At 39.4% G+C, this 43588-nt stretch carries 28 protein-coding genes and 2 tRNA genes; 19 read left to right on the top strand and 11 right to left on the bottom strand.

Annotated elements, in window-relative coordinates; translation table 11 throughout:
- Positions 1 to 393, top strand: a 393-nt coding sequence (locus NEOC95_RS04780) for a leucine-rich repeat domain-containing protein (RefSeq protein WP_213151912.1), incomplete at its 5' end; no start/stop codon positions are given.
- A gap of 649 nt (positions 394 to 1042) precedes the next feature.
- On the opposite strand, the gene uvrB is transcribed toward NEOC95_RS04780, so the two are convergent.
- The 5 genes from uvrB to NEOC95_RS04755 all read right to left on the bottom strand — a co-directional run bounded on the left by uvrB (position 1043) and on the right by NEOC95_RS04755 (position 9314).
- Entirely contained in the window at positions 1043 to 3037 is a 1995-nt protein-coding gene (uvrB, locus tag NEOC95_RS04775; RefSeq protein WP_166158438.1) for an excinuclease ABC subunit UvrB, read from the bottom strand.
- 600 nt (positions 3038 to 3637) lie between these two features.
- The gene (gene trpS / locus NEOC95_RS04770) at positions 3638 to 4720 is read right to left on the bottom strand and encodes a tryptophan--tRNA ligase (RefSeq protein WP_213151910.1); all 1083 of its coding nucleotides are present in this window, start codon (positions 4718 to 4720) and stop codon (positions 3638 to 3640) included.
- Positions 4721 to 4732: 12 nt separating this feature from the next.
- On the bottom strand, positions 4733 to 5959 hold the full coding sequence (locus NEOC95_RS04765) for an amino acid permease (protein WP_213151908.1): 1227 nt from the start codon (positions 5957 to 5959) through the stop codon (positions 4733 to 4735).
- 15 nt (positions 5960 to 5974) lie between these two features.
- Positions 5975 to 7192: an amino acid permease gene (locus tag NEOC95_RS04760; RefSeq protein ID WP_213151901.1), complete on the bottom strand. Its 1218-nt coding sequence runs from the start codon at positions 7190 to 7192 to the stop codon at positions 5975 to 5977.
- A gap of 475 nt (positions 7193 to 7667) precedes the next feature.
- Positions 7668 to 9314 carry an FAD-dependent thymidylate synthase gene (locus NEOC95_RS04755; protein ID WP_213151899.1) on the bottom strand — a complete coding sequence of 549 codons (1647 nt, stop codon included), beginning with the start codon at positions 9312 to 9314 and terminating at the stop codon, positions 7668 to 7670.
- Between the two features lie 298 nt (positions 9315 to 9612).
- Here NEOC95_RS04755 and rfbA point away from each other — a divergent pair, with 298 nt between their 5' ends.
- Together rfbA and rfbB are read left to right on the top strand one after the other, a co-directional pair.
- The gene (gene rfbA / locus NEOC95_RS04750) at positions 9613 to 10506 is read left to right on the top strand and encodes a glucose-1-phosphate thymidylyltransferase RfbA (protein WP_213151897.1); all 894 of its coding nucleotides are present in this window, start codon (positions 9613 to 9615) and stop codon (positions 10504 to 10506) included.
- Positions 10503 to 11576: a dTDP-glucose 4,6-dehydratase gene (gene rfbB, locus NEOC95_RS04745; RefSeq protein ID WP_249270171.1), complete on the top strand. Its 1074-nt coding sequence runs from the start codon at positions 10503 to 10505 to the stop codon at positions 11574 to 11576. Before rfbA ends, rfbB begins: the two co-directional genes overlap by 4 nt.
- 402 nt (positions 11577 to 11978) lie before the next feature.
- Here the strand turns inward: rfbB and nth are convergent, their stop codons facing one another.
- Together nth and mnmE are read right to left on the bottom strand one after the other, a co-directional pair.
- The gene (nth, locus tag NEOC95_RS04740) at positions 11979 to 12602 is read right to left on the bottom strand and encodes an endonuclease III (protein ID WP_213151895.1); all 624 of its coding nucleotides are present in this window, start codon (positions 12600 to 12602) and stop codon (positions 11979 to 11981) included.
- A gap of 4 nt (positions 12603 to 12606) precedes the next feature.
- Positions 12607 to 13986 carry a tRNA uridine-5-carboxymethylaminomethyl(34) synthesis GTPase MnmE gene (mnmE, locus tag NEOC95_RS04735; RefSeq protein ID WP_213151892.1) on the bottom strand — a complete coding sequence of 460 codons (1380 nt, stop codon included), beginning with the start codon at positions 13984 to 13986 and terminating at the stop codon, positions 12607 to 12609.
- A 255-nt stretch (positions 13987 to 14241) separates the two neighbouring features.
- Here mnmE and NEOC95_RS04730 point away from each other — a divergent pair, with 255 nt between their 5' ends.
- Positions 14242 to 15600, top strand: coding sequence for an alanine/glycine:cation symporter family protein (locus NEOC95_RS04730; RefSeq protein ID WP_242678248.1), 1359 nt, complete (start codon positions 14242 to 14244; stop codon positions 15598 to 15600).
- A 71-nt stretch (positions 15601 to 15671) separates the two neighbouring features.
- Here the strand turns inward: NEOC95_RS04730 and NEOC95_RS04725 are convergent, their stop codons facing one another.
- From NEOC95_RS04725 to NEOC95_RS04710, 4 genes are all read right to left on the bottom strand, one after another.
- Entirely contained in the window at positions 15672 to 17018 is a 1347-nt protein-coding gene (locus tag NEOC95_RS04725) for a LysM peptidoglycan-binding domain-containing protein (RefSeq protein ID WP_213151890.1), read from the bottom strand.
- Complete coding sequence (locus NEOC95_RS04720; RefSeq protein WP_213151888.1) at positions 17015 to 18802, bottom strand: phosphoenolpyruvate carboxykinase (GTP); 1788 nt, start codon at positions 18800 to 18802, stop codon at positions 17015 to 17017. The genes NEOC95_RS04725 and NEOC95_RS04720 overlap by 4 nt, the downstream gene beginning before the upstream one ends.
- A gap of 297 nt (positions 18803 to 19099) precedes the next feature.
- A complete protein-coding gene (locus tag NEOC95_RS04715; RefSeq protein WP_174232801.1) occupies positions 19100 to 20146 on the bottom strand; it encodes an MreB/Mrl family cell shape determining protein in 1047 nt (348 codons plus the stop codon).
- A 64-nt stretch (positions 20147 to 20210) separates the two neighbouring features.
- Positions 20211 to 23696 carry a DEAD/DEAH box helicase gene (locus tag NEOC95_RS04710; RefSeq protein ID WP_213151886.1) on the bottom strand — a complete coding sequence of 1162 codons (3486 nt, stop codon included), beginning with the start codon at positions 23694 to 23696 and terminating at the stop codon, positions 20211 to 20213.
- 774 nt (positions 23697 to 24470) lie between these two features.
- Between NEOC95_RS04710 and NEOC95_RS04705 the strand changes: the two genes are divergently transcribed.
- From NEOC95_RS04705 to NEOC95_RS04635, 15 genes are all read left to right on the top strand, one after another.
- Positions 24471 to 24542 (top strand) — tRNA-Gly (locus tag NEOC95_RS04705).
- Between the two features lie 33 nt (positions 24543 to 24575).
- A tRNA-Gly gene (locus NEOC95_RS04700) sits at positions 24576 to 24647 on the top strand.
- Positions 24648 to 24757: 110 nt separating this feature from the next.
- The gene (tig, locus tag NEOC95_RS04695) at positions 24758 to 26092 is read left to right on the top strand and encodes a trigger factor (protein ID WP_213151884.1); all 1335 of its coding nucleotides are present in this window, start codon (positions 24758 to 24760) and stop codon (positions 26090 to 26092) included.
- A 63-nt stretch (positions 26093 to 26155) separates the two neighbouring features.
- Positions 26156 to 26761, top strand: a complete 606-nt coding sequence (locus NEOC95_RS04690) for an ATP-dependent Clp protease proteolytic subunit (protein WP_166158387.1) — start codon at positions 26156 to 26158, stop codon at positions 26759 to 26761.
- 17 nt (positions 26762 to 26778) lie between these two features.
- Positions 26779 to 28035, top strand: a complete 1257-nt coding sequence (gene clpX / locus NEOC95_RS04685; RefSeq protein WP_166158384.1) for an ATP-dependent Clp protease ATP-binding subunit ClpX — start codon at positions 26779 to 26781, stop codon at positions 28033 to 28035.
- Positions 28036 to 28202: 167 nt separating this feature from the next.
- Positions 28203 to 29123 carry a hypothetical protein gene (locus tag NEOC95_RS04680; RefSeq protein WP_166158380.1) on the top strand — a complete coding sequence of 307 codons (921 nt, stop codon included), beginning with the start codon at positions 28203 to 28205 and terminating at the stop codon, positions 29121 to 29123.
- Between the two features lie 660 nt (positions 29124 to 29783).
- On the top strand, positions 29784 to 32531 hold the full coding sequence (locus NEOC95_RS04675) for a hypothetical protein (RefSeq protein WP_213151882.1): 2748 nt from the start codon (positions 29784 to 29786) through the stop codon (positions 32529 to 32531).
- A 167-nt stretch (positions 32532 to 32698) separates the two neighbouring features.
- Complete coding sequence (locus tag NEOC95_RS04670; RefSeq protein ID WP_213151880.1) at positions 32699 to 34033, top strand: hypothetical protein; 1335 nt, start codon at positions 32699 to 32701, stop codon at positions 34031 to 34033.
- A gap of 142 nt (positions 34034 to 34175) precedes the next feature.
- Entirely contained in the window at positions 34176 to 35504 is a 1329-nt protein-coding gene (locus tag NEOC95_RS04665) for a hypothetical protein (protein ID WP_166158371.1), read from the top strand.
- A 31-nt stretch (positions 35505 to 35535) separates the two neighbouring features.
- The gene (locus NEOC95_RS04660; protein ID WP_166158368.1) at positions 35536 to 36090 is read left to right on the top strand and encodes a SycD/LcrH family type III secretion system chaperone; all 555 of its coding nucleotides are present in this window, start codon (positions 35536 to 35538) and stop codon (positions 36088 to 36090) included.
- Positions 36091 to 36249: 159 nt separating this feature from the next.
- Complete coding sequence (locus NEOC95_RS04655) at positions 36250 to 36876, top strand: tetratricopeptide repeat protein (protein WP_213151878.1); 627 nt, start codon at positions 36250 to 36252, stop codon at positions 36874 to 36876.
- A 3-nt stretch (positions 36877 to 36879) separates the two neighbouring features.
- A complete protein-coding gene (locus NEOC95_RS04650) occupies positions 36880 to 37566 on the top strand; it encodes a hypothetical protein (protein ID WP_213151876.1) in 687 nt (228 codons plus the stop codon).
- Complete coding sequence (locus NEOC95_RS04645; RefSeq protein ID WP_213151873.1) at positions 37563 to 38525, top strand: hypothetical protein; 963 nt, start codon at positions 37563 to 37565, stop codon at positions 38523 to 38525. The genes NEOC95_RS04650 and NEOC95_RS04645 overlap by 4 nt, the downstream gene beginning before the upstream one ends.
- A gap of 45 nt (positions 38526 to 38570) precedes the next feature.
- Entirely contained in the window at positions 38571 to 39845 is a 1275-nt protein-coding gene (locus NEOC95_RS04640; protein WP_213151872.1) for a hypothetical protein, read from the top strand.
- Between the two features lie 293 nt (positions 39846 to 40138).
- Positions 40139 to 42616, top strand: a complete 2478-nt coding sequence (locus NEOC95_RS04635; protein WP_213151870.1) for a hypothetical protein — start codon at positions 40139 to 40141, stop codon at positions 42614 to 42616.
- Positions 42617 to 43588: the final 972 nt, after the last annotated feature.

Raw genomic sequence — 43588 nt, 5'->3', positions numbered from 1 at the left:
TGGCTTTACTTAAATCAAAACCAGCTCACCGCTCTGCCTATAGAAATTGGGCGGCTGTCTCAGCTGCAAACGCTTGAATTAAATCAAAACCAACTCACCGCTCTGCCTGCAGAAATCGGGCAATTGTCTCAGCTGCAAGAGCTTATCTTAAGTCAAAACCAGCTCACCGCTCTGCCTAAAGGAGTGGGGCAACTGTCTCAGCTGCGAGTGCTTGACTTAAGCCAAAATCAGCTCACCAGACTGCCTGCAAACATAGGACGGCTGTCTCGGCTGCGATGGCTTTACTTAAATCAAAACCAGCTCACCAGACTTCCTGCAGAAATCAGGCGGTTGTCTCAGCTTATCAAGCTTGAATTAGCGGAAAATCCTTTGAAAAAAATCGTCAAAAAATAAGGCAGCGTTTTCAATTATAGAATGAACTTAAATACTTTTTAAATTAGGGTGAGTTAAAATGAAATAAAAAACTTTTAGCCATCTTATCTTTAAACGAGTAATCCGCACTTAAATCAAAACCAGCTCGCCAGTCTGTCTGTAGAAGCGGTAGAAGAATTGAAAGATTGCGCCAAAAAGAGCCGTTTTTCTCAAATAAGGCAAAGAATCCATCTCATTCTTTTAGCCAAACCAAATTGAACTTTTTAAAGTCAGTTCCAATCATGAAACGGCTCTCTTCATCTAAGGATTTTAACCGTTTCCTAACAGGTTCATTACCACTTGATCCAGCATCCAGCATAAAAGACAACTTAGAGGGTGGGCTTAGGCTTTAGCATGGATTTTATCTTTTAAGCCTGCATGTACCTTATTTGGTACGTATTAAAGCAAGGTTATAAATTTGATGTTTATAAGGAGGCTGCATAGCATGAGCTATAGATGCCAACAAGCCTCTCATCTTATAAAGTAGTTTTATTTTTTAATATTTTTAGGAGGCCAATTTGCTGCGGAAAGAAGGCCAGATTCTTGTATGTTCAGTTTTAGAAACGATAGAACCTAAGGTTAGACTTGATAAATAATATCATTCCTTCAAGCAATAGAATCAAAAAGAAGTTTAGGCAAGATCTATTTCCATCTGCTGATATCTACGCATTTGGTCACGTAGCTCTGCAGCTTCTTCAAACTGCATAGTTTTAGCTGCGCGTTTCATAGCTACTTCTAACGTTTTGATTTTAGTGCGAACTTCTTCTAAGGTAAGATACTCATGCTGGGATTCGGCCACTTTTAAAGTTTTTTTCCTTTTTTTAGACTCTTCCTCTACCTCTTCTACCAAAGGAGAAATTTCTCGATGGACAGTTCGGGGAGTAATCCCATGTTCTGCATTATATTTTTGTTGGATAGCGCGACGTTCTTGAGTGATTCTTAGCGCGTCTTGAATCGCTTTGGTTTTCTTGTCAGCATACATAATGACGCGCCCTTCACTATTACGAGCTGCTCTGCCACAAGTTTGAATTAGCGCCGTTTCGCTGCGTAGGAAGCCTTCTTTATCGGCATCCAATATGCACACTAAGGAAACCTCTGGGATATCTAGACCTTCCCGCAATAAGTTAATCCCGACTAACACATCAAATACTCCAGCCCGTAAATCGCGGATAATCTGCATTCGCTCAATCGTATCAATATCAGAGTGTAAGTATTTAGTATGTACGCCCAGTTCGTTAAGATATTTACTTAGTTCCTCAGATAGACGTTTAGTCAAAGTGGTAACAAGTACGCGGCCCCCCTTGCTCGTATGCTGATGAATCTCTGCTAAGCAATCATCAACTTGTCCTTCAGCAGGGCGCACTTCAATTTCTGGATCAAGTAAGCCAGTGGGGCGGATCACTTGCTCAATCACTTCGCCGCTAGCCTCAGCAACTTCCCAAGGACTAGGGGTCGCGGAAACATAGATCACCTGATGAATACGCTTGTAAGTTTCTTCAAATTGCAAAGGTCTGTTGTCAAAAGCAGAAGGAAGTCGAAAGCCAAAGTTAACCAGTGTTTCTTTACGCGCACGATCTCCATTACACATGGCACGTAGCTGCGGCACCGTTTGATGGGATTCATCAATGATCATTAGATAATCACCTGGAAAATAATCGATGAGACATGGAGGCGGATCACCAGGATTACGCTTACTAAAATGGCGTGAATAATTTTCGATACCCTTACAAAAGCCTATTTCTTTAATCATTTCTAGATCATAACGTGTACGCTCTACAATCCTTTGATGCTCAATATATCTTTTTTCTTTTTCATAATAGCTGGCACGTTCTTCTAATTCGGCCTTAATCGTTTCAAGAGCATGCAAACGAACTTCTTCGGGAGTGACGTGGTGGGAACTAGGATAAATAGTGATATTTTCTAGACGATGCCGTACTTTACCTAATAAAGGATCTATCTCGCTAATCTGTTCGATCTCATCCCCAAAAAACTCTATACGTACTGCCCGCTCCTCTTCGTAGGCAGGAAAAATATCCAATACATCTCCTCTAACACGAAAAGTCGCCCGCGAAAAGTCCATGTCATTGCGTTTATATTGCATTTCTACCAGATGTAGAAGAATCTCATCACGACGCCGCGTCTGACCTGTTTCTAAGGTAAGATTCATTTCGCGATAATACTCAGGAGACCCTAAGCCATAAATGCAAGAAACAGAGGCAACAATGATAACATCGCGCCTTTCTAAAAGAGAACGTGTAGCACTTAACCGCAATTTATCTATGCGATCGTTAATAGCCATATCTTTTTCAATATAAGTATCTGTACGAGCGATGTAAGCTTCGGGCTGATAGTAATCATAGTAGGAGACAAAATATTCTACAGCATTATGAGGGAAAAATGTCTTAAACTCTTGATAAAGCTGCGCTGCTAAAGTTTTATTATGAGCAATAATTAAAGCAGGTCGCTGGGTCCTAGCAATTACATTAGCAATCGTAAAGGTTTTACCCGATCCGGTGATGCCTAATAAAACTTGCGTTTTACGATCCTGCAGAACGCCTTCACTAAGCTTTTCTATAGCTTGAGGTTGATCTCCACAAGGCTTATAATCAGTTACTAACTTAAACATAAATAATTGTAGGTAGAAAGTTTAAGGAAAAATTAAGTATAACATTTTTTCTGAATGCCACAAAGCATATTTTCATTTCTGGCTGAATTTGCTTTGAAGCCTTATTTTAAGCTTTAAAGGGTTGGTAAAAGATAATAACCCCTCCTCCCTCCGTATTTGAAAAAAGCACTTTTGCTCAAGAGAGTCACTTCATAGGCATTAAAGATATTAAACGGTAAAGATATTATATTACGAACTTATATTTAGTAAAAATCAGCCCCCTCTATCTACAGAGCTAGAGCATAGCCTATCAAGCTGCAAACCTTGACAATCAGCAACTCAGTAGCCTTCCTTCAGCAAAATGATGGCTATCTAATCAGATTAAATCTTAAGTTAAAGAAAAATAGGCTGAAAAGCATTTTAGGCTCTTACTGCAAAAGCTTGTGGCTTTATTAACTGATTCGGCAAAGTAAAAAACTGATAATAAGCTTTTAAGGCGCCCTTTAGGCAATCATACTCTTAAAAAACCAGGCCCTTCAGTAAGAGAGACAGCTGAGAGAGACATAAATTTCTTCTTGAAATTACAGCTTTAGCTTTTAAAACCTGCAAAAACAGAAGATTTTAAGAATATAATGATTGAGAGGCAATTTTTTCACGACGTTCGCGAGCTATCCGAGAAATTTTATTCCAATTGCCCATTAATCCCATCGCACTGCGCATTTCTTTTACAGTGGCATTAGAAACCTCGATCATTTTCTGAGTCCCTTCATAAATAATTTCTTCGACCAAGCCCTTCTCTTCAGCAAAATATTGGCGTCGCTCCCGCAGAGGCTCTAAGAAAAGATTTAAAGCTACAGCTAATTTTTCTTTTACTTCTACGTCCCCCACCTTGCCCTCACGATAGCGTTTTTTTAAATCTTCAACTTCGCTTTTATCCTGATTGAAAATTGCATGAAAAGTAAACACAGGATTTCCTTCCACTGTCCCTGGTTGATGAGCATGAATTCTATTAGGATCGGTATACATGCTTTTTACCTTTTTTTCTACGGCCTTTTTATCATCTGACAAAAAGATACAGTTGCCTGCAGATTTGCTCATCTTTCCTTTATTATCAATGCCTACTAAGGTAGGTACATCGCTGATAGAGGCTTCAGGCATAGGAAAAACTTCACCATACAATTGATTAAATCTACGAGCTATGTCTCTTGCCAGCTCAACATGGGCTTCATTATCTTTCCCGACGGGCACTACATGGGCACGGGGCATGAGAATATCGGCAGTTTGCAGAACAGGATATCCTACCAAACCAAAGGGCACACTCTCAGGATCCATATGGGCATTGCGGGCCATTTCCTTCAAGCTAGGTAAGCCTGTTAGGCGATTTAAAGAGATCATCATTTCAAAAATAAGATTCATCTCATAAACAGCCGGTGTAGCTGATTGTAGATAAATAGTGGTTTTAGCAGGATCGATACCACAAGCTAAGTAATCTAAGACCATCTCTTTAAGATGCTCACGCATCTTTAGGATATCTTCTTTGGTTGGCTTAGTCGTTAACATATGGAGATCGGCGATAATCAGGTAACACTCATAGTGCTCTTGATAAGCTACTCGGTTTTTTAATGAACCTACATAATGGCCTAAATGTAGAAGACCTGTCGGACGATCGCCAGTAAGGATTCTTTTCTTAGCGCTTTGAGACATACCTATTATCCTTTAAAAATTCATTTCGATTTTTATTAATCCTATTTGATTAGCAAGCTCTACTAAAATGACTAGCAAAGAAAAAATTATGGCCCCTATTAACCCTTCTTTTCCCCCACCCACTTGATAAGAAGAGGGCCAAAACAGCCTATAGCGCTTAGACCATGCCATCAGGGGCGGAAACAATCCTAACAAAATCACAACCCCGAAAGCGCCGGCATACTCTAAAGCGACTAAAAAGATACGAGGACCAGATAAAGCAAAAACTAACGGCGGAATAAATGTACAGGCAAATAAAGCTGCCTGCCCTTTATGTGTTTTTTCTATCTTTAAAGCATCTCTAAGGCAATCAAAGAGGCTTAAAGAAACCCCTAAGAAGCTGGTGAGTATGGCAAAGAAAGAAAAACAACGTGCCACTAAGGCAAGGTGAGTGTTTCCTAAAACTATCGATAGCAGATAGGCCCCGTTAGAGCCATTTTCATAGCCATCTTTTAGCCCATGAACTCCTTTTAAAGGAATGATCCCTAATGTTAACAGTTCCCATAGAAGATAAACAATAAAAGGAATCAACCCTCCTACCCAAATAGCCATTTTTACGTGCGTAATATTCCTTTCCAAATAGTGGATAAGACTAGGAATAATAATGTGAAAACCAAAAGAGGTAGCCACGATAGCTACCGAAATTAGTAAGTACTTGGGATCCACATGTTTTAATAAGCTGATATCTACACAGGGAGCGAGAAATAGAACCATTATCACATACGCCATGGCTAGCCCTGCCATCAATAAGCGATTAAGATAATCTACCGAACGGGTGCCTTGATGTAAAAAGCAGCTAAAAATGATCAATAAGCAGACCGCTCCTAGCCAGACAGGTAAAGAATAACCTGTTAGCAGTTTTATGCAATCAATAATGATAGGGCCGCTTCCTGCAAGATAAGCTGTAGTTAAAGAATAGAGCAAAAACAGGTAAGTCACCCATCCAATCCATTCTCCTGGCCGTCCTAGAGTTTGCTTTGCCATAGAAATGATATTTACCTGGCTCCCCATCGCCAGGTTAACTTCGAGTAGCAAAAGAGCTGTATAGGTCATGTAAATCCAAAAAAGCGCTAGGAGAAAAATTGAGGGAAAAAAGCCTGCAAAACCTGTAATCACAGGAAGGGCTAGCATTCCTGCTCCTATAGTTGTTCCCGCTACGAGAAGTATTCCTCCCATAAGCTTATACTGGCTTTTAAGCATCCTACTTTTCCATCGTTAAGAGGTTATCGTCTGATATAATTGTAAAATAATAATGCTTACCGAAGACAAAATAATCAGCAAAAGCATAGGCTTACCTCCAGCGATGAATTGAGGTCCTTTAAAGTTTTTATGATAACGTCCTGACCACACCATCAACGCTGGTAAGATGCCAAAGATAATGACAGCCCCAAATCCGCCTGCATAATTGAGGGCTGTTAAAAATACACCAGGATGAATAAGTGAGAAAAGATAAGGTGGCAGCAGTGCTAGACTACATAAAGTAATTTTCCCGCCACTTTTTTTTGGAATTTTAAAACCATCCGCTAAAAAATCGACAAAGCTTAAGGCCACTCCCAGAAACGAAGTAACAATAGCAAAGAAAGCAAAAAATTGAGCAATATCTCCCACCCATGAAGCCCCTATTACTAGTTTTAAAGCTTGAGTCGCCATCTGCCCTTCGTTGCAGGCTACTCTTAAGCTATCTCTACCTTCTAAAGGTACAATACCTAAAATAAGCCTCTGCCATGCTAGATAAATAATCAAAGGAATAAAGCTACCGATTGCCAATGCTATGCACAAGCGTCGGCTATCCCTTCCTAAATACTGAGTTAAACTGGGTACCAGATTATGAAATCCAAAAGAGACAATCATAGCAGGGATAATGAAAAAAGCTGCTGACCAATCGCAGTGTTTTAAAAGCTTTTGATCTACATGGGAACTGCCCATAAAGACGATTAAAAGATAGGTAAGAATCAGTCCGATCATAAGCAAACGATTAAATTTGTCAACTGTCCCTGTTCCATTGTAAATCATAAGACCGAATAGAGCGCTCATTACAAGCCCCCCTACCCACCTTGGAAGATGAATGGCAAAAAACAGATCAAAAAAATCGGCAAATAGTGCGCCACTGCCTGTTACATAAGCTACCATCAGAGAGTAAAAAAGAAAAAGAAAAACTATCCAACCCACCGCTTTACCCATCTTTCCTAGCGTTCGATCAGCTAAAGATACCACATTAATATCTTCTTTAAACCAAAGGTTGGCCTCTAACAACAATAACCCTGTAGACAGCATAAAGATCCAACAGATGATAAACATGATGACTGAGGGCTTAAAACCCGCTTGCGCGGATAAGACAGGCAAGCCTAACATCCCAGCACCAATACAACAACCGGCCACTAATAAAATAGCACCTAAAATACTCCCTTGAGAAGCAAACGTTTGATTATTCATGTTTTTTCCAAAAAACAAATTAAAAGCTTGGTGATTAATAAAAAGACAAATAGTTAGAAAAAAATTATGTAGGTGATTTATTGTCACCAAAAGAAGGGTAAAAATCTAGAAAAATAAAATCGAGTACTCATAAGGCTTAGCGTAGTAAATTTTTAGTATGCTACCACTCTAGTTTTATTATTGAGAAGATAAAAATGAAGCTCCAGCTTAGGAAAATATAGCACTCCCTTGAAATTAAAAAGCTTAGAATTCTTATAAAAAAGTTTTTAATAAGTAAGAGGCTATAGAGGATTTTAACAACCTCTTCAAAATGATAAAGTATAGCGTAAAGATAGCCCCCTTGTTATTTACATTTTATGCAAATGCTTATTAATAATAAAAGCAGGTAAGGGAAACGCTTTAACCTAAAAACAAGCTCTAAAGTGGAAATCGCTTTCACTTAATTATCTGGTTTTCAGATGCTCAGAAAATTTTTCTAAACTCTTTGCTTGAAATGATGCTTTTCCACCCGCCGTTGTTCCTGGCCCATTCTTCCCATGTCATATCCTTCAAAATCGACAAACTTAAAGAAACGCTCAAAAGCAGGAAATTTTTCACAAACTTGGCGAGCCATACTTTGGGCAATAAAACGATAGGTAGGATGGCCTGCAGCAGCAGAACGCAACTCACACATCCACTGGAGGGCGCGCAAGTTAATCTGAAAATACCATCTTACATTATAAGCCATAGGAACTACATACTGGGCTTCTTCAGGAAATTCCGTCGCGATTGCCTGGTAAGCCTCTTTAGCTTTATGCATGGCCATTGTGTAATCTTCTTCCAGAGAAGTACCCGAAATTTCAGGAGGGATGTAGTAGCCATAATCACAGCCTAGTAACTGGCGTTCTTGCGTAAGTAGACGATGACGATGGAGGTCACGATAAGCACCAAAATCGGTAATAAATTCGAAAGTAAAATTAGCATGTTCAAGAGCACGGGGAGATTTATGTCGTCGATTTTCGCGCGCGTTACAGCCCGCATCTAGGATGCGAATTAACTCTTCTTCTGGTAATCCCAGGCAATGCTGCCACAGATCCACTAAACTTTTATTGCTATGCGAAAATAATAAGGCAGCAGCTACTTTAATTACGGCATCCTGATCATCGCCTATTAAACGAACACCTGGCTCACTACTTTTTTCAGGATATCCTACGTTAAGATTAGCGACCACCTGAAGATCTGTTTGCATAGCTTCAAAAAATCTACAAAAGTTTTCATGGGTCTTGTGGGTAGATTCAGCCCTACGCACAAAAGAAGGAATTACTTTAGATAATTCATCGCACATTCTTTTTCCAATACCTTGCATTTCCGCTAGATTGTTACAATGGAGCTTATGGATCATCTGCTCATAAAAACGTCCATTGCCAAAAATCCCCATATTAGTCAAGGTTCCTGCAGGCAACAAGCCTCTCAAGCAATCTAATACCTTCGCTCTTAAAGCCGCTGTATAAGCCGTCTTTGAAGCAGTGGGATGATAAGGAAACTTTTCTTCAAACAATTGAGTTAAAGGCGGGATAAGCTTAGAGTAAGTTTCAAAAAGCATATTGCAAGTGTTTACATAGGTATCTCGATAAGCAGAAGTCATTAAGATGGGCTCGCGATAAAAAAGGTACTCTCCCTTAACTTTTTGATCAAAATAAATATAGCGTGTAGATTTCTCCAAAGGCGAGCCTCCTATGCGACAGTCTTCAATAAACTTAGCCGATAGCATAGAAACATTTTCAATGGCTATGTGAGCTCCTCCTAGCTCTCCTATAGAGTCATCTCCATATCCATCCAAAATGCGATCATAGAAATTTTGCGCTTTTTTGATAGCTAAAGACTGGTCGTTATCCTGCTCTGAGTGCTCCTTATCTGCCCCAGCAATAGTTAAAAATCCCGATTCTTCTTCATTGGAGATAAATTCTTTAAGTAATAGCGAACGCAGGCCTAAAGTAGAACGCGAGTAGCGTGAAAACAAAGCTCCCTTGATAACCTCAGGAAGATTACGAAGAACGAAAATATGACCACTTGTGTTGGTTACATAACGTTCCAAAATTTTACGTTGGCTTTCTGAGAATTCTTCATAGTCATCTAATAACATACTTTACCCATGAATAGATTTTGCTGGATGGCAAAATTATTGTGCAAACCGAATTCTCTTGCAAGATTAACCTGGAAAAACCACTATAATTAATTAGCAATAGGTTAACCTTTAATAATTTAAATGTAAAATCGTTTATCAACTGATAAGCGGGAGCATTTTTGGCTACCCCTCTTGATGTTTAGATCTTGAAAAAAAACCGCTGTTCAAAAAAATTGACAAATTCCTGCAACATTCATAACATCCTTTAAAATCTTAAGATATTTTCATAAATTCTTACCTTACAAGGCATAAAACAATGAAAGGTATTATTTTAGCAGGTGGCAGCGGCACGCGTTTGCATCCCCTAACCATAGGAGTTTCTAAACAGCTACTTCCTGTCTATAACAAACCCATGATCTATTATCCCCTCTCTATTCTGATGTTAGCTCATATCCAAGATATTCTTATCATCACGACAGCTGAAGAACAATTTTTATTTAAAAGACTTTTGGGTGATGGCTCGCAATATGGCTTATCGCTAAGTTACGCCGTACAAGCTAAACCAAACGGCCTTGCTGAAGCATTTATTATTGGCCAAGATTTCATTGGCAACGATGCTGTTTGCTTAATCTTAGGGGATAATATCTTCTACGGCAACCATCTAGAGCCTTTGCTAGAGAAAGCTCTTTCAAAAGCAATTGGCGCTACTCTCTTTGGGTATGAAGTCAAATCGCCCGAACGTTATGGTGTCGCGGAAGTAAATGAAAAAGGCCTAGTAATCTCTTTAGAAGAAAAACCTGCCCAGCCAAAATCCAATATTGCTGTCACCGGCCTCTATTTTTATGACAATCAAGTGGTAGAAATTGCTCAAAGTTTAAAACCCTCGGCAAGAGGCGAATTAGAAATTACCGATATTAATCGTATCTATATGGAAAAAGGTCAAGTTTCCCTAAATATCATGGGCAGAGGCTTCGCTTGGTTAGATGCAGGAACTTATGAAAGCTTGATGCAAGCAAGCCAATTTGTACAAGTGATCGAAGAGCGGCAGGGCTACTGTATTGCGGCACTTGAGGAAATTGCTTACCATCAAAAATTTATTTCCCTAGAACAACTTTATGCTTTGGGAGAAAAATTAGGTAAAAGTGGATATGGCCAATATCTGTTAGATATTGCTGAAAAAGAAAATAATATTTTAAAGGGTCATGTATGAAGATAAAAAGAGAGATTAGCAATATTCTGGTTACCGGAGGTTCAGGTTTTATTGGCTCAGCCTTTATCCGCTATCTTCTTAGAAATGTCCCTCACTTTAAAGGCTTATGTCTTAATCTTGATCTATTAACCTATGCTGGCAATCCTCAAAACCTAAAAGAAGTAGAAAATGATCCACGCTATCTTTTCTATCAAGGTGACATAAAGGACGAAGTGTTTATTGAGCATCTGTGCCGTAAATATGCGATTAATACTATCATTCATTTTGCAGCCGAAAGTCATGTCGATCGTAGTATTCATGGACCTAAAGAGTTTATTGAGACCAATGTACTAGGTACCTTTCATCTTTTAGAAGTGATCCGCAAGCTCCCTCACATCCATTTTCATCATGTTTCTACCGACGAGGTCTATGGATGCTTAGGAAGTACAGGCTTTTTTACAGAATCAACCCCCTATGCACCCAATTCCCCTTATTCTGCTTCAAAAGCTTCCTCTGATCATCTCGTACGAGCTTATGGAAAAACTTACCACCTCTCTACTTGCATCTCCAACTGCAGCAATAATTATGGTCCTTATCATTTCCCTGAAAAGCTTATTCCTTTGACTATCATTAATTGTCTAAGAAAAAAAACAATACCTGTTTATGGGCAAGGTACTAATGTACGTGACTGGTTGTATGTGGAAGATCATGCCAAAGCGCTTTGGATGTTACTGGAGAAAGGGAATTCAGGAGAAACTTACAATATCGGAGGGGAAGAGGAGTGGCGCAACATCGATCTCATCCATGAAATCATCAAAATTTTTGCCGAGATTAAGCAGATTAATAAAGAGCCTTATATTGAACTCATTGAATACGTGCAAGATCGCCCCGGGCATGACTTCCGCTATGCCATTGATTGCTCCAAAATTAAGAAAGAAATCGGCTGGCATCCTGATCATAACTTCTTCCAAGGCATTAAGGAAACTATCCTATGGTACATCAATCATCCTCTTTGGATTGAAAATGTTCAATCGGGCGCTTATTTAAAATGGATAGACACCAACTACGCAAACCGTTCTCCATGCAAATAAGATGCTAAAATTAAATTTTTTTAAGCATCTTTATCTTCTTAGGCCAAGGAATGCCTAGGTAACCCCCACTCTTTAATTTTTATAAAAATTAGCTTTGCTTGCTTTGCCAAAGAAACAAAGCAAGGTAATCAAATCCTAAATTTTCCTTTTAAGAGGATAGATAGATAGATAGATAGATAGATAAGAGGTTGTTTTTAAAATTTTCCACTTTGATTCTTCAAAGCCTTTGTCTTAAAATTTATTTTAAGAAAAAGAACCTTTTATTCATCTTAAAGTTTTCGAAATTTACGAAAACATAGGCTTTTAAAGCAGCTTCTTTACAAACTATTCTTCTAAAACATTTTAAAGAATGCTTTTTGTTAACTTGTCTGCCTTACAAACCTATATAAACTATAATCTCCCTTACGTTGGGGTTATCATCCTGCAGATAGGACATTTATCCGCATGAGGATGGCGAGCAGAACAGTATTCACGCGCAAAATAGATGATTTGCAGGTGTAATTTATTCCAAGTTTCTTGAGGGAAAAGGAGCTTAAGATCTTTTTCTACTGCTGCAATTGTTTTCCCCTTGCTTAGCCCCCAGCGTAGGGCGCATCGATAGATATGAGTATCTACTGGGAAAGCAGGTTTGCCAAAAGATTGACTTAAGACCACAGACGCAGATTTATGGCCAATGCCTGGCAAAGCTTCTAATTCCTCAAAAGTATCAGGCACCTTGCCTTGATATTTCTCTGCAAGGATTGCTGAAAGACGATGGATAGCAGCAGCCTTACGTGCAGAAAGTCCACAAGGACGGACAATCTTTTGAATATCTTCTATGTCTAACTGTGCCATCTTCTCGGGCGTATCGGCTTTAGCAAAAAGCTTAGGGGTCACTTGATTAACGCATTTATCGGTACATTGAGCAGACAATAGCACAGCTATGAGGAGGGTATAAGGATCTTTATGTATAAGAGGAATAGGAGGATTAGGATAAAGCTTGTTTAATATTGTAAAAATTTTGGCTGCTTTTTCTTTTCTATCCATCTAATCATTTACCGATGCAAAATGTCGAAAATATGGCGGATAATATATCTTCCGAAATGTTTGTTCCAATAATTTTCCCCAGTTCAGCTAAGCATTGCCGCATGTCCAGCGATAAAAACTCTGGAGAGATATTCCCCTTTAAACCTGATAGGACATTTTGGCCTGCTTGAATAGAGAGGTGTAGGGCTTCTCGATGGCGGACACTAGTAATCAACACCTCCTCTTTAGAAGGAGGTCCTTCTTTCCAGATGGCAGAGTCGATCACCTGCCGTAATCTATCGAGGCCCGTTTTTTGTTTTGCCGATAAGGGCACTACATAGGGTAGATGAGCGATAACAGGTAAAGATACATGTGGCAAATCGATCTTATTCCATATTACAATCGTCTTAGCAGCAGGGACTTCCTTAAGCAAAAAGTGATCCTGCTCCTCAATCCCTTTTGTAGCATCTAACACAAGAAGAATAAGGTCAGCTTGCCCCATAGCCTCTTTGGAGCGGCGAATGCCCTCTTGCTCAACCAGCTCATCTGTCACCCGAATCCCTGCTGTATCTAGCAAGCGCAAATTAAGCCCATTTAAACGTATTTCATCTTCGACAATATCACGTGTTGTTCCAGGAAAATGAGAGACAATCGCACGCTCTTTATCGAGTAATGCATTCATTAAAGAAGATTTGCCTACATTGGGACAACCTACCAAACAAAGTGAAATTCCTTCCTGTAATATTTTTCCGTCGCGAAATGTGTTCAAAAGAGATTGCATATCTACAACAACAGCCTCCAAATCCTGGTAAATCTCTTCTAGTGTAGTAAATTCAAGCCCTTCTTCGGGAAAATCAACCCAGGCCTCTAAAATAGCGGCGATCAATGTGAGGCGTTCTTGAAAGCCTAGCACTTTCGCGGATAGGGAGCCTTTTAGCTGACTTTCTGCTGCTTGAAGGGCATATTCATTCTTAGCACCAATCAAAGATTGTACTGCCTCAGCTTGCGCCAGATCTAGCTTACCATTCATAAATGCTTTAAAAGTAAATTCGCCCGGACGAGCGGCTCTTGCACCTGCTTTTAATATAACTTCTAATACATGGCGAGTAATCAAGCTACCCCCATGGCATTGCACTTCCACAGTATCTTCTCCTGTATAAGAGCGGCGTCCACGCATGACCAAGAGCAACACATCATCGATAAACTGATTATTCAAGTCGCGTATTTGACCATAATGAGCAGTATGGGACTTATAGCTATGCACAGGACCGGAAAAAACTTTCTTTGCTACGTCAAAAGCTTGATTACCCGATATCCGGACAATCGCCACTCCTCCTTCTCCCGGGGGGGTGGCTATGGCAGCAATTGTCTCGCCAGGTACATAAGGTTGATGTATAAAATCCATAGATAAAAAAATTGTAAATTACTAAAAAATAATACAATATGCCAAGCTTTAAATCAAGAATGCAGCCACTAGTTTTCAAATAATCTTCTTGAAAGCCAGCTTATTTTGTGATATTTTGCCTGGATGCAGAAATTAATTTTTCTGCTAACTTTTTTACCCTTTTCCCTATCTCTAAAGGAATTCTTTCATTTTTTACTATTTTTTTCTAAAGAACTATTAACTAATAAAATTGAGAATTTAATGGACCTTTACATCATGCCAAGTTTAGAAAGGACCAATCAAATTTTCACCTTGTATGTTGTATTTCCCTTTATCATACTTTTAGGCCTCTATTTCACTATAAAACTTCGTGGCTTTCAAATTGCTAGGCTCAAAAACAGCTTTGGTTATTTACTTAAACAACAAAAAAACGCACAAGGAAATATTAGCTATTTTGAAGCCATTTCTACCGTATTGGCAGGAAATTTTGGCACCGGCAATATCTCCGGTATGGCTATAGCCCTCTCAACAGGTGGACCAGGGGCTTTGATATGGATGTGGATCATTGCTTTTTTTGGCTCAGCTATCCAATATTCGAGCTGTATTTTGGGCGTCAAATATCGCCAGAAAGATGAAGGTGGAGAGTATGTAAGCGGCCCTATGTACTATCTAAGTAAAGGGCTTGGCTTAAACAGTCTAGCTAAAATATTTTGCGTTTTCACCCTATTTGCTGCCCTAGCTGTAGGTAATTTTGCTCAGATCAATTCCATGACGCTTCCTATCCAAAAGATGGGCTTTCCCCCTTTATTGTGCGGCTTTATATTTGCTTTCTTTATTGGACTCGTCTTATTAGGCGGCATTCAAAGAATCGCGCGCTTTGCCTCCATCATTGTGCCCTTAAAAGCTTTTTTATATCTTACTTTTACTTTGATTATCCTCTACTTAAATCGTGAGAAAGTCTGGCCTGCTTTGCAATTAATGTTCACCTCTGCTTTCAACTTTCAAGCAGCAGCGGGGGGTATCATAGGAATTAGCACCTTAAAAGCCATTACTACTGGCTTTAACCGAGCAATTTTTGCTACAGATGCAGGTACCGGAATTGTACCCATTTTACAAGCAAGTGCACGTACAGAACATCCTGTAATCGATGGGCTTGTATCTCTTGTGGCTCCTTGTATGGTTTTGATTGTATGCACGATGACAGGCCTTGTTTTATTGACTACGGGTGCTTGGCAGCATGGTGATCTACAAAGCACCAATATGGTCACTTATGCTTTTCGTATAGGCCTGGGACATCAAATCGGTGAATATGTGGTCATCATAGCCCTAATTATGTTTGGGTTCACTACCATTCTTGCCTGGGCTTACTGTGCCACACAAGCGATCACCTATCTAGGAGGGCATCGTTTTGCACGCCCCTTTACCTATCTTTATATTTTACTGATTCCCCTAGGAACTTTAATTCAGATAAATTTAGTATGGGATCTTGCTGATCTATGCATTACTTGTATGCTAGTTGTTAATCTGATAGGCATTGCAGGTCTTGCTAACGAAGTAATTATCGATAGTCGGGCCTATTTTAAGGATGATAAATTAAAGGCTAAAAAAAACGCTATAGGCAAAGAAAGCGCTTAATTAAGTTTTAAAAATCGAAAAAAAGCGTTCAGTTGAATGAAAAAGGGCTAAATTTCTAAAATTTTTACACCTTAAGAAGGAATTCTTAAAGGTGTGCCGGGTTTCAGATCATCTGTTTTAAGTTTATTGTAGTTGCGCAAAACCTCAATATCGACCTTAAAGCGCCGAGAAATTTTCCATAGAGAATCTCCTTCTTGAACAATATATAAACGATCTGAAGGAGAAGAAGTAGGTGACTTAGAGGCTTTAGGTGCTAACGTTTGGCTAGCAGGCTTTTTAGGAGAAGAATTAAATGGGGTTGGACTAGGAGATGATAGAGGGGCAAGAGGCTTAGAGGGATTTTCTTGGATTATAGGCCGCTTAAGAGGCATTTCGGCGGGAGAAGGCCCTAAGACAAAGCGCTTCATGGCGCCATGAGGTAAATTGTTTTCAGGAATCAGATCGCCTGCATACTGGTATAACTTAGCTCCTGCAGCTTTCCATACGTTATCACTGCGTGGCCTGTCCAGCAGGTCTAAAGCATACTTTTCACTCTCAGAAGTTTTATCTTCTAATAGTGCTAATAAAGCCACTACATGATAATCATCCAGTTTATTCAAAGCAAATTCTCCATCTACTTTCAATAGTAGATAAGCCGCATGTTTGGACTGACAATCTATATATTCTAATAAAAAACGTTGCCTTCTAGCAGCTGAAAGATCTTGGACAATTTTTTGCTGCTCGGTAAAGCCTGACAGCATGCCCCATGTACCATCCAATAGCATATTTTGCAGCTCTATTTTACTTATTGGCACTTCAGCTCGATTAAAAAGCCATTCTACAGCAAGAAACTCTGAAGTCATAAAAAAAGCATCGGATAAACTAGCATCCTCCCGATCTTTAAATTTTTTAAGCTGCAAAAATAGCCCTTTGCTGGTTAAAGGCCATCTTTCAGTGTTAGCAAATTGGATAACCGCTTGAAAATTTTCGTCCGATAATCCTGGATATACAGTAATGATAGCTGGTTGCCCACTTCTAAGCTGGCCATAGATAATCGAACGTTGCTGAGCCAAAGGTTGATGGCCCAATAAAGCACGCGATAAATCGAAATGATGAAATGCAACCAAGCAAGCGAGCGCAATATCCCTTTGAGTATAACCATTTTCTATCAGCTGATGATTTGAAAGCCTAGTTACCAATTGATCGAAAGACAAAGAACGAAAATAATGGATTAATTCAATATTTCCTTTTGTGCTAGCTAAAGGAGCTTGTTGTTCTTGTTTTAAGGCAGGCTTTTGCTCAAAATAAAGGGGAGGCGGAGCATCTTTAATAAACCAATAAAAGCAGAGGGAAAGGAGAATAATATTTAAAGCTCCACTAGCGGTTAAAACTAGGATAAGCCTGCGTATATACTTTAAATGAAGATTATCGAGATTCATTGCAATCGTGACCCAAGGGAAAGAATTTCTTGCAGCAGACTTTTGGGTAATCGGTCACCCAACATTTTGAAGTAAGCTTTAGTTTCCTGCACCTCTTTTTTCCATTGTTCTTTATCTATATGAAAAAGGTTTGCCAGGGCATCTTCTGTGATAGGCAAATTACTTAAGTCAAGAGCTCCAGGGCTAGGAACATAGCCTAAAGGTGATTCAATTGCATGGTTTACCCCAGCGCAACGTTCAAAAATCCATTTCAACACACGAATATTTTCACCATAGCCTGGCCAAAGCCACTCACCCTTCTCTCCTTTTCTAAACCAATTAACGTAAAAAATTTTGGGTAATTTTCCAGAATGAGTCTGTTTTTCCATAGAAAGCCAATGAGCAAAATAGTCTCCCATATTATATCCGCAAAATGGCAGCATAGCAAAGGGATCGCGCCGTAACTTACCTACCGTTCCTGTAGCAGCGGCAGTCATCTCTGATGAGACAGTCGCACCAAAAAAAACACCATGCTGCCAGCTAAATGATTCCAAACACAGAGGTTGCAGAGAGGAACGTCTACCACCAAATACAATGGCGGAAATGGGCACCCCTTTTGGATCTTGCCAAGCTGGGTCCATAGCTGGGCACTGAGAAGCTGGCACGGTAAAACGAGAGTTTGGATGTGCAGCTGCAGCTTTAGAGGTAGGAGTCCAATCCTGGCCTAACCAATCCTTTAAATGCTTAGGTATCTGTTCTGTCATTCCTTCCCACCACACATCGCCTTCCTCTGTCAAGGCCACGTTGGTAAAAATGCTATTGCGTTCAATGCTCCGCATAGCCTGAGGATTAGATTTCATCGAGGTGCCTGGTGCCACGCCAAAAAAGCCTGCTTCCGGATTAATAGCATATAAATGCCCATCGGTGCCAAATTTCATCCAAGCAATATCATCACCAATGGCTTCCACCTTCCAGCCGGGGAGGGTAGAGGTCAACATGGCTAAATTTGTTTTTCCACAGGCACTAGGAAAAGCTGCGGCTATATATTTTTTCTCTCCATGAGGGTTAGTAATCCCTAGGATAAGCATGTGTTCTGCTAGCCATCCTTCATCCCTTGCCATAACTGAAGCAATACGTAAAGCAAAACATTTTTTACCTAAAAGAGCATTCCCTCCATAGCCACTCCCGAAAGACCAAATGGTACGCTCTTCAGGAAAATGTACAATATATCGATGATCAGGATTACAAGGCCAAGGGGTGTCTTTCTCCCCCTTAACCAAAGGCTTTCCTACAGAATGGATACAGGGTATAAAAGAGCCACTCTCCCCTAACACATCCAACACTTTTTGACCCATACGAGTCATAAGGTGCATACTGACAACGACATAGGGCGAGTCTGTAAGCTCTACTCCTATATGGGAAATATCAGATTCTAAAGGACCCATGCTATAAGGAATAACATACATGGAGCGTCCTCGCATACATCCTTTAAAAAGAGCTTTCAAAGTTTTTTTCATGTCCTGAGGATCGCGCCAATTATTGGTAGGCCCAGCATCTTCCTTATTTTTTGAACAAATAAAAGTACTTTCTTCTACACGCGCGACATCGCGGGGATCGGAACGGCAAAGAAAACTATGGGGACGCTTACTAGGATTAAGTTTAAGAAAAGAGCCAGCTTTTAACATTTGCTCACATAGCTGGTCATACTCAGCTAAAGAACCGTCGCATAAAATAAGGCGATCAGGTTGCGTTAATTGCCGCATCTCTTCAATCCATTCGTTAAGACGCGGATTTTGAATTTTCATATTCCCACCCTTTAAGCACCCTTATTCTCATCTAGCTAAGCCTAACAAATTTAATAGGTATCACTAAGGATGAGTATGGATTTATCTTTTATCTAAACAAGCTTAATAAGTAAGGTAGGAGAAAATGAAAAATATGAATTCTAACACGACACGATTGCTTGATAACCATTTATCTCATTTTTAGCATTCTCTTAAAAGCATCTAAGATTTTTTTAAATGTTGGGTCTCTTGAGATCTTGAGATTAGCTTGGTTAGCTTTAAACTTTGCCTGCTAATGCTTACCTATTTACCTATCATTTACAGTTGTTTACGTCTTTTAAATTTATCCAAATATTCTAGAGCTTTTCCTGTGCCCAAACATACGGCAAGTAAAGGATTTTGAGCGATGATGACTGGTAAGCCAGTCTCTTTAATCAAGGCTTTGTCAATTCCTTTAATCAAAGCCCCCCCTCCGGCTAAAACCATGCCTCTTTCCACCAAATCGGCCGCTAATTCAGGAGGACACTTTTCTAACGTCAGCTTAACGCTCTCAATAATTTGTTGAATAGGTTCAGCTAAGCATTCTCTAATTTCTACGGAATTGATTCTTTTGGTTACAGGCAGCCCTGCCACTTGATCGCGTCCGCGGACCTCCATCTCTAGCTCGTTGCCTCCCAAGGGATAAGCTGACCCAATGGTCATCTTAATTTCTTCCGCAGTTCGAGGACCGATCATCAAATTGTAAGTGCGGCGCATATAATTGACAATGCACTCGTCAAACTCATCACCTGCAATCCTTAAAGAACGGGATTCTACAATGCCCCCTAAAGAGATAATAGCAATTTCTGTCGTCCCTCCTCCAATGTCAATAATCATATTAGCAGAAGCTTCATGGACAGGCAAATCGACTCCAATGGCTGCAGCCATAGGCTCCTCTATAAGGATGACCTCTTGAGCACCAGCATGCAGGGCAGAATCCTCTACTGCACGCTTCTCTACTCCTGTGATACCTGAAGGAACAGCGATAAGAATTTTAGGTCGAAATAAGCTACGTGAAGGTGTCACACGTTTAATTAAAGCTTTAAGCATACCTTCGGCAATTTCAAAATCCGCGATAACCCCGTCTTTCATCGGCCTGACGGCATGTATCTTACGAGGAGTCTTGCCTAACATCGCTTTTGCTTTTTGGCCGACAGCCAGAACTTCATTAGTAGTAGAATCAACCGCCACAACGGAAGGCTCTGCTAAAACGATGCCTTTTCCTCTAACAAAAACTAAGGTGTTAGCTGTTCCAAGATCGATACCAATATCATTTGAGAAGACGCCACGGAACTTAGTAAGCTGCCCAAAAGCAGAACGGGCCATTTTACTAAAGTTATCTTTGATTCCTAATTGATTTTTCTTACTCATGTGGCCTCTATTGTACCTTTTATGTTTGCAACAACTCCAACACCTCTTCCCAAGTCAATTTCGAGATAGCTTCGTCATCTGAGCTTACGACTTTTTTCACAAGACCTTTTTTACGATTCTGCAGCTCCATGATTTTTTCTTCGATGGTATTGAGTGTCACCAATTTATATGCTGAAACGGCATTTTTTTGTCCAATTCTATGCACACGATCTGTTGCCTGATTTTCTACGGCCGGGTTCCACCACATATCATAATGAATGACTGTATCAGCTCCGACAAGATTTAGTCCAGTACCTCCGGCCTTTAAAGATACTAGAAAAACAGGGATATTTTGATCTTCGTTAAATTTTTTTACAATATTTAAACGATTCTTACTCGCTCCATCAAGATATTCAAAAGGTATACCTTGCCTTTGTAAATCTTCACGCATGATATTAAGCATGCGCGTATATTGGCTGAAAATGACAGTTTTATGCTTTCCCTCTATAAGAGTTTGTAGCAACTCCATCAACATATCGTATTTAGAAGAATCACCCATTTCCGCTTTGTCTTTAGCAAAGATTGCTGGATGGCAACAAATCTGTTTCAAACGAGTCAGGGTAGCCAGCACATGAATCTGAATTTTTTCAAAGCCCTCCCGCTTGACTAGCTTAGAGAGTTCTTCCCTTGCCGAGGCAGCATAAGAATGATAAAGCTCGCGCTGAGCCTCTGAAAGATGGCAATGATAGACAATTTCAGAGACAGGCGGCAGCTCGGAAAGTACGTCTTGCTTCATGCGCCGTAAAATGAAAGGAGAAACTTTGTGGCGTAAAATTTCTAGTTGGGAGCCGGCTGGCTGGGAAGGATGCCGAATATATTTTTCCACAAACCTTTCATAACTGCTGAGCAAGCCAGGCATTAAAAAGTCAAACAAGCTCCATAGCTCATCTAATGAATTTTCTATAGGTGTACCTGTGAGGATTAGGCGATGAGCGGCCTGTATCATTTTCACCGATTTGGCATTGCGGGTTCCACGATTCTTAATATGCTGGGCTTCATCTAGAATGCAATAACCGAACTTAATAGTAATATAAAAATCTACATCCTTTTGTAAAAGGCTATAAGAGGTAATAATGACATCGAAGTCTCGAATAGAGGTTAATAATTTTTTACGTTGCGTAGGAGTGCCATCTACAGCTAATACTTTAAGCTGAGGGTTAAACTTACCAATCTCTTCTTTCCAGTTATAAACCAAAGAAGTAGGGCAAACAACGAGAGAAATAGCTTTTGGATGTTCAAGTTTATGCTGTGTAATTGCAATAATCGATTGCAAAGTTTTTCCTAAGCCCATATCGTCAGCTAGGATACCGTTCAAATGCATGTCACGTAAACGATTAAGCCAGCTTACCCCTTCATTTTGATAGGATCTAAGCGAGGCTTGAATATTTTTAGGAATAACACTTGTGCAAGGAATAGCCATGCCTAACATCTGCTCTTGAATGAGTTTTAGCTTAGGGCTCATGGTAATATCTACAGGTAAACCTTGGTAAGCCTTGACATCGATACTTGATAAGCTCCACAAAGGGCAAACCTGTACATGGTCTGCTAGCTGTTTAACCCCTATGTCATCTAGTAATTGGATAATCGGCGCCAGTTTATCGAGCTCTAAAACGAGAATTTTATGCGATTTAGAAGCTGAATCTTTCTTTTTAGTGCTCTTTTTTCGTGCTAGCTCTACAAAAGCACGCTTTGTCGATAAACATTCCCACAACATATCTAAAGTAAAGCCGTTTAAATACCCATTCACCTTAATGTGCACTTCATACTGGTCAATACGCTCGGTTTCTTTAAGGTGAATTTTGAATTGAGTCTCTTCATAAATGAATTGATCTAAAAGATTTTCAGGGCAATTAAATTTAATACGATCTTGATTATGAGGAATAGTATCGGTCATAAATTCAATAATTTTTTTATCTGTTTTAGCAATAAAAAAACCGGTCGAGGGATCATAAATAAAATCTTGAAAGAGTTCTCGTAAGATTTTTTGCTCTTCAGTCAAATTACGTGCTAAAATTCCTTCTTTGGTGACAAAGGGTAAGATGTGATTAGGATTAATTTGCGAGGGAGCCGCTGGTACAACAATATCATCATAAATAAATTGTAAAGCTGCTTCTAGCTCACCATTTAAATAATTTATATCGCAAATAGCACGTAGTTTACCCACAAAAGGCAGGGTTACAAAGCGATCGATAATCTCACGATTATAAATATCTGCATAACGCATAAGCTCAGGTAAAGAATTTTCTACAAAAGTTCCAAAAAGAGCTTCAGGGATGGTTACATCACGAATAGCTGGCAAATTACGGAGATGTTTGCGTCGAATACGTGGTTGAAATCTATAATAGTTGTTCTGATACAACAAGCCAGGCTTGGCACATTCAAAGAGGCGCACTTCAGGTAAAGTTACTCGCTGATCATCATCAATCATTAAAGTGGGATTAACCAAGATTTTAGGGCTATCTGCTTTTATATATTCTAATTCAAAACGCAGCTTCCCAAACTGGCCTGAATAGCGTAAAGGCTCTTCCATAGTACCACAATAAAAGCAAGGCAGCAAGGGATGTTCAGCCTCTGCTTCATAGGAGGTATTTAAAGCTTTAGGACGAGCAATAGCTCCCTCATAAGCCTGAGCAAGAAGGTTTCCAAAAGCTTCTAAATCAATGTATATAAGGCGTAAATTGCGATCTTCTTTTATTTCAGGGAAACGCGCAAAATCCATCAGCATTTTAAGAGTTTGGGCACTATCTTCATCAAAAGATTGCAGAGTGAAATAATAACGTTTATTTCCAATGTAAAAAGGCTCTTGATAACACAAAGAATCCAAAAACTCTCGAGCATTGGCGATATTTAAAGGCTTAGAACGAAAGGGCAACCTTAAAGCTAGCTGCACTTCCACATAAGATTGCGTGGAGGTAGGGGCTATATTGGAAAAGATGATAGCCAATTCTGCTTTATCTTGTATTAGCTCTTCTTCGGGAAGAAAAAAAGGAGATTTTCCTAAGACATCCGAGGCACCTACATATTCTATAAGCAGCTCTTTTTGCTGCTTTTTGTTGCGGCGAACCGTTTCTTTAGTTTCCGCTTCTTTAAAGGTTTCACGTAGGGTCTCCTTTTCAGATTCATCAATAGCTGGATTTTTGCCTAGATCGGTCTCTTTAGAGTATTTTACAATAGTTTCATCTAAATGCGCTTCTAAATAAAACAAAACAGCAGATAAATGCTGACAGTCATATTGATGAGGGCAATCGCAATCTGAATCTATGGTAGTTGATTCACGCCGATCGATTTCTATTTCACAATTGTAAGTTTTTTCAAAGGCCCCCTGTACTTTACAACTCAAACGGACACGCTGAGCGTCTAAAGTGACGATTTTTGCCGACGAAACTGTCCCCTTTTCATAGAGAGCTTTTCCATCTTTTAATAAAGCAGACGAGTAATCTTGCTTAAGCTTTCGAAAGTTTAGCATGTTATATTCTTAAAAATTTATATTTAATGAAGGGTAAGAGCTACTGTCCACATCGGCGCAGTATATAAAGTTAAGATCATGTTGTCAAAACAAACTAAAATTCGTAAATAAATTCAAGTATTATTATATTTTTTTTGCCCCTACCCTCTACATTTTTAAGAAAAAGTAGAGCTAAAAAAGGCCCCCATTCCCTATCTTTTGCCTTACCTTCCTTGTAATTTATATTTATCCCTGTATAGCTTTAATCCTCACTCATGGTATTTTTTAACTATTTAAAGTCTTTTCCTCTTTACTCCTTAAAGATTTAGTTGCCCATTTTGTAGATTTGGCTAGCATTTTTTGCCTTTGCCACATCTCTTTTTAAAAATTCTTTAGCTTTTTTTATCTAATGTTCCTTAAAGCTTAAAATCCCCCTAAATAATCGGCTCTAAGCTTACCATGAATCGCTCTATTTCTTAGCCTTTTTGCCTTAAACTTCATAGAGCACCTCTATTTTTTTTCTTTTTATTTTTATGAAAACAAAGAAATCTTATTTTCTGGCAGCCAAAAACATTCAGTATGAATGCAACACGAAATATCTCCTGTTAATCTTTTAAATTATACAACTTTTGTGGAAGCTAAATAATCCTTAAAGCGTCTCCATCCAAACTTTTTTCTTAAGGGGCCTTTAAATTTTAAAAAGACCCTCTTCGTACAGCCTTTAGTGACCTCTCTTTTTTTCTTGTTAGAAAAGCTTTATATTTTTATACTTCCACTTCTGCGCTTAAAAATCGTGCGGGTGTAGCTCAGGGGTAGAGCATCACGTTGCCAACGTGAGTGTCGTGAGTTCAAATCTCATCACCCGCTATTGACAAACTTTTTATGCATAGGAAATAGACTGCGGGTGTAGCTCAGGGGTAGAGCATCACGTTGCCAACGTGAGTGTCGTGAGTTCAAATCTCATCACCCGCTACTTTAGCAATATCTTCTTAATTTCCGATTATGATAATTTAAAATTTTGCTCCTTTGAAATAAGTAGTTTTTTCTATTTTCCTCCCCATCTTTTATTATGAGGTATTTTTGTGCCAGCTCAACAAAACGAATATAAAAATGATAACCTTCATGTTATTTTTTCACGTGCACCAGGATGTAAAATAAAACTCGAGATTACTGTCTCTCCTCTAGCAACTCAGGCGGCCTACAAGAAAGCTATTAAAAATGTTAATAAAGAAGTGACCTTGCCTGGCTTCCGTAAAGGAAAGGCTCCTGAAAATTTTATCGTGCAAAATTATAAAGCTCCTGTCGACCAAGAATGGAACGATCTTCTTGTCAACACTGCTTTCCAGGAAGCTCTTGAACTTACCCACGCTTACCCTTTTAGTAGGGATGCCATCCAACGCCCACAAATTAAAGAAATTTCTCTTGAAAAAGGGGCCCACTTAGTCATCGAATATGAAGCAGAGCCACGGGTGCCAAAAGTCAAGCCAGATGAACTGACCGTTAAAAAAGTCCAAAAGGAACCTGTTAGCCCTGCTCAGATCCAAGAAATTTTGCAGCAAATTCAACTTTCGCATGCGACTTGGGAAGATAAGGCAGATCATCCTATTATTGAAGGGGATTACGTTAACTTAACTATTGAAAATATGGATGAAGGCTTTGAAATCTGTAAAGACTCCCGCTTTCAGGTAGAAAAGAGCAAGATAGGAGCATGGTTATACAATCTTCTTATTGGCAAAAATGTTAACGACGTCGTAGAGGGCATGAGTGAGCAAGACTCTACCCATGCACAGACTTGTGAAGATCCTACGCATGATCATTCTGAGCCTACAAATTTCAAGCCTACCCGCTGCAAAATTACCATCACAGCTCATCAACAAGCCCTTCTTCCTGAACTCAATGATGAGCTAGCTGCCAAAGTCGGAGCTCCTACCGTAGAAGAATTAAAGGCCCGTATTGAAAAAAACTTAGAGAAGCGTGCAGATGAGTATGCCCAGCTGGAGCAACGACGCCAAATTGAAAAACAGCTAGCAGAAAAATATCCGTTTGATATTCCCTATTCATTGACAAAAGAAGATAAAGAATTGCAAATCATGCAAGCGCTTAAAAATATTCGGGCAGCAAACTTAAGCCCCGAGGAGCTTGAAAAAAAATCTGAAGAAGCCAGACAGCAGATCACTCAAAACATTGAAAATACTTATCGCCTATTCTATCTTCTACGCGAGGTAGCCGACGATCATCAAATAGAGGTTTCCCAAGAAGAAATCATGCAAGAGTTTATGAAACAAATGCTCAGCCAAGAGACTTCTCTTATTAACGAATCGATGAAACCAGAAGATATGCGAGCAAGACTGCATAGTTTTTTAATCACTCAAAAAACTAAGGACCTTCTTGTCCAACAAGCCCAGCATATAGATTAATACTTGACTTGCTGAATATTTCATCTTATAAGTTTGAAGAAGCTACAAGAAAGAAGGATTGTTATGAATGAAGAAAGACCAAAAAGCTCATTGACCCCTTATGTGATTGAAGATACTGGGCGCGGCGAGCGATCGATGGATATTTTTTCCCGCTTACTTAAAGACCGCATCGTTTTTATTGGAACCGATATCACTGATCATGTAGCCAATGTAGTTGTAGCTCAACTTCTATTTTTAAAGATGGAAGATCCTAAAAAAGATGTCAATCTTTACATCAACTCTATGGGGGGTTACATTACTGCTGGTTTAGCTATCTACGATGTCCTACAATGGATGGGCTGCCGCATCAATACTTACTGTATAGGCCAAGCATCTTCCATGGGAGCTCTTTTACTAGCCGCAGGCACAAAAGGCCACCGCTACGCCTTACCTAATAGCCGGATTATGATTCATCAGCCTATTGGAGGTGTCGGCGGATCTTCTGCTGATATTGCCTTGCAAGCTAAAGAGATTCTTTATTTAAAAAAGCGCATTCATGAAATTATGGCTGAAGCTACAGGACAAAAAGTAGAAAGAATTGCTCAAGATTCGGAAAGAGATTTTTATATGAGTCCTCTTGAAGCAAAAGAGTATGGCTTAATTGATGAAGTTGTTACACCTAAAAAATAATTTATTTAAAGGTCAAGATGTCAAAAAAACCTACGCCTCTTAAAGAAGTAGTTTCCTGCTCTTTCTGTGGCCGTTCAGAAGAAGCTGTGGAAAAGCTTATTTCAGGACCCAACGTCTATATTTGTGATAAATGTGTTCGCCTTTGTGCAGGAATTTTAGACAAAAAAAAGACACCCAATCATGAGCTAAAGCTATTAAAACCTAAAGAAATTAAAGAGCGGTTGGATGAATATATTATTGGCCAGGAAAGTGCCAAGCGAACAATTTCTGTGGCAGTCTATAATCATTACAAGCGTTTACAAGCGCTAAATAAAAATAAAGAAGATGCGGAAAATAAAATTGATTTTAGCAAATCTAACGTTCTTCTTTTTGGTCCTACCGGCTCAGGAAAAACGTTAATAGCTAAAACACTAGCAACTATACTCGATGTCCCTTTTACTATTGCTGATGCTACGACACTTACCGAGGCTGGCTATGTGGGAGAGGATGTTGAAAATATCATCCTGCGTCTATTACAAGCGGCTGACTATGATGTAGCTAAAGCTGAGCAGGGAATTATCTATGTGGATGAAATTGATAAGATTAACCGCACCACCGCGAATGTTTCTATCACCCGCGATGTTTCTGGTGAAGGCGTGCAACAAGCTCTTCTAAAAATAGTTGAAGGCACAATAGCTAATGTACCTCCCAAAGGAGGACGTAAGCATCCTAACCAAGAATATATAAAAGTTAACACAGAAAATATTCTATTTATTGTAGGAGGAGCTTTCGTAAACCTTGAAAAAATGGTAGCTAAGCGTTTGGGAAGAAGCACGATCGGATTTACTAATGAATCTAAAGAAAGTATCGATCCTAACCAAAAGAGCATGCTCTTATCGAAAGCTGAGCCTGAAGATTTTGTTCAATTTGGGATGATTCCTGAGTTTATTGGTCGCTTCAATAGTATCGCCAACTGTAATGAACTTAAACTAGAAGATCTAAAAGATATTTTAATTAAGCCTAAAAACGCTGTTGCCAAGCAATTTGCGGCTATGTTTGAACTTGAGGGAGTAAAGCTTACCTTTACAGACGAAGCTCTCCATGCCATTGCTCATAAAGCAATGGAAGCTGGCACAGGCGCAAGGGCTTTACGGATGATTTTGGAAAGTAGCATGAAAGAGCTAATGTATGAAGTTCCCTCTGACAGCAGCATCGAAGAAATTATCATCGATAAAGAAACCATTACCGATTTAAAGGCGCCTCTGATTAAGAGAAACACTGAAAAGATTGCTTGAAGAGTGTTTGAAAATGCATAATAACTGTTAAAACACTCCTTAGGCAACTAATGGGTTAGAAGGCAAATCTTTTACTCAGGCGCAACTCCTTGGCAAGGAGGAGGATTAAAGTCTTTTCAATTTTTTAAAAGCCACCGCGTTGGTTGGCTTGTCCTACAGGATTTATCATGAAAGCTACGCCTCTTACCTTTCCCTTGCAAGAGGCAAGCCTTCGCGAAAGCTACGCTCAACTTCTACCTTCCTCCCTGCATAGCTGCTTAAAGGGCCAAGATCCTTATGAAATCCAATCGCCTGTCTATGGGATTGGCTTGGTTGAGCAAGAGCAACCGGTAGGGATTATCTTAGCGACAGCACACCTGCAGTTGCATACTGCTCACATCCATGCGTTAAATTTGGACAAGCACCATGTTAATCCTCGTCTGGCACGGCTTCTTCTAGAGGAAATGTCCAGGCTTCTAGCTTCGCTCTCTATCACCTTAGTAACCTTTTCTTACATTCAAGAAAGCCCTATGGCTTCTATATGGGAAAAGGTGTTTTTAGAGCAAAAGTGGCAAGGCCCTAGGCCTTTAATTGTCGAATGTCTTTTTAAACGCTCTGATTTTAATCTCCACTGGTGGCAGAACAAAAATATTACCTTAGAAGCTGGCTTTGAAGAACTTCTTTTTAAGAAGATCACTCATAAAGAACGACAAGATCTTATGCATCGTCAGGAACAGATGAGCATTCCCGACTACATTTTTCCTTTAGGAAGAGAAAAAAACTTAATAGAATATGAAAATAGCTTAGCGTTACGTTATAAACAACGCATCATAGGATGGATGATTACCCACCGTACGGCTCCTGAAGTCATACGCTATTCGGCCTTGTATTTGGAAGATGATTTCTCGCATACTAGATATTGGCTTAAATTGCTTATAGACGCTTTAAACATCCATAACACCATGCCCAATGCCCATTATGGAGCTTTGGAAATTAACCTAGACCAGATTTCTAGGTCCTGGCGTAAATTTATTGAAAGAAGGCTATTTCCTCAAGCTAGCCAAATTTTCCATCACCACTCTTTTTGGAAAGATTTTAATAATCATTAGCTCGCTCCTCCCTCTTCTCTATTGGCTTATATCAAAAAAATAAGCTTTGCTAACCCAGCCATTTGATCATCCTGCTAGGCTTCAAAGATAAAGAATAAAAAAAATTGATGACAGACAAATTTCTAAAATGTTTTTTATTAAGTATCTGCATCAGCAGGGACAGCTTAAATAGACTTTCCAATAAAAAACAGCTTTTCTAAAAAACTTTTGTAGCTTAAATGTAAATTTATTGGCCTGATTTCTGCGAAGACTTTACCTTTTACACCCTCCTTTTTAAAGGAGGGTTTGTGCTGCCCTAGTTGGCATAAAGGGACTCAAAAAGTGAAAAAAAGCTACGCTGAATAGCAAGCCAGTGGATCGGCCACATAAGCTTAATAAAAATTATAAAGTGATCTTTTTTATTAATGCCGAGCTTAAAACTTATGAAGTAAGCCTCTTAAACCTTAATTTACTCATAAAAAAAGAAAATATAAATATTTTTTTTTAAAAACAATTGATGGTAAATTTATTTTTTAATATAATTAAACTATAAGGTTTAGAAAATTTCTTTCTAAAAAATCTATTAGGCATACACATTGCATTTACATTCCCTACAAAGAAAATAATGCTTAAGAATTTTTCGTTTCTAATACCCAGGCCTTAAAGACAGGAGATGTTAATATGGTTAGCCCTGTATCAAATAATAGCCAGCAAGACCCTTCGACTGAAAACATCTCAGCCGCTGACCCTGGGCTGAAAGCCAATTCCAATGCTTCCCCCTCGGTTTCCTCCCCATCCTCTACGCAAGTTTCCGGTGATACCTTAGCTAGTAGAGCTTTAGCTGACCCAGGATTGGTTATTTTTAATCCTGATAATCCTCAAATTCCCAAGCCCTCCCTTCTCTCTTATCTGCAAGTAATTTCTCTTGCAACACGTATGAATAAGCAAAGCTCATACGACGAAAGTGCCCTCATTAATCTGCTTCGATCCAATTTTTACAAAAATTCTATCGATAATGCGAATAATCTCTTGCAAATCCTTAACGAACTTCTAGCTCTACAAGCTGAAACTCAAAAATTCAATCAAGCAGCTAATGATGGGATTAATTCAGTAAACATACCAATTTCTGACTACAATAGTGGTGTTTCCCAAGATAATAGCAGCACCACGAGTATCCATAACGCAGCTATTAACTTTAATAATGCCTACACCCTTTATCAAGCTCAAACGCAAGCTTTTCTAGCCGGTAATATTTCTGCTGAAGAATATGCCCAAAACACTGCTACTTACAATGCTGCACAAGCGGCATATAATCAGGCTGTTAATACTTATAATAACTATGTCACTTCCCGTAATCAGACAATTAATGCTTACAATGACGCTGTCAACGCTTATAACAATCAAGCAACCGCAAACAATCAAAAGCTAGCCGAGATTAACGAAAAAAGAGCAAGATATGGGTTAGAGCCTCTTCCCCCACAAGAATTACTCTCTACCTATGCTCCTCTTTTACCTGTAGCCTCTTCTGCACCTCCAGCTCCCGTAGATGTCCCTGCCGTCATTAATGCCTCGCCCATCCCGTTGCTTACTCCTTATCCCACTGCCACTCCTACCGATTTAATTGAATCGATCTATTTACCTCTTTTTCAGCTCACCTTTGCTATCGTAGGGCAAATCAACAAGGGCTTAAAGTTAAATCTAGATATGCGAGACTTTCTTGATTATTACTTACCCGTTAAAACATCTTTAATGGGTCTTCCTGCTTCCTTTGCTTCTCAAATGATGACAAATAACAATTCAGCAGCAGGCAACAGCAACACTGCAGGCTTAGCTTCTATTGCAGCCTCTCTAGAGCCTTCCATCGTCGCAAGGCTTCATAACCAAGGAAATCAAAATGCTTATTATCAAAAATTTAGTGCTGTGCTAAAACCAGGAACGATTGATGTATCCTTAGTAGCCACTGCCAATATATTGGCCAGTGCTTCCCTGGTGAGTGGCCAGCAGATGATTGATCTACTAAAAAATGATGCAGCTGGCCGGACTATTGATGGTGTCAATATAAGCAAAGCTTTAGCCTTAGGCTTTATTAGCAATGTTACGCATCTTATCGCTCAAAATAGCTTATCCTCTGCTTTACAAGACCTTAATGATAACCCTGCCGCTAGCCAGGCTTTAAACACTTTAAGCGCGCTCATCAATCTCTCATCGGCAGGAGTAGCTTTAAGTTTACTGTCCTCTTCCTTAGGGCAATCTGGTTTAGGCGCCCAATTATTAGGCTTGACTGGTCTCAGCTCATCCACCATTGCTAGCTTAACTGGACAAGGGGTAGGCATCAATGATTTTGCTTCTAATCCTTTTGTCCAGGCCTATGCCGCCCAGCAGTTATCTACTCAAATTGCTAATGCTCTAGGATTACAAGCAGGTTTACCCTCAAGTGGCGTAGGTGCTCTTCAACAAATGCTTCAAAATGCTGTTTTAGCCTCTTTTCAGCAAACTTCTTCTGTAGCAGCTTCTAATCAATTTTTTAATAACCTAGCCCAAAACTTAACTAAAAACGGAATTACAGGTCAGCAGGCCGCTGATGCACTTTCTGCTGCTTCTACCGCCTTTTATGATCCGCTTTTTACCTCTCAGGTTGATTTTAGAGATGGCTTAAAAAAATCTTTGGAATCTCAAGGTTTTTCTTCGAATGACGCCTTACAAATAGCCAGTTCAATAGCAGGTGTTGCTCCTACTGCTACAAGCGATCCTTTCTTTACTCCTAATGATTTAGATACCAATCGGTTCATTAGTAATTTAGCCAGCAATTTAACGCTTGCTGGAATCTCTACGCCTTCTGAAATTGCCAACAAAGTTGCCTCTGCTTTATTAGCAAACACCGAACAAATCTCTCAAGCTACTTTAAGAGACCACTTGCAATATCAACTGGGACTACAAGGGTTGGCTAAAGACGAAGCTCGCCGAGTAGCTACTGGCATTTCTTTCTCTGCCACCCTTGAGAACAATCCTCTTTCCCAAGCTAACCTACACCAAGAGCTTTTAAGCAGTATTACTGCTGTATATCTACCCGTATTAGGCTTAAAGAAAGCTCAAGAGCAAGCTCAGCAACTCGCCGATCTCCTGGTGGGACCGGCAAATGCTAATGCTAAAGATATTCATGATGCCGCACAACCTTATTCATTAGTCAGAAGCATTGCTGACCATTTAGACAGCATAAAAAAGACAGAAAATGAGGCTCTTTTTGAAGCAACCGTAGAAAGTTTTAAAGACTACATTAAGCCTTCTTTAGATCTATATACCTTCACCCAGCGATTGATGGACCCTGCCAATAAGCTAGTCTATGCCAACGATTTAATGCTTGCTCCTGCTGTCAATACGGGTACCATCAAAATGGGAGGAACCAATCCAGCTTTAGAAGTGGCCGTATAAAAATATTAAAAATAATTTTTAAAATAAAGATTTATATTTTATAAAGAAAAGAGCAGTTGAGAAGAGAAAATTTAACTTACTTAATCTCAAAAGCTTATTAAAAAACTAAGTAAGAATGTCTAATATTAAACATTAAGTCCTTCATTGGCTATAAGAAGGGGTAGGTTATGACCTTTACAACACCATATGTAAATATAAGTGGAATACCTAGTGCTATTCCTACACGGCTAGAATATACTAATGCTAAAGTAGCCTCCGCTTACTATAATGCTATTCTGGCATTTGTAAGAGTGTTGCAACTTCAAGGCTCTACGACCTCAGCCAATCCCTACCCGGCATCACTTATTTCTGCCCTAAACGTTTCAGAAGTCAATGCAGCTCTTAATCAACTGACTAATCTGGCCAAATATGGAGTCATTGTAACAAGCTCAGGGCAGATCATCTACCCTAGCTCAATCGTAAGCGCTGGCTTTTTGGCTGCCCATGGCTTATCCTCTAAAGTCCCTCCCTCAGCAGGTAAGTCTTCTTATAATCAACATCTCATGACGATGAGTATGGCCCAAGATTATGATGCCATTTTACGCTCTCTAGCAGCTATTGGCGTGAATACCAATGCTGCTGGCAGCAATATTCCTCAGCTAAATGCTAACCAGCTAAAACAATGGTTAGACCTAGCTATTCAAGTCTCCGCAGTCGCTAATGCTGTCCAGGCAGCACAGTTAGAGGGCTATGGAGGAGCACGCGGCTTACAAAGCATTATTGAAATTGACTACGTTCAGACAGGTAACCAGATCATTTCCAAAAATATGGCTCAGCTAAAAAGTGCTTTAAACATGACCCAACAAATCTTAGATAATTTGGCCGAACTTCAAAACTTGCATAACCAGGTTACTACCAAATCTAGTGCTTTTAACTTTAACTATGGGGATGGTAGAGGTAAAGATGGGCCTTCTGCTTGGAGCCCTGGTTATCAACAAGCGGCAAGTGCCTTCTATAACAAGCCTATTACCCCCGTTATTCTTCCTTCTATTGCTCCTGGATCTTCAGGATTTGTCTCGGCCTATAAGAGACTAGTAAACATCCGTACTCAATTAACCGAACAGCTAAAAACACTTTCAGCGATTACTTCCGCAAGCGATAGGAGCAATGTCACTAGCTTATATTCAAGGCTTAAACAAGTTCTAACGGATTTAAATACCACATTCAGTGTAAGTGGCCAACCTGTTCTCTCTACCACTCCACCAGGGCTAGCTTCAGCAGGCTTTAGGAAATGGATGTTGGATAATTATAGTGCTTTCAATAGTAGCGATGCCAATGCAGCAGGAAAGTTTCAACAAAATATTACCTTTGCTATTACAGCTAGTGAAAACTTAAACGATACTCAAAAAGAGACGGTAAGAAATTATCTTTATATCTTTGAAGAATATTATAAATCCGCTTCTGCAGCTCTACAAGCGATTTCACAAATTATCCAAAAAATGGCCCAGAATATCGCTAGGTAAACTTATTAACAGTAAAAGATAAATAAAAAAATTTACAATATAAACACGAAGCCTTTAGTGGATCTTAAAGATAACCTCTTTTATTTCTACATATGACTTTAAGGTCTTAATAAATAACTTCGGCATTTTCAGGAGGAGCCCTATGACCTCAAGTACTAATTCACAAAATTTCTTAGAAGATCTTAGCAGTATTGCTGGCTCATATGTGCTAGATACAAATCTTTCCTATGTGAGTGGCCAAATAGCTGTGATGCCGACTCAAAAATTATATAATACTTCTACCACGAGTGCAGCGACCATTAATAGCCATTTAACTCCCACTAATTTTAATTCCATAGATACGACCGACATTACAAGTTTTATCAACCAATTTTATACTAAAGTCTTAGGCTATCCTAGCACCAGCTCTATCCCTTCTGCAGCTTATGATCCTTCCAATGCAGCTAGCCCTTTGAATGGATTATATAATATTTATACCGCCTCAGTGGGTGCCAATCCGGATATAGGAAATACAGATCTTAGTAGCATTATCAATGTTTCCAATCTGCCTGGACAATTTAAAGCAGCCTTCTCTGATTTCATTAAAAATTTTAATTTTTCTATCTTATCTAGTAGCAGTAGCGCTGAAACTCTCACTCTTAACGGCACTACCTATACAGCTACCCTTAGCAATAATTATGGAAATTTTACTAAAGCTTTCCTCAACTATTTAAGCACCACGACAGTTATTCAAACCTCTAACAAATCTAGTGTGTTAAATTTATTGAATAGCCAAAATAGCACCGGCGTTACTTATGTACAATCCTATCAAGCTATCTATGAATCTTTTAATGGTCCGGTAGGAACTTTATCCCAAAACTCTGCTAACTGGACTGTCGCGCAGAGAGTTTTTGTGCAACGCCTTTCTGCTTTTTATACCAGCGAGCTAGCTAAAACCGCTACTAGCAGCCAACCTTCTGGCTCTTTCGAAGCAAGCCAAGACTTGGGGGATTGGTACACTTATACCCAAAACCTTTACTACAATCCTCAATTTAGCCCCAATGCGTTAACTAGGGATTCCAATAGCACCTTTATCTTAAATGAAGTTTTACTAGCTCTTATCAGCATGCTCGGGACCATACAAAATGTAGCGGCCGCCCAGTCCCAAGCTTTGAGCTTCTTATCGCAGTGGCAAGCTGCTTATAGTGATAAGCTGAGGCAAATGCGTACCTTTACTCAAGGGGATGGCACGGTTCTAGGAGGTACCAATAGCTGGAACAAAGATGCAGCCCAAGCCACCCGTAACGCGCTTAATAACGTCAACCAAAACTACATTAGTAAATTACAGGCCAGCCAACAAACCCTTTCTGATCAAGCCAAATCCTTACAAGCTAATGTTAATCAAAGTAATGATGCGGCAAGCCAGCAGGGCAGTGTGGCCGACAGCATTTTGCAACAATTAAGCACAATTTTATCTGCAATTTTTAAATAATCCAGAATTTTCAATATAAAAGGGAAACTTCATGAAAAGTGACGAAGAACAAATAAAAAAGGCTGTAGAAAGCTTAGGGGAACAGCTGAAGAATGATGCAAGCCAAGAAAAGAATGTGACTCAATTAGCTGACGAGTTTTTTAAAAATGGACATATGCCAAAAGATCTATTGAATCTTAGTGATCAGCAAGTGGAAGGACTTTATGCGCAAGGTTACAATTTTTATCAAACAGGCCGCTATAAAGATGCCGTGCAAGTTTTTCGCCTACTTATCATGTTAAATGCTAATGAAGCCAAATATATTCTTGGACTTGCTTCCTGTTTTCATATGATGAAAGAGTATAAAAACGCCGTGGATACCTACACCATTTGCTGTGTGCTAGATCCTGAAAACCCTATCCCTTACTATCACATGTCAGATTGCTTTGTAGCCATGAAAGATCCTTATTCCACGATCATTGCCTTGGAAATGGCGATTAAAAAAGCTGGCAATAAACCTGAATTTCAAATGCTAAAAGATCGTGCCTTGCTGACTATCAAGCATTTACAAGAGGAAATTAAAGATACTATTAAAGCAGAAAAATAAGGGTTCCTTTTACTCACCAAGCATTTACACAGCATAATCGACACGGTAATTTACCTTATCTTAAAGGAGCCCCACGATCATTTGAACCCATAAAACTGCAAGAAAGACCTCAAAAAAAAACATCTCACGCCATAAAATCTAATGAAGGAGAACTTATCCATGGCAGAAGACACGCAAGACTTTAAACAGGAAGAATTCAGAAAAGCCATAAAAAAAACAGTGCATGCTCATAGTGGAAAATTAAGTGAAGAGGAGATCAAACTACAAGAACAAGCGCTGATCGATATCTTTGAGAATGGCATGTTACCTGCCCAAGCCTTAGGCTTTGACGCCAATTTTATGGATTACGTCTATAAATTTGCTTATACCCTTTACCAAAAAAATGAAATTGAAGAAGCCAGCCAGCTTTATCGTTGGCTAAAAGTTATGGTACCTATTGATCAAAAATATACCATTGCCTTGACCCATTGCTATATTCAGCAAAAAAATTGGCTTGCCGCTGTGGCCATGCTTATGGAATTAGGCGTGCTAAATCCTGAAGATCCATTGCCTTTTGAGAAGATGTGTGATTGCTTGATTGAGGCTAAAGACTATGCTAGTGCTCTGATGGCTATAGAGCAGGCTATAAAAAGAGCGGCAGATAAGCAAGAATACATGCTTGATAAAGAAAAATGGTTGATGACTTACGACTATCTTCTTTCCCAATTAGAGATTGATCCTGCCATTATAGAAAAAGTTAAAGCAGAAAATGAGCCTATTACTCATGCAAAAAACTCCGAGAGGTAGGTTATGAGCATCTCAGGAAGTGGGACAGGTGCCCCCGGCGGCATTCCAGAATTTTCTCTCCTTAATGAGCAGAATGCCGCTAGCTATGCTTTACGCCTTTCGATGGGCATTGCAAATAATTTAGATTCTATTTCATTTACTGAGATTGACAAGCAAGCCTTATGGAAATATGACACCTCCTCAAGTAAGCCTACTTTACATCCTTTAGAACATATGCGTGTAGAAGTAACACCTCCACGAGCTGATGACAGCTGGAAACAAATGCTAGCAGAAATCACGGAGAGGCTACCCCCCAATGTACGAGCAGCTTACGAGCAAAGCTTACAGGCCCCTATAGAAGAACGCAACCCCTCCTTAATTGCACTAGGAAAGCTATTAGAAGGAGCAGCAAAAGTGTTCAATGGAATTCAAAGTTCTGCAAATGCTTTAGATTCTCAAAATCCTATCGCAGCCGCTGGCTCCCCGTTAGATCTTCGCCGGCAGATGAATTTAGAACTAGCCGAAAAAGCCTTACAAGGCATCCTTAAAGACAGCTTTCCAACTTTTGAAGCGATAAAAAATAGCTTAGCAAGCTTAGGGCCTAATGATCCATTTTTTGATGAGCTAATGGGAGCAGCCAACCAATTAGGCATGGCTTACTCCACTCTTGCCCACCTTCATAATAAAAAGGCTGCTGAAGACCACCTATGAAAGAAAAGAATAGTGAAATACAAAAAGCTAGAAAAAATCTAGCCCATGCTTTAGAGGCCGTTAAAGAGAGTTATAATAGAAAAAACCATGGAAAATTTTTAACTATTTTGGGTCCGCTGATTAGCTCTTTAAGTGCAGTGACTATAGCCCAAACGGTTAAGGAAGCTGCCCCCGCACTTTTATTGAGCTTTAAAATTGCTTTGCAAGGGATCGAAAAAGAGGAAAGCTCGGCAGGAATTATAGGAAAAGCTTTAACCTTATCCACGCAACGATTGGTAGATTTTTTCATAAGAATCCATCTACTCCCAGAAGATCAAGGAAATAAGCAACTCCTGCTAATGATTTCCCGCGGCCTTGTGCTCACCACCATAGCTTTAAGCTGGGCTTTAACTCATTTTAGCTTTACCTACACCTCGCCTCTTAAAGAAAAAGATGAAAAGGAACAACAAAGAAAGCAATCTTTTGGAATTGAGTTAGCTCTAATCCTTACCTTGAAAACAGGTATTTGCCAAAAAATTGTGGGAAGCTTTGTAAGTGCATGTGGAGCAACTGCCAAGCAACAGCAAGCCCTGGCAGCATTAATACTTCCTCTTCTATTCATTCTCTCTTTATTAACAGTGTCTAGAGGAAATAAGAAACTTTTAGAAGAGCTTTTTCTACATTTAAAGGCTGAGTTAGTGGAAGGTTTAGAAAATCTTCAAACTTTTTTACCCTCTTTGGCTGGCGAGCCTGAGTCTATTATAGGTTTATATATTCAGCAGGCTACGGCTAGCTTGAAGGAAGAGGATTTTGAGCATTTATATCAGGCTTATACAGGGGTCCTTGAAAGCATTGATGCCACCCCTAGCCAGCTCAACGAAGAGATCGAAGATATTATTTATTTTGCTGAAACTATTTACACGGCATTTAGGAGCGGTTCTAAAGAATTTAGCCATACTACCGTCTCACAGTTAATATAAAAAATTTAACAACAATTCTCTTCAACAATAGAGAAGGAGGAAATCATGACATCTGGAAATATCACAGGACAAAGCCAGGGAGGCGGAGTTTATCTACCCCCTTCTGATTCTGGAGCCGTTCCCGCTGCAGGAGCGAATTCAGCTGCCAAAGCAGTAGCTCAGCCTAACCAGGCCTATTACACAGATAGCACCTCCACGGGAAAAGAGGCTGTATCTGCTAAACACACACGCAATCTACTCGCTCATATTCCTCCTCCTAATGCCCAGGCTGCCGGAGTATCAGAATCCTCAGGCACAGGCAATCCCTTTTTACGGCCCAATCCCCTGGTGGCCTTTTTTATGAATTTTACCGAAATCTCTAATGTCTTACGTCAAATGACCATGGCTCAAGAAAAAATTACTTTATCTCAAATGAGTATGATTAATGAGCTGGCCAAAGGCCAAGCCCAGCAAATTCTACAAGCAGCTGAAAAAGAGTCTAAGATGTATATGGCTAGTGCAATCGCCTGCTTTATGGAAGCAGGGGTTTCATTAGGACAAGCCGCCATGCAATTTAGGGTCAATCGCAATACTGATAAAGAAATGAAATCACAACAAAAAACGTACGAAGACGAAGCTACACGCCTTCAAGGCCGTAAAGTAAATGCTAAACAGTACTACGATGAGGTGTCAGGCCAACACACAGCCAACGAAATGAAAGCTAAACAAATGAGAAATGCGGATAAAAATGTAGCCGATGCTAGAAAAAATCTAGAAGAGGCTAAGCAAGGTGGCTCTAGAAAAGGAATTACAGCCTCTGAGCAAAAGTTGAAAGATGCTGAAGATCAAAGAGACATAGCCTATGGCGGTCAACTAGAAGAAAATCAAAGAGCAGCAAAGTTGAAGCGAGCGGAAGCTAAGAGTTTAAGAAGCTCTGAGGAGTCTTTGTCTGCTAAAAGAGATTTAAATAGGGCCAACCATGAATCTGAGACAGCAAATTATGAACTGGAAAAATTTAATACTAGCTATTTCATGACCCATGCCAATAGCGTGTCTAACAAAATGATGATCTTCAACATGACTTCCACCATGCTAAATAAGTCTACCGAGGGACTGATGAACTTATGGAAATCAGAACTAGTAGTAGAAAAAGCTCAAGCAGAGGCTTTAAAAGCGATGATGGATGCTTACATCCAAAATGCCTTTAAAACAGTGGACTTAATGAATAACGCTAAAAGCGAAAATTCAAAATTAATTGCCGATCTTATGCAACAACTACGTAAATTTTCTGAGGATGAAAGGAAGCTGGGAAGCTCTGTTGGAGTTCAATCTACAGGCTAAGCCAGATAAGTATAAACGAGTAAAAAGGCCTCTTATGAGCCTTTTTACCCGTCAGTAACGCCGATCGCTTAAAAGCAGGGAAGCAAAAAATTCTAAAGGTTTAAATTTAAACGAATTTATCGGGAGCAAGCTAGCCTACAAGGGACTAAAAAGCTTAAAAAATTTTATACTTCTAATTAAAGAAAACTTTTTAACGTTAATTCAACTATCAATAATTAAAAAAAACATTTGTAATAATATAAGAAACTTCCATTTTCCTATGTTTATTCTACCAAGTTTTTGAGGAGGACTACATGCCACTTAATATCAATTCCAATCCTAATTTCAGCAATTTTCAAGTGGGGGAACCTGGGGAAGTCAATACCATTCCCCCTACTTTAGGGGAAGATCCACGCTCAACGGATACGGCTAACAAATCCACGCAAGCTGCCAAGCCTAACTCTTTTACTGCTCCTGGGAGTCCTCAACTTCCTGCTCCTTCTGAAGCAGCACAAACAGATCCCACTCTATTAGCTAAAGGACTCTTTCAACCTCAAGCCCTCCTTACTCATCTACAAACCCAAGCCCAAGCGAATGCTAATAATCAAAATAGCAATACGCAACCCTTAACGGATGAGGGGCAACGCAACTTATATGCCAATAACTTTAATGCCGCCTTAACATCTTATGCAAAAGCTAACAATCTATCTTCGAGCGATGTAGCAAAACTTACCTTTGCTTTTTATAATTCTACAGCTACCACCGAGGGTACCAAGCTAAGTTCTGGTGCCGACCTTAATCAAATTCTACAAACGCTTACAGGGCAAGCACAGCAAGAAGCTTTGAAAGCAGGAGTAGATGTATCTAAATTAAAGCCAGCTGTAGACAACTCCTCTTACAACCTTTCTCTCTCAGACACTTACAATGCTGCTTTTGAAGATGCTGTAAATCGTGACCCTTCCCTTACCTCGGAAGAAAAAGCTGCCCTTATTTATCAACATTATAACCCTTCCCCTGCACTCAAAGGAGTGAACCAGACAAAACTTAAGCAATTGCAAAACGCAGCTCTTAAAAAAACTAGCCAAAAATTTAGCACCCCCTCAGGATGGACACCTCCTCTTAATAGCGCGATGTATAATGGAGCTTTAAAGGGAAGCTTTCAAGTTAACCTTAAGCTTAACCTGGATGAGTACGCGGGTCAAAACAATTTGGGTGCTGCTGACCTTGCGGCTCTTAAAAAAGCTATAGAAAACATCAAAGATCCTAGTATTTCTAACGCTCTTAAAGCTATTGCTCAACAGATCATAAATAAAACCATCAGTGAGACTAAAGTTCAAAATCAATTACCGGTAAATTGGCAGCCCTCGGCTGAGCAGATGAAGAATGCTTTTAAAGATATCTCCTCTAACCTAGCAACAACATCTCTTGTGCAAGCACGCGAAATGCTAAATGCTTCGATGGCGCAGTTACAATTGCTAATGCCTAATGGTCCGGGCAAGCAGAAAACCATGGATTTACTCATGACGATTAGTAAAGCGATTGTTGAAGCTCAAAATACAATTTATGAGATACAAACTTCTCGCTCCCAACAGGCTAAGCAGCAAGCAACTGCAAAATTAGGTATGCAATTGCAGCAAGTTCGTGAGCAGCAAGAAAAAGAAAAAGAGATGCAAAAGCAGCAAGGAAAATCAGGCTTTCTAGGCGTTCTTATGAAGATCATCGAACCGATAATAAAGGTTATAACCGTATTGATGGCTGTAGCAACAGGAGGTCTATTAGGCCTTGTCTTTGCTTTATTAGATGCCACACTCAACTTAACGGGTAAACTCATTGAAGCTATCGTAGACATAGTCTCTAAATTAATAGATAAAATTATCCCTAGTGGCAATGGATTTTTAGATGGGTTAAAGGCGGGGTTAAGAGCTGTTACTCAATTATTCGTGATGGCCACTATGGCTATAATGGCGGTGGGCATGCTAGGTCCGCAACTAGTGACTACTATGTTTACCACCATGCTAACAGAGTCTGATATTATTCCTGATTTTTGTCAGATGTGCGGAATTAGTAGAGAACATGCTCAATACATTGCAATGGCAGTGGGAATGGCTATTACCATAACAATTGGGATCTTAAGCTGTATTAATCCCGCTGCTGCTGTCCCTGCGGTTACTCAAGCCACAGCAAGAGCCGCTGCTTCGACTGCGAAAATCCTAAAGCAGGTAATGACCGTCATACAAAAGGTTGTGGATTTAGTGAACAGCGTAAAGATTTTATCTAAGGCTATTAGTGTTACTGGAAAGATAGTGAAAAAAGCCGTAGAAGAATTATCCGAGGTTGTAAATGTAATAGGAAGCGCTGCCAAACGAATTGCCGATACAACTTACCGCGTATTAGGAAATGTATTAAGCAAAATTCTTAAGTCCGTCAAAGGTTCTAAAGCTATGGAGCTAATTGAAAAGCTCCTGACCAAAGCTTTAAAGAATCCCAATACTTTTAATCGTATTATGGCAGGAGTAAGTATCACTCAATCTACACTAACGGCAGTTAAAAGTGGAATTCAAGGAGGAATGAATGTTTCTCAAGCTATTATTGCGTCGGTTAGAGGTAAATATGATGCTATCATTGAAGAGTTACAAGCCATGATTAAACAGCTGCAGAAGGTTTTAGATGACCTTTTAGATAGCCTTAGTGGTTTAGGGGAAGATTTACTTAGTGTCAAAGGTATGCATGACAACCTCCTTAAAGGCCTACAGGATACCTTACAAAAAACAACCTCTATCCAGATAAACTAAGGATAAAAATTAGGTAAATAATATAGCCCATCTCTTACAAGAAAGCATTTTTAAAGTACCTTAAGCCCTTTACAAAGGCTTAAGGTACTTAAAAAAGCTTTAAGCCTTAAACATTTTTTCTTAATAACCTTGTAGTGACCTCTTTGTCTACCCTACAATAAATATACTTTTACCTTTTGCTACCACTTTCATCTAGGAAAATGAGTTTGATATTCTTTTCTATATTGCTTTGAAACCCCTCTTAAAAACTTCCTTTAAAGGTATGTTTATCCTACAAAGATTATCGAGCCTAACTCTAATCCCTTAAGTAGACCGCTTGATGATAAATGAGCGCTAGTAAAGCCGGGCAGTTAAATTTTACTCCTTTTCTTAGCCTTGCTGTCAGTCATATATTCTATAGACAATCGGTGCATACTCTATCCTTTAAAACAGCCAACTAATTAAAAATATTTTAAATACTTCTTAAAAGATAGTAACTCTTCCCGCTTAAGTGGTTCCCCTTCTATCTTTCTCTTAAGGACTCTGAGAGGGTTTCTCCTAAGAATTACAAAGCCTTTTTTATCTGAGAAGATGCCTGCTTAAATCAGCAACGAAGACTGAAGCTTTTTAGCTAGATTCTTACTTATGCAAAGAAAAGGAAAAAGCTGATTTAAACTTAAAGGCATACAGCTTCTTTTCTGCGGGCCTTTTGTCAGCTATTTAGATTCCTCACTCATATAGCTATATTATTGCTTTTAAAGAAGGACAAAAAAGAGGGCTCCTCTTCCATTATATAAAGTCTTAGCTACAAAACCTAAATCCTTGAGCAAGTTTTATATTATAATGCACATTTCTTACTCAATAAGATTTTTTAATTTATATAAACTAAATAACTCTCTTCGCACCGAAAATGTATAAGAAATTTTTAAAAATCTTCTTCCTTTAAATTTGCTATATCCTTATCCTTAAACGTAATATGATAAATCCTAAGAG

The sequence above is a fragment of the Neochlamydia sp. AcF95 genome (assembly GCF_018342455.1).
Taxonomy (GTDB): Bacteria; Chlamydiota; Chlamydiia; order Chlamydiales; family Parachlamydiaceae; genus Neochlamydia.
The sequence above is the reverse complement of the archived record's forward strand: the minus strand, read 5'-3'. Positions and strand labels throughout refer to the sequence as shown.

What these genes read in the sequence shown, in the direction of transcription:
- nth (WP_213151895.1), bottom strand. Translation starts at nt 12,602, where the DNA reads ATGGATAGAAAAGAAAAAGCAGCCAAAATTTTTACAATATTAAACAAG.
- rfbB (WP_249270171.1), top strand. Translation starts at nt 10,503, where the DNA reads ATGAAGATAAAAAGAGAGATTAGCAATATTCTGGTTACCGGAGGTTCA.
- NEOC95_RS04760 (WP_213151901.1), bottom strand. Translation starts at nt 7,192, where the DNA reads ATGAATAATCAAACGTTTGCTTCTCAAGGGAGTATTTTAGGTGCTATT.
- NEOC95_RS04720 (WP_213151888.1), bottom strand. Translation starts at nt 18,802, where the DNA reads ATGAAAATTCAAAATCCGCGTCTTAACGAATGGATTGAAGAGATGCGG.
- NEOC95_RS04765 (WP_213151908.1), bottom strand. Translation starts at nt 5,959, where the DNA reads ATGCTTAAAAGCCAGTATAAGCTTATGGGAGGAATACTTCTCGTAGCG.
- NEOC95_RS04755 (WP_213151899.1), bottom strand. Translation starts at nt 9,314, where the DNA reads ATGTTATTAGATGACTATGAAGAATTCTCAGAAAGCCAACGTAAAATT.
- NEOC95_RS04645 (WP_213151873.1), top strand. Translation starts at nt 37,563, where the DNA reads ATGAAAGAAAAGAATAGTGAAATACAAAAAGCTAGAAAAAATCTAGCC.
- NEOC95_RS04710 (WP_213151886.1), bottom strand. Translation starts at nt 23,696, where the DNA reads ATGCTAAACTTTCGAAAGCTTAAGCAAGATTACTCGTCTGCTTTATTA.
- NEOC95_RS04665 (WP_166158371.1), top strand. Translation starts at nt 34,176, where the DNA reads ATGACCTCAAGTACTAATTCACAAAATTTCTTAGAAGATCTTAGCAGT.
- NEOC95_RS04730 (WP_242678248.1), top strand. Translation starts at nt 14,242, where the DNA reads ATGCCAAGTTTAGAAAGGACCAATCAAATTTTCACCTTGTATGTTGTA.
- trpS (WP_213151910.1), bottom strand. Translation starts at nt 4,720, where the DNA reads ATGTCTCAAAGCGCTAAGAAAAGAATCCTTACTGGCGATCGTCCGACA.
- NEOC95_RS04690 (WP_166158387.1), top strand. Translation starts at nt 26,156, where the DNA reads ATGAATGAAGAAAGACCAAAAAGCTCATTGACCCCTTATGTGATTGAA.
- NEOC95_RS04640 (WP_213151872.1), top strand. Translation starts at nt 38,571, where the DNA reads ATGACATCTGGAAATATCACAGGACAAAGCCAGGGAGGCGGAGTTTAT.
- uvrB (WP_166158438.1), bottom strand. Translation starts at nt 3,037, where the DNA reads ATGTTTAAGTTAGTAACTGATTATAAGCCTTGTGGAGATCAACCTCAA.
- NEOC95_RS04670 (WP_213151880.1), top strand. Translation starts at nt 32,699, where the DNA reads ATGACCTTTACAACACCATATGTAAATATAAGTGGAATACCTAGTGCT.
- NEOC95_RS04650 (WP_213151876.1), top strand. Translation starts at nt 36,880, where the DNA reads ATGAGCATCTCAGGAAGTGGGACAGGTGCCCCCGGCGGCATTCCAGAA.
- NEOC95_RS04715 (WP_174232801.1), bottom strand. Translation starts at nt 20,146, where the DNA reads ATGGCCCGTTCTGCTTTTGGGCAGCTTACTAAGTTCCGTGGCGTCTTC.
- NEOC95_RS04660 (WP_166158368.1), top strand. Translation starts at nt 35,536, where the DNA reads ATGAAAAGTGACGAAGAACAAATAAAAAAGGCTGTAGAAAGCTTAGGG.
- clpX (WP_166158384.1), top strand. Translation starts at nt 26,779, where the DNA reads ATGTCAAAAAAACCTACGCCTCTTAAAGAAGTAGTTTCCTGCTCTTTC.
- NEOC95_RS04680 (WP_166158380.1), top strand. Translation starts at nt 28,203, where the DNA reads ATGAAAGCTACGCCTCTTACCTTTCCCTTGCAAGAGGCAAGCCTTCGC.
- NEOC95_RS04725 (WP_213151890.1), bottom strand. Translation starts at nt 17,018, where the DNA reads ATGAATCTCGATAATCTTCATTTAAAGTATATACGCAGGCTTATCCTA.
- NEOC95_RS04635 (WP_213151870.1), top strand. Translation starts at nt 40,139, where the DNA reads ATGCCACTTAATATCAATTCCAATCCTAATTTCAGCAATTTTCAAGTG.
- NEOC95_RS04655 (WP_213151878.1), top strand. Translation starts at nt 36,250, where the DNA reads ATGGCAGAAGACACGCAAGACTTTAAACAGGAAGAATTCAGAAAAGCC.
- NEOC95_RS04675 (WP_213151882.1), top strand. Translation starts at nt 29,784, where the DNA reads ATGGTTAGCCCTGTATCAAATAATAGCCAGCAAGACCCTTCGACTGAA.
- rfbA (WP_213151897.1), top strand. Translation starts at nt 9,613, where the DNA reads ATGAAAGGTATTATTTTAGCAGGTGGCAGCGGCACGCGTTTGCATCCC.
- mnmE (WP_213151892.1), bottom strand. Translation starts at nt 13,986, where the DNA reads ATGGATTTTATACATCAACCTTATGTACCTGGCGAGACAATTGCTGCC.